The sequence below is a fragment of the Thiocapsa sp. UBA6158 genome (assembly GCF_002423035.1).
In the GTDB taxonomy this organism is placed as follows: domain Bacteria; phylum Pseudomonadota; class Gammaproteobacteria; order Chromatiales; family Chromatiaceae; genus Thiocapsa.
This window is the reverse complement of record NZ_DIUM01000118.1, coordinates 1-42208: the sequence shown is the minus strand read 5'-3', so window position 1 is coordinate 42208 and position 42208 is coordinate 1. Positions and strand designations below refer to the sequence as shown.

46 protein-coding genes, 2 tRNA genes and 1 pseudogene are annotated in these 42208 nt (G+C 65.2%); 36 read left to right on the top strand and 13 right to left on the bottom strand.

The window, feature by feature from the left end; translation table 11 throughout:
* Window positions 1-34: 34 nt before the first annotated feature.
* The 3 genes from B4N44_RS16450 to B4N44_RS16440 all read left to right on the top strand — a co-directional run bounded on the left by B4N44_RS16450 (window position 35) and on the right by B4N44_RS16440 (window position 3536).
* Window positions 35-1651 carry a phosphate acyltransferase gene (locus tag B4N44_RS16450; RefSeq protein ID WP_422664318.1) on the top strand — a complete coding sequence of 539 codons (1617 nt, stop codon included), beginning with the start codon at window positions 35-37 and terminating at the stop codon, window positions 1649-1651.
* A 28-nt stretch (window positions 1652-1679) separates the two neighbouring features.
* Window positions 1680-2456 carry an SDR family oxidoreductase gene (locus tag B4N44_RS16445; RefSeq protein ID WP_296703071.1) on the top strand — a complete coding sequence of 259 codons (777 nt, stop codon included), beginning with the start codon at window positions 1680-1682 and terminating at the stop codon, window positions 2454-2456.
* A 231-nt stretch (window positions 2457-2687) separates the two neighbouring features.
* A complete protein-coding gene (locus B4N44_RS16440; RefSeq protein WP_296703068.1) occupies window positions 2688-3536 on the top strand; it encodes an HAD-IIA family hydrolase in 849 nt (282 codons plus the stop codon).
* Window positions 3537-3782: 246 nt separating this feature from the next.
* Here B4N44_RS16440 and B4N44_RS16435 read toward each other — a convergent pair whose 3' ends face one another.
* The 5 genes from B4N44_RS16435 to B4N44_RS19995 all read right to left on the bottom strand — a co-directional run bounded on the left by B4N44_RS16435 (window position 3783) and on the right by B4N44_RS19995 (window position 5793).
* Window positions 3783-4430 (bottom strand): NAD(P)/FAD-dependent oxidoreductase, encoded by a 648-nt coding sequence (locus B4N44_RS16435; protein ID WP_296703064.1) that lies wholly within the window; start codon window positions 4428-4430, stop codon window positions 3783-3785.
* Window positions 4418-4729 carry an NAD(P)-binding protein gene (locus tag B4N44_RS16430; RefSeq protein WP_296703062.1) on the bottom strand — a complete coding sequence of 104 codons (312 nt, stop codon included), beginning with the start codon at window positions 4727-4729 and terminating at the stop codon, window positions 4418-4420. Before B4N44_RS16430 ends, B4N44_RS16435 begins: the two co-directional genes overlap by 13 nt.
* Window positions 4730-4815: 86 nt before the next feature.
* A complete protein-coding gene (locus tag B4N44_RS16425) occupies window positions 4816-5124 on the bottom strand; it encodes a monooxygenase (protein ID WP_296703060.1) in 309 nt (102 codons plus the stop codon).
* Between the two features lie 121 nt (window positions 5125-5245).
* Entirely contained in the window at window positions 5246-5632 is a 387-nt protein-coding gene (locus tag B4N44_RS16420) for a hypothetical protein (RefSeq protein ID WP_296703059.1), read from the bottom strand.
* Window positions 5527-5793 (bottom strand): YceI family protein, encoded by a 267-nt coding sequence (locus B4N44_RS19995; RefSeq protein WP_414718163.1) that lies wholly within the window; start codon window positions 5791-5793, stop codon window positions 5527-5529. The genes B4N44_RS16420 and B4N44_RS19995 overlap by 106 nt, the downstream gene beginning before the upstream one ends.
* Window positions 5794-6068: 275 nt before the next feature.
* Here B4N44_RS19995 and B4N44_RS16415 point away from each other — a divergent pair, with 275 nt between their 5' ends.
* Both B4N44_RS16415 and B4N44_RS16410 read left to right on the top strand, forming a co-directional pair.
* Entirely contained in the window at window positions 6069-6695 is a 627-nt protein-coding gene (locus B4N44_RS16415) for a substrate binding domain-containing protein (protein ID WP_349681099.1), read from the top strand.
* A 171-nt stretch (window positions 6696-6866) separates the two neighbouring features.
* Window positions 6867-7478 carry an NAD(P)-dependent oxidoreductase gene (locus B4N44_RS16410; protein WP_296703057.1) on the top strand — a complete coding sequence of 204 codons (612 nt, stop codon included), beginning with the start codon at window positions 6867-6869 and terminating at the stop codon, window positions 7476-7478.
* Between the two features lie 94 nt (window positions 7479-7572).
* On the opposite strand, the gene B4N44_RS16405 is transcribed toward B4N44_RS16410, so the two are convergent.
* Window positions 7573-7959, bottom strand: coding sequence for a hypothetical protein (locus B4N44_RS16405; RefSeq protein WP_296703054.1), 387 nt, complete (start codon window positions 7957-7959; stop codon window positions 7573-7575).
* A 507-nt stretch (window positions 7960-8466) separates the two neighbouring features.
* Here B4N44_RS16405 and B4N44_RS16400 point away from each other — a divergent pair.
* The 7 genes from B4N44_RS16400 (at window position 8467) to B4N44_RS16370 (ending at window position 14540) form a co-directional block, all read left to right on the top strand.
* A complete protein-coding gene (locus tag B4N44_RS16400) occupies window positions 8467-9549 on the top strand; it encodes a TRAP transporter substrate-binding protein (RefSeq protein WP_296703051.1) in 1083 nt (360 codons plus the stop codon).
* Window positions 9550-9723: 174 nt separating this feature from the next.
* The gene (locus B4N44_RS16395) at window positions 9724-10338 is read left to right on the top strand and encodes a TRAP transporter small permease subunit (protein ID WP_296703049.1); all 615 of its coding nucleotides are present in this window, start codon (window positions 9724-9726) and stop codon (window positions 10336-10338) included.
* Window positions 10335-12101: a TRAP transporter large permease gene (locus B4N44_RS16390; RefSeq protein WP_296703048.1), complete on the top strand. Its 1767-nt coding sequence runs from the start codon at window positions 10335-10337 to the stop codon at window positions 12099-12101. The genes B4N44_RS16395 and B4N44_RS16390 overlap by 4 nt, the downstream gene beginning before the upstream one ends.
* A 39-nt stretch (window positions 12102-12140) precedes the next feature.
* Complete coding sequence (locus B4N44_RS16385) at window positions 12141-12614, top strand: hypothetical protein (protein ID WP_296703044.1); 474 nt, start codon at window positions 12141-12143, stop codon at window positions 12612-12614.
* A gap of 51 nt (window positions 12615-12665) precedes the next feature.
* Window positions 12666-13103, top strand: a complete 438-nt coding sequence (locus tag B4N44_RS16380) for a YqaA family protein (protein ID WP_296703042.1) — start codon at window positions 12666-12668, stop codon at window positions 13101-13103.
* 325 nt (window positions 13104-13428) lie between these two features.
* The gene (locus tag B4N44_RS16375) at window positions 13429-14052 is read left to right on the top strand and encodes a YbhB/YbcL family Raf kinase inhibitor-like protein (RefSeq protein WP_296703039.1); all 624 of its coding nucleotides are present in this window, start codon (window positions 13429-13431) and stop codon (window positions 14050-14052) included.
* Window positions 14053-14126: 74 nt separating this feature from the next.
* Window positions 14127-14540 carry an ATP-binding protein gene (locus tag B4N44_RS16370; protein ID WP_296703037.1) on the top strand — a complete coding sequence of 138 codons (414 nt, stop codon included), beginning with the start codon at window positions 14127-14129 and terminating at the stop codon, window positions 14538-14540.
* Window positions 14541-15297: 757 nt separating this feature from the next.
* Here the strand turns inward: B4N44_RS16370 and B4N44_RS16365 are convergent.
* Window positions 15298-15372, bottom strand: a tRNA-Val gene (locus B4N44_RS16365).
* A gap of 252 nt (window positions 15373-15624) precedes the next feature.
* On the opposite strand from B4N44_RS16365, the gene B4N44_RS16360 reads away from it, so the two are divergent.
* Window positions 15625-17067: a putative nucleotidyltransferase substrate binding domain-containing protein gene (locus tag B4N44_RS16360; protein WP_296703033.1), complete on the top strand. Its 1443-nt coding sequence runs from the start codon at window positions 15625-15627 to the stop codon at window positions 17065-17067.
* A gap of 206 nt (window positions 17068-17273) precedes the next feature.
* Complete coding sequence (locus B4N44_RS16355) at window positions 17274-17513, top strand: RND transporter (protein WP_296703031.1); 240 nt, start codon at window positions 17274-17276, stop codon at window positions 17511-17513.
* Here the strand turns inward: B4N44_RS16355 and B4N44_RS16350 are convergent.
* Both B4N44_RS16350 and cmoB read right to left on the bottom strand, forming a co-directional pair.
* Window positions 17470-18102 (bottom strand): putative molybdenum carrier protein, encoded by a 633-nt coding sequence (locus B4N44_RS16350; RefSeq protein WP_296703029.1) that lies wholly within the window; start codon window positions 18100-18102, stop codon window positions 17470-17472. The genes B4N44_RS16355 and B4N44_RS16350 overlap by 44 nt on opposite strands.
* Window positions 18099-19091 (bottom strand): tRNA 5-methoxyuridine(34)/uridine 5-oxyacetic acid(34) synthase CmoB, encoded by a 993-nt coding sequence (gene cmoB, locus B4N44_RS16345; protein WP_296703028.1) that lies wholly within the window; start codon window positions 19089-19091, stop codon window positions 18099-18101. Before cmoB ends, B4N44_RS16350 begins: the two co-directional genes overlap by 4 nt.
* Before the next feature lie 239 nt (window positions 19092-19330).
* Here cmoB and ppk1 point away from each other — a divergent pair, with 239 nt between their 5' ends.
* Complete coding sequence (ppk1, locus tag B4N44_RS16340; RefSeq protein ID WP_296703025.1) at window positions 19331-21574, top strand: polyphosphate kinase 1; 2244 nt, start codon at window positions 19331-19333, stop codon at window positions 21572-21574.
* Window positions 21575-21640: 66 nt separating this feature from the next.
* Here the strand turns inward: ppk1 and B4N44_RS16335 are convergent, their stop codons facing one another.
* The 3 genes from B4N44_RS16335 to B4N44_RS16325 all read right to left on the bottom strand — a co-directional run bounded on the left by B4N44_RS16335 (window position 21641) and on the right by B4N44_RS16325 (window position 24826).
* Complete coding sequence (locus tag B4N44_RS16335; protein WP_296703023.1) at window positions 21641-22615, bottom strand: endonuclease; 975 nt, start codon at window positions 22613-22615, stop codon at window positions 21641-21643.
* A 195-nt stretch (window positions 22616-22810) separates the two neighbouring features.
* Complete coding sequence (locus tag B4N44_RS16330) at window positions 22811-24082, bottom strand: lysozyme inhibitor LprI family protein (RefSeq protein ID WP_296703021.1); 1272 nt, start codon at window positions 24080-24082, stop codon at window positions 22811-22813.
* Window positions 24083-24202: 120 nt separating this feature from the next.
* On the bottom strand, window positions 24203-24826 hold the full coding sequence (locus B4N44_RS16325) for a DUF2076 domain-containing protein (protein ID WP_296703019.1): 624 nt from the start codon (window positions 24824-24826) through the stop codon (window positions 24203-24205).
* A 555-nt stretch (window positions 24827-25381) separates the two neighbouring features.
* Between B4N44_RS16325 and B4N44_RS16320 the strand changes: the two genes are divergently transcribed.
* From B4N44_RS16320 to B4N44_RS16250, 15 genes and pseudogenes are all read left to right on the top strand, one after another.
* Window positions 25382-25918 carry a nucleoside deaminase gene (locus tag B4N44_RS16320; RefSeq protein WP_296703016.1) on the top strand — a complete coding sequence of 179 codons (537 nt, stop codon included), beginning with the start codon at window positions 25382-25384 and terminating at the stop codon, window positions 25916-25918.
* 181 nt (window positions 25919-26099) lie between these two features.
* Window positions 26100-26390, top strand: a complete 291-nt coding sequence (locus B4N44_RS16315; RefSeq protein WP_296703014.1) for a hypothetical protein — start codon at window positions 26100-26102, stop codon at window positions 26388-26390.
* Window positions 26391-26997: 607 nt separating this feature from the next.
* Window positions 26998-27573: pseudogene (locus B4N44_RS16310) on the top strand (transposase); the annotation flags it as partial.
* 712 nt (window positions 27574-28285) lie between these two features.
* Window positions 28286-29653 carry a tyrosine-type recombinase/integrase gene (locus tag B4N44_RS16305; protein ID WP_296703011.1) on the top strand — a complete coding sequence of 456 codons (1368 nt, stop codon included), beginning with the start codon at window positions 28286-28288 and terminating at the stop codon, window positions 29651-29653.
* Complete coding sequence (locus B4N44_RS16300; protein WP_296703009.1) at window positions 29653-30210, top strand: hypothetical protein; 558 nt, start codon at window positions 29653-29655, stop codon at window positions 30208-30210. Before B4N44_RS16305 ends, B4N44_RS16300 begins: the two co-directional genes overlap by 1 nt.
* Window positions 30211-30294: 84 nt before the next feature.
* Entirely contained in the window at window positions 30295-30498 is a 204-nt protein-coding gene (locus tag B4N44_RS16295; RefSeq protein WP_296703007.1) for a helix-turn-helix domain-containing protein, read from the top strand.
* 12 nt (window positions 30499-30510) lie between these two features.
* The gene (locus tag B4N44_RS16290) at window positions 30511-30765 is read left to right on the top strand and encodes a hypothetical protein (RefSeq protein ID WP_296703004.1); all 255 of its coding nucleotides are present in this window, start codon (window positions 30511-30513) and stop codon (window positions 30763-30765) included.
* Window positions 30766-30858: 93 nt separating this feature from the next.
* A complete protein-coding gene (locus B4N44_RS16285; RefSeq protein WP_296703001.1) occupies window positions 30859-31053 on the top strand; it encodes a hypothetical protein in 195 nt (64 codons plus the stop codon).
* On the top strand, window positions 31050-33299 hold the full coding sequence (locus B4N44_RS16280; RefSeq protein WP_296702999.1) for an AAA family ATPase: 2250 nt from the start codon (window positions 31050-31052) through the stop codon (window positions 33297-33299). The genes B4N44_RS16285 and B4N44_RS16280 overlap by 4 nt, the downstream gene beginning before the upstream one ends.
* A gap of 306 nt (window positions 33300-33605) precedes the next feature.
* Complete coding sequence (locus B4N44_RS16275) at window positions 33606-33881, top strand: hypothetical protein (RefSeq protein WP_296702995.1); 276 nt, start codon at window positions 33606-33608, stop codon at window positions 33879-33881.
* Window positions 33878-34426 carry a hypothetical protein gene (locus B4N44_RS16270; protein WP_296702991.1) on the top strand — a complete coding sequence of 183 codons (549 nt, stop codon included), beginning with the start codon at window positions 33878-33880 and terminating at the stop codon, window positions 34424-34426. Before B4N44_RS16275 ends, B4N44_RS16270 begins: the two co-directional genes overlap by 4 nt.
* A 115-nt stretch (window positions 34427-34541) precedes the next feature.
* A complete protein-coding gene (locus B4N44_RS16265; RefSeq protein WP_296702988.1) occupies window positions 34542-35312 on the top strand; it encodes a hypothetical protein in 771 nt (256 codons plus the stop codon).
* Window positions 35313-35378: 66 nt separating this feature from the next.
* Window positions 35379-35711, top strand: coding sequence for a hypothetical protein (locus B4N44_RS16260; RefSeq protein ID WP_296702987.1), 333 nt, complete (start codon window positions 35379-35381; stop codon window positions 35709-35711).
* The gene (locus B4N44_RS16255) at window positions 35708-36106 is read left to right on the top strand and encodes a terminase small subunit (protein WP_296702985.1); all 399 of its coding nucleotides are present in this window, start codon (window positions 35708-35710) and stop codon (window positions 36104-36106) included. Before B4N44_RS16260 ends, B4N44_RS16255 begins: the two co-directional genes overlap by 4 nt.
* Before the next feature lie 243 nt (window positions 36107-36349).
* Window positions 36350-36625: a hypothetical protein gene (locus B4N44_RS16250; protein ID WP_296702981.1), complete on the top strand. Its 276-nt coding sequence runs from the start codon at window positions 36350-36352 to the stop codon at window positions 36623-36625.
* 367 nt (window positions 36626-36992) lie between these two features.
* Here the strand turns inward: B4N44_RS16250 and B4N44_RS16245 are convergent.
* Window positions 36993-37069, bottom strand: a tRNA-Arg gene (locus tag B4N44_RS16245).
* Window positions 37070-37473: 404 nt separating this feature from the next.
* Between B4N44_RS16245 and B4N44_RS16240 the strand changes: the two genes are divergently transcribed.
* The 6 genes from B4N44_RS16240 to B4N44_RS16215 all read left to right on the top strand — a co-directional run bounded on the left by B4N44_RS16240 (window position 37474) and on the right by B4N44_RS16215 (window position 42005).
* Window positions 37474-37824 (top strand): hypothetical protein, encoded by a 351-nt coding sequence (locus tag B4N44_RS16240; RefSeq protein WP_296702976.1) that lies wholly within the window; start codon window positions 37474-37476, stop codon window positions 37822-37824.
* Between the two features lie 81 nt (window positions 37825-37905).
* Complete coding sequence (gene mazG, locus B4N44_RS16235) at window positions 37906-38706, top strand: nucleoside triphosphate pyrophosphohydrolase (RefSeq protein WP_296702973.1); 801 nt, start codon at window positions 37906-37908, stop codon at window positions 38704-38706.
* 187 nt (window positions 38707-38893) lie between these two features.
* Window positions 38894-39778, top strand: coding sequence for a DUF4743 domain-containing protein (locus tag B4N44_RS16230; RefSeq protein ID WP_296702971.1), 885 nt, complete (start codon window positions 38894-38896; stop codon window positions 39776-39778).
* 27 nt (window positions 39779-39805) lie between these two features.
* Window positions 39806-41038 (top strand): flavodoxin-dependent (E)-4-hydroxy-3-methylbut-2-enyl-diphosphate synthase, encoded by a 1233-nt coding sequence (gene ispG, locus B4N44_RS16225; protein ID WP_296702968.1) that lies wholly within the window; start codon window positions 39806-39808, stop codon window positions 41036-41038.
* Between the two features lie 70 nt (window positions 41039-41108).
* Window positions 41109-41600 (top strand): GlcG/HbpS family heme-binding protein, encoded by a 492-nt coding sequence (locus tag B4N44_RS16220; RefSeq protein WP_296702967.1) that lies wholly within the window; start codon window positions 41109-41111, stop codon window positions 41598-41600.
* Between the two features lie 225 nt (window positions 41601-41825).
* Window positions 41826-42005 (top strand): hypothetical protein, encoded by a 180-nt coding sequence (locus B4N44_RS16215; RefSeq protein ID WP_296702965.1) that lies wholly within the window; start codon window positions 41826-41828, stop codon window positions 42003-42005.
* The last annotated feature ends 203 nt before the right edge of the window (window positions 42006-42208 follow it).

Genomic DNA, 42208 nt, shown 5'->3' with positions numbered 1-42208 from the left:
TGCCGGTGCGGCGGCGATCGCCTGCGTCGACGTGATGGTCGGTCTGGGTATCCGGCGCGAGCACGTCTTCATGGTCGATTCCAAAGGCGTGATCTACGAGGGCCGTCCGGGCGGATACGACGCCTCCAAGGCCCGCTATGCGCAGCAGACAGAGGCACGCACCCTGGCCGACGTGGTCGACGGCGCCGATGTCTTTTTGGGTTGCTCCGCACCCGGCGTGCTGACCGTCGAGATGGTGAAGACCATGGCCGATCGGCCCGTTATCCTGGCCCTGGCCAACCCCGAGCNNCCCAATCAGGTCAACAACGTCCTGTGCTTCCCCTATATCTTTCGCGGTGCACTCGACAGCGGCGCCACCAAGATCACGGCGGAGATGAAGCTCGCCTGCGTTCGTGAGATCGCCGATCTGGCCAAGAGCGAGACCAGCGCCGAAGTCGCCACGGCCTATGTCGGACAGGACCTGGTTTTCGGTCCTGATTATCTGATCCCCAAGCCCTTCGACACGCGCCTGATCCTGCGCATTGCGCCCGCCGTGGCCCAAGCCGCCGCCGACTCAGGTGTGGCCACGCGCCCCATTGCCGACATGCAGGCCTACAGGGAGAGCCTGACGCTCTTCGTTTACCAAACAGGCATCCTGATGCGCCCGGTCATCAATGCCGCCAGGGCCCTGCCCGACGCCAGAAAGCGCGTGGCCTTCGCCGACGGCGAGGACGAACGCGCCCTGCGTGCCGCCCAGATCGCGCTCGACGATCGCCTGGCTCGGCCTATCCTGATCGGACGTCCGGCCGTGATCCAGGCCCATATCGAGAAGGCTGGCCTACGCATGCGTCTCGGAGAGGATGTGGAGAACGTCAACCCCGAGCAGGATCCGCGCTTCAACCAGTACCGGGACCATTACCACCGCCTCATGGGCCGCAACGGCGTCACGCCCGAGGTGGCCAAGGCGGCGGTGCGTCGCTCCAACACCATCATCGCCTCGCTGATGGTCGCCCTGGGCCACGCCGACGCCATGATCTGTGGTCTGGCGGGCAGCTACGAGACCCATCTCGAGCGCATCCACAGCATCATCGGCCTGCGGCCCGGCGTGAGCAATTACGCCGCACTCAACGCGCTGATGACCGAGCGCGGCGGACCGCTCTTCATTGCCGATACCTACGTAAACGAAGACCCCGGCGCGGAACAGCTGGCCGAGATTGCCTGGATGGCGGTGCAGGAGATTCAGCGCTTCGGCCTGCCGCCGAAGGTGGCCTTTCTGTCGCACTCGAGCTTCGGCTCATCCAAGCGTGCGTCGGCCAAAAAGATGCGTCTGGCGCGTGACCTCTTCGTGGCCAGTCACCCCGAGATCGAATGCGACGGCGAACTGCACGGCGATGCCGCGCTGGAAGAAGACATCCGCAGCCGTTATCTGGCCGAAACCACCCTCGGCGGCTCGGCGAACCTGCTGATCTGTCCGAACCTCGATGCCGCCAACATCCTCTACACGGTGCTCAAGACCACCACCAGCGGTGGCGTGACCGTGGGTCCGATCCTGATGGGGGCGGCCGCGACGGCCTGCATCCTCACCCCCGCCGCCACCGTGCGCCGTACCCTGAACATGACCACCCTAGCCGTGGCGAGCGCGGCCGCCGCAAGGGATTCAGCGGTATCCTGATCGGGACGCGGCGGGAGTCCGTTCGATCATGACTGTTCCCCTCGCCCTCATCACCGGCGGTGCGCAAGGCATCGGTCGCGCCCTGACGCAGACCTTCCTGGCCGAGGGCTGGCGGGTGGTGGCGCTCGATCGCGATGCCGAGGCCCTCGCCGAGCTGACGGCCGATCCGGCGAGTCTCGCATTGCTCGGGCTGACGACCGACGTGGGTGAGGAGACGGCGGTCGCTGCTGGCTTCGCCGCGCTTCAGGCGTGGCAGGCGCGCGCGTGCGAGCCTGCCGGGCTGGACCTGCTGGTGAACAACGCCGGGCTTGCCGATCCGGTGAGCGGACCGCTCGAAGCGCTCTCGCTCGCGGGTTGGCGGCGCTGGCTGGACGGTCACCTGACCGGGGCCTTTCTCTGCACCCGCGCGGCCATCCCGGGGCTGCGCGCGCGCCGGGGCGCCATCGTCAACATCGCCTCGACCCGTGCCCTGCAATCGGAGCCCCACTGCGAAGCCTACGCCGCGGCCAAGGGCGGGTTGCTCGCCTTCACCCATGCCGCGGCGATCAGTCTCGGGCCGCTGATCCGCGTCAATGCGATCAGCCCCGGCTGGATCGAGACGGGGCCCCTTCAGAGGTCGGCCCACCGGCGCGCCCCGAACCACCGCACGATCGACCGGACCCAGCATGCCGTCGGGCGCGTCGGCGAGCCTGCCGATATCGTGGCGGCGGTTCGCTTCCTCGCCGGCCCGAGTGCGGGCTTCATCACCGGCCAGAATCTGGTCGTCGATGGCGGTATGACCCGGACCATGATCTATGCGGAGTGAGCTATAGAGGGTGCGTGGGCCACCTCAGCCGCCCTCGGGGGCGCACTGGTCTACCCTACCCGCACCAATGCCGGATGCCGCCGAAGCGCGGCTGAGGTGAGCCCCTCGCCGCCAGTGACGGTGAGGAGCACGCGGGCGGACCTACATCAATGCCGCGCAGGGACCGACGGGCGCTTGCTCCGGCGCTGAAGATGCCTTGATGCGGTACCGACTCGATCTGGAGGATATGCGATGACGTCGGATGTACCGCTCACCGACCTGGCGGCGCTGCGTCGTCGCTACGATGGCTTCCTGCTCGATGCCTACGGGGTGCTGCTCGATGGGGAACGTGCCCTTCCGGGGGCTGCCGCGCTGCTCGCTGACCTGGAGCGCGACGGTTGCCCGTGGCTGGTGGTCACCAACGCCGCCAGCCGGCTCCCCGAGACGCTGAGCCGGGGATTCGCCTCGGTGGGGTTGGCGATCCCGCCCGAGCGCATTCTGACCTCGGGTGCGCTGTTGGCCGATCCCGGCGTGGCCGGCGATCTCCGCGGGGTGCGCGCCCTGGTGCTGGGACCGGAGGGGTCGCGCCGCTATGCCGAGCGGGCGGGCGCCATCGTCGTGCCCTTCGAGGAGGATGTCGACGCCGAGGCCCTCATCGTCGCCGATCAGCAGGACCTGTGCTGGCCCGATCACCTGGATCTCGCGCTGAGTCTGCTGGTGCGCCGCCTCGATGCCGGCGCGCCGCTGCGGTTGCTGCTCTGCAACCCCGATCTGATGTATCCGGTGCGCCCCGGGCGGGTCGCGCTCACGGCAGGGGCGTTGGCCGCGATGCTGGAAGCGGTTATCCGCGAGCGCTGGCCCGAGCGGGGCATCGGCTTTACGCGCCTGGGCAAACCGAGCCGCGCGATCTTCGATGCGGCCTGTCGGCGGCTCGGTGCATCCCGGCCGGTCATGCTCGGCGATCAGCTCGCGACCGACATCGCGGGTGCCCTGGGTGCGGGTCTCGATGCGGTGCTGGTCGGCACCGGGCTGGCGCCGGGGACTGGGGCGGGCGGGAGTGCGGTACGCCCGACCTGGGTGCTGCCGTCGCTTGCGGAGTGATCCCTTCCGCGTGCCGGGGTGGGATCGCCCCATCACGATAGAAGGGCGCCCAGCGGGTGATCTCGAAGGGGAGCCAAAGGCCGACCCGGGTCTGGATCCGACCGTGCATGCCGGGGCCGATCAGCGCCGCCGGGGTCATCACAGCGCGCGCTCGGCCCCCAGCGCGGCCATTCGCGGGGGTCGGTCAGGATGCGCCAGAGGACGCCGGCGGGGGCTTCGATGATACGGTCGACGTGGTGCAGGGGGTCAACCCGCGATGATGTCTTGCGCGATGGCTTCGCCGCTGGCCCAAGCGGCCTCGACCCGCGCCTCGAGGCACCAGTCGCCGCCGGCGTACAGCGTGCCGGAGGGGTCGCGGACGAAGGGTTGCCCGAGCGGCACGGCGACCCGGGCGTAGAGCCAGCGATGCGCGGCGGCATGTCGGACGGTCTCCAGCGTCGCGCCGAGGCGCGCGCACAGCAGAGGCAGCATCTGCGCGACGATGGCCTCGGGATCAAGCTCCAGATGCGCGGTGCTCCAGGCCGGGCTGGCCTGCGCCACCCAACAGAGCGGCGCGGCGCGTCCGGGTTTGCTGCTGTCCTGGGCGATCCAGACCAAGGGCGCCTCTGGATCGGCCTGGCTGATGAAGGGCCGCGGGGTGTCGGGATCGAAGGCGGCCATGAGGGTCAGGCAGGGGTCGAGCCGAACCTGGGCGACCGTCCGGGTGATCGGATGCTCGGCTCCGAGCAGGCGCGCGATCTGTGGCGCGGGCGCGGTGACGACGACCCGGTCGAACACCCGCGTGCCCTCGGCAAGGGTCAGCTCCCAGCCCCGATCAGACTGACGCAGGGCCAGAACCTCGACACCCTGGTGGATCGCGATGCCACGTCCCAGCTCGGCGGCTAATCCGCGCATGCCCGGCATGCCCACGAGATGCGGGCGCTCCGACCCGCGTCGGCCCAGCGCGCGGCGGCACCGGCGCGCTCGGCCTGCTCGAGCAGGGCCTGGAAGCCGGGGGATGAGGTGGTGATGTATTGGGCGCCATGATCGAACTGCCAGCCCTCGGGGGTGCGCCGCGTGGCCAGTCGCCCACCGATGCCCCGCCCCTTGTCGAACACCACCGGCGCGTGGCCCGCCTCGGTCAGGCGCCGCGCGCAGGCGAGTCCGGCCATGCCGGAGCCGATGACTGCGATTCGCTCTGCCTCGACCATCATGTCACCCTCCCTGAGATCCGCCGAGTCGCCCCTTGGATCTTGCCGTAGGCTTGTCCGACGGTGTTCACGTTCCGGATCCTTGTCGGTCAAGCGCCGAGCGGTGCCCGGTCGATCGCCGAGAGCTCCCGATTCACCTCGAAGAGCTTGGCGTTGACGTGCGGCACACCGAAGCCGACGAGTCGCTCGGTGTGCATCGCCAGATAGGTCTCGGCGCTGGGGCGGTCGGCGAAGAGGTAGATGCCGCCGGCCTCGCCCGTCTCGGGGCTCTCGGTCCAGATCTTCCAGAGCAGGCCGGGCTCTTGGGCGATGGATGCGGCGAGACCCTGCATGGTGGCGCTCATCTCGGCGCCCCAGGGGCCCTGGAAGGGGAAGTCGATCTGTAGGAGGATGGGCATCGGGATCTCTCGTTGGCGAGGTGGACGGTTAGGTGCCGAGTCTACTGCGCAGACCCGGTTCAGACCGAGACGATGTCTTCGCCGACAACAATACATGTCTGCGCGGATGGTCGAACAGCCCTCAGTCACCGGACAGTTCGACCGGGCGCAGGTCGAAGACCAGCACCTCGGCGTTCTCCCCCTCTCCGAAGCTGATCGCTTCGACATTGCGCAGGCGGGCACCGTCCCCCGCAGTGAGGCGTTGGCCGTTGGCCGACAGCGCGCCGCGCGCCACATGGACATCGGCAAAGCGGTTCTCCGGCAGGGTCAGAACCTGCTGTTCCGGTCCATCGAACAGTCCGGCATCGACCCGGGAGTCCTGATCGACCGACAGGGCCCCCTCCTCACCCTCGGGTGAGATGATCAAGCGCAGCCTGCCGCGCTTGTCCGCCTCCTCGAAGCGCTGCCGCCGGTAACGCGGGGCGACACCGGTGCGGCTCGGGATGATCCAAATCTGCAGAAAATGCACCAACTCTCGACCGAGCGGGTGTCGATGACGACGTCCACGGCCCCGTTCTTGGCCTCCCGGTCCAGCATCAGCGTGCCCGTGGTCGTGTTGAAGCGGCTGACCTGGGTGGAGAGGCCGAAGTGGCTGTAGGAGAAGCTCGGGAAGGTGTGGGAACCGGCCACCTGGTAAGTCTCAGGAGCGGCCAGGGCGGTGGCCTAGGCGGCGACGAGGATGGCGGCGGCGGAATGTTGGCTCAGTCTGTTCATGTGTCGTCTCAGATTGCGGTTGAGGTTGTGGTTGTGGTTGGGTGATGGGAAGGGTTTGGTCGTCGGGCGTGACGGCGAGTTGAAAGTTGACCTCGACGTCGTCGGCGACGATGTCGAAGGCGAACCAGGGCCTTCGCCGATCGCGAAGTCACCCCGGCGCAGGATGAAGCTGCCCGCAAAGACCCCGGCCCCTGAGCTTTGGGCTGAAGAAGCTGGTGCCGTTGCTGCTGGAGTTTTCCCGAATCTATCCGGCCATCACCTTGGCGACGGATTTCACCGACAGCCCCCAGAACCTGGTGGAGGAAGGCAAGGACCTGATGGTGCGCATCACCGCCCGCCTGGAGCCGGGCGACATCGCGCACAAGCTGGGGACTTCGCGGCTCCAGGTCATCGCCACCCCGGCCTATCTGGCCCGCCACGGTCAGCCCCGGCATCCCGCCGAACTCGCCGGCCATGCCCTGCTCGGCTACACCCACCGGGGCGTCGTGCAGCCCTGGGCCTTCCGGATCGACGGCGAGGTGGAAACCTTCTATCTGCCGTTCAAGCTCCAGGCCAACAACGGCGAGGCCCTGGCGGCGGCGGCGGCGCAGGATCTTGGCATCACCAGCGTGCCGGACTTCGTCGCGGAGGATTATCTGCGGGACCACCGCATGGTCACCTTGCTCGAAGACTTCACGCCACCGGATTTGGGCGTTTACGCCCTGCTGCCGAGCAATCGCTACATGCCCCACCGGGTGCAGGCCTTGATCGAGTTTCTGGCGCGGCGGATGAGGTGTCCCGGTGACGACTCGGACGAGACGAAGACGACGACGGCCTGACCGGCCGCGTGATCACCGCCGCCAACGATCCGGCGAAGTGATCAGCGTCGATTGGCACAAGCGCGACCGTTGCGGGAGTTACCGAACCGGCGCGGTATCATTCGCCGGGTCGCCGGGTCGCCGGGTCCGGTGACCGTCTCGATCAACCACCTTCCTCGAGGACATCCGCGTATGCAGATCGCACTTTTTGGCGCCACCGGCGGGACCGGCCGGCAGGTTCTGGAGCAGGCCGTCGCGGCGGGTCACAATGTGACATTACTGGTGCGCGACCCCGCCAAGATCGAGGCGCACAGCGGGGTGACGCTCATCCACGGCGATGTGCTCGATCAGGAGGCGACCAGCCGTTGTGTTCAGGGATCGGATGCCGTGATCTGCGTGCTGGGCTCCGGGGTCGGCGTCGAACCGGTCGAGGCACAGGGCACGCAACGCGTCCTCGAGGCCATGCAGGCCAACGGCGTGCGCCGGCTCATCGCCGTGACCTCGCTCGGGGTCGGCGACAGTCGCGAGCAGGTCGGCGCGGATTTTCAGCAGGCCATGGACACTGTGTTGCAACCCATCATCGCGGCCAAGACGGAACAGGAGCGTCTCATTCGGGCGAGCGGACTGGACTGGACCATCGTGCGTCCCGGCGGGCTCGGCGACGGACCGCGCACCGGCGACTATCGCAGCGGCACCGATCCATCCCTGATGGCCGGTCTCGTCAGCCGGGCAGACGTGGCCGAGTTCGTCCTGCGCCAGCTGACGGATGCTTCTTACCTGCACCAATGCCCGGCGGTGACCTGAGCCGGCCGGGTCGGTTCGGGAGTGCGACGCGGGGCGGTCTGATCGCGAGGCGGCTATTCCTCGCAAGGACCGCGAGTCGGTTGCCCGAGCGCGGCTAGGGCGCTTGCGTGCCCCGCAGGATCGCTTCGAGATCGGCCTCGGTGACCGGCATGGTCAGCACGGCATGGATCCGGAAGCGCTCGGCCAGTCGCGGGACATATTGCGCCTGTTCTTTACCGACCAGCACGATGGTTCGTGCCGTCGGTGCCTGTTTGCGCAGGGCCGCGAGAAGGACGTCCAGGTTGCTGACATTGGCTCCGGCGTAGTTGTTGCCGAAGCCGTAGAAGAACTCCGCCACGATCCAGTCCGGCGAGATCGACTTGAGTGCCTGCAGCGCCTTGCGTTGCGAGGCGAGCTTGATCTGCGTGATGCCGATGCGCTGATAGAGCGCGTCGAATCGAGGATGGTTCGGGGATTCGATGATCGAGAAGAGCGTGGTCATGGGGTTAACCATCGTGCTGCAGGGAAAGTCCCGACGCTGCCCGAGACGGTCGAATGGTGCAAGCGGACGGAGACGTTGCTCTCAAAGCGGCCAACGCCACCTTTGACGCTTTGCCCCTCGGCTCGCGCACGCAAGGGCGGGACTCTTTTATCTCATGGCCTCCAGCGCCGGACAACGGCCGTACCAAAGGGTCGGTTTTCATGAGACGAGTCGCTTGGCATGCTGGCTCAGCGGCTCATCCGCGCAGGCAGGTCGCGACTCCCCCTCCCGGCAGCCTGTCGGACATGCCCCCCGGGGTCACCACATTCCAGCGCGGGGACTCCGAGCTAAGCCTGTTGAAACGCGCCGACACCGCCCTCGACCTGGCCAAACAGCGCGGGCGCAACCCGGTCGCCGCAGACACGCCAACCTAACCGATCCACCCGCGCCCGTCCGCGCGGTTGTGTCACCCTGCCCTGGTTCTTACAATCTCCGGTCAGGCAATCCCCCATCCACGGACACAGTTTTATGCAACGCCGCCAACTTCTGCAGGGCGCCGGCATCGCCGGGATTCTTTCCTCGGGGATTGCACCGACGATCCTCAAGGCACAGGCACCGATCCGCTGGCGCCTGGCCTCGAGCTTTCCCAAGTCGCTGGACACGGTGTACGGCGCGAGCGAAGCCTTTGCCGCACATGTCGCCGATGCCACCGGGGGCAATTTCATCATCTCGGTCCATCCGGCCGGCGAGCTGGTGCCGGCGTTCGGTGTGGTGGACGCGATCCAGCAAGGCACCGTGGAGTGCGCACACACGGCCCCCTACTATTTTTTCGGCAAGGACGAGACCTTCGCGCTCGATTGCGCGGTGCCCTTCGGGATGACCTCCCGCGCGATGACGGCCTGGATGTACGAGGGCAATGGTCTGGAGCTGCTGCGCGAGTTCTACGCGCCTTACCAGATCGTGAACCTCCCCTGCGGCAATACCGGCGCACAGATGGGCGGCTGGTACCGTAAGGAGGTCAAGTCGGTGGCCGATCTGGACGGGCTGAAGTTCCGCGTCGGCGGCTTCGGCGGCCGGGTGCTGGCCAAACTCGGCGTGGTCCCGCAGAACCTGCCTGCCGGCGAGATCTACCAGGCGCTGGAGAAGGGCACGATCGATGCGACCGAATGGATCGGACCCTACGACGACCTTCGCCTCGGGCTGCATAAAGTCGCCAAATACTATTACTACCCGGCCTGGTGGGAAGGCAGCACCCAGTTTTCGCTTTACATCAACGCCGAGCAGTGGAACAGCCTGCCCAAGGCGTATCAGAGCATCGTCACGACGGCCGCCGCAGCAGCGCATTCCGGTTGTCAGGCGCGTTACGACGCACGCAACCCTGCCGCCCTGAAGCAACTGGTGGCCGAAGGCACCACGCTCGTGCGCTTTCCCAAAGATGTGATGGATGCCGCATTCAAGGCGTCGCGCGAGGTCTATGCCGAGCTGGACGAGACCAATCCGCGCTGGCGCAAGGTCTTCACCGACTACAGCCGTTTTCAGGCCGAGCAAGTGCAGTGGGATGCCGTGGCGGAAAGCAACTATGCGCAATACCTCGGGGCACAGAAGCTGTAGACGGCGCCCGAGCCGTGCGCTGTTCTCAGTCTTTCTTACTCGGCCATTCTCCGTCAGGACGACGACGCCGATGACGCGGGGCTGTCAGGAACAGAGGCGCCGCGCCACCCAACAGTGCCACTGCGCCCTGTCGGGCACCTTGCGCGAACGCACGGATCAGCCCGGTGTCGGCCAATGAAGGCACTGCTGCGTCTCTCCGGCGTCATTGATGCGATCAGCCGCCTCTTCGGTCGCATCATCATCTGGCTGGTGCTGGCCGCAACCCTGATCAGCGCGACCAATGCCATCGCCCGCAAGCTATTTAATATCGGATCAAATGCCATCCTCGAGATCCAATGGTATCTGTTTGCCGCCGTCTTCCTGCTCGGTGCCGGCTACACCTTTCTGAAGGACGCCCATGTGCGCGTGGATGTGGTCGCGAATCGGCTGTCCATGTCCACGCGCATCCTGATCGACATTCTCGGCATCCTGGTCTTTTTGCTGCCGCTGTGCTGGTTCATGATTGTCTTCTCCTGGCCGATCCTGGTGCAGGCATACCAATCCGGGGAGGTGTCGTCGAACTCGGGCGGGCTGATCCGCTGGCCGGTGTATGCACTGGTGCCCGCCGGGTTCGCCCTGCTCGGACTGCAGGGAATCTCGGAACTGATCAAGCGGGTGGCCTTCCTGCGCGGCCTTGGGCCGAACCCTTTGATCAAAGAATCACCTGAGGACGTTGCGGTGTCCCCGACGGCGATCGGCCCGGCGGACAGCGCCACCACAGCACCGGGCGTCGACTCGGCGGCGCGATGATCGAATTCTTCGCGGCCCACAGCCCCGAACTCATGTTCGGGTCGCTTGTCCTCTTTCTCCTCTCCGGCTTTCCCGTCGCCTTCTCGCTGGCTGCCTGCGGACTCCTGTTCGGTTTCATCGGCATCGAGCTGGGGCTGATCCCGCCAAGTCTGTTCCAGGCGCTGCCCCTGCGGGTCTTCGGCATCATGCAGAACGAGACCCTGCTGGCGATTCCCTTTTTCACGCTCATGGGGCTGGTTCTGGAGCGCAGCGGGATGGCCGAGGATCTGCTCGATACGGTCGGCCAGGTCTTCGGCCCGGTGCGCGGCGGACTGGCCTTGACCGTTATCCTCGTCGGTGCCCTGCTGGCGGCCACCACCGGTATCGTCGCAGCCTCGGTCATCTCCATGGCGCTGATCTCGCTACCGATCATGCTGCGTTATGGCTACAGCCCGGCGATCGCCACCGGCGCCATCACCGCATCGGGCACGCTGGCGCAAGTGGTTCCGCCCTCGCTGGTGCTGATCGTGCTGGCCGATCAGCTCGGCCGCAGTGTCGGCGATCTCTACAAGGGCGCACTCCTCCCGGCGCTGATGCTCATTGGCCTGTATGTGCTCTACATCATCGTCCTGGCGATCTTCAAGCCCGCGCTGGTGCCGGCACTGCCACCGCAGGCGCGCACCTGCCGCGAATCCAACGGACACTCGGGGCTGCGCTCGCTGGGGGTCTTCGGCATCGCGATCCTCGTGATCACCACGGCCTTCGGACAGGGTTACGGTGAGCTGATGAGCCTGTTGGAGGGAACCGAGGTCACGCCGGCACGCGATGTCGTCATCGTCGTGTCGATGCTGTTCGGCGCACTGCTGGCGACGGTCCTGGCGGTATTGAATCGGCTGCTCGGTCTCGGCTTGCTCTCACGGATCACCGAGCGCGTGGTCTTCGTCCTGATCCCACCGCTCGCGCTGATCTTCCTGGTGTTGGGCACGATCTTTCTGGGCGTGGCCACACCGACCGAAGCCGGCGCCCTGGGTGCCGTCGGCGCCATGCTGATCGCCGTTGTCAGGCGCAAGCTCACATTTGCGCTGCTCAAGCAGGCGCTGGAATCCACCGCGCGTCTTTCCTGCTTCGTGCTCTTTATCCTGATCGGCTCGACCATCTTCAGCTTCACCTTCACCGCGGTGGATGGCCAGGCCTGGGTCGAGCACCTGTTCGATCAACTGCCCGGTGGTCAACTCGGCTTCCTGGTGTTCGTCAACATCCTGGTCTTTCTGCTGGGCTTCTTTCTGGATTTCTTCGAGATCGCCTTTATCCTCATCCCATTACTGGTCCCGGTGGCCAACAACCTGGGCATCGATCCGGTCTGGTTCGGCGTTCTGCTCGCGATGAACCTGCAGACCTCGTTCCTGACTCCACCCTTTGGTTTCGCGCTCTTTTATCTGCGCAGCGTCGCACCGAAGCAGGCCTACATCGACCGGGTGACCCGACGGCGGATCGAAGGGATCCGCACGGTGGACATCTACCGCGGATCCATCGCATTCGTGCTGATTCAGATCAGCATGGTCGTTGCTTTGATCGCCTTCCCGGAGCTCGTCACCTTCGGTCTGGAGAAGCCCGTCGACGTCGATCTGGATCAAATCCGCATCGAGGTGCAGGGCAGCGGTGACGGCTGGGGCCAGCCCGGCAGCGGCGACGGCTGGGGTAGCGGCCCCGCCGCCGCCGATGATGCCGCAGACCCCGCAGACGCCGCAGATCCGAACCGTCCGGGCGTCCAGTCCGGTTGGTAACCACACAGTCATCACGACCTTATTTTGAGGACTACACCCATGACGCGCATGCTCTGCCTGACCCTGCTCCTGTTTCCGATCCTCGCAGCCGCGAGCACACCGGTTGAGGTCGGCGCGCCCCTGCCCGCCTTGACCTACAAAGACCAGCACGATGCTTCCCATGCCCTGAACGCGCAAACCAAGGCCGTGATCTTCAGCGCCGAACGGGATGTGTCGAGCCTGGTCGAGACCGCCCTGGAAGACCAAACGACGGCGAGCCTGGAGGCCGCCGGCATCCTCTACGTGGCGGATATCAGCGCCATGCCGGGGATCATCACCAGCGTCATCGCCCTGCCGAAGATGCGCAAGCGACCCTATCCGATGCTGCTCGGGCGCAGCCCGGAAGATACTGCAACGCTGCCGCGCGAGGCCGGTAAGATCACCCTGATCGAAGCCGATGCCGGAACCATTACCGCCATTCGCTTCCTACCCGACGCCGCAGCCCTGCGCAGTGCGCTCGGGCTGACGCCTTAGACCGGTTAGCGCCGAGACCCAAACGGGCGTCACGCCCGGCGTGCCCGCCTGATGGCGGGGCTCGCCGGTTACCTCGGCCTGTTCCTCGCCGCGCTGGGGTCCGCCAGTCTCCTGCCGTTGCAGTCCGAAGCCCTGTTGGTCGGACTGCTGCTCGCCGACGCCCACGCAATCTGGGCGTTGTTGACGGTCGCGACCGTCGGCAATGTTCTGGGTGCGGTGGTGAACTGGGCCATCGGGCGCGGCCTGGAGCGCTATGCCCATCGACGCTGGTTTCCGGTCAGCGCGCCCCGGTTGGCGCAGGCACAGCGATTCTATCGACGCACCGGCCGTTGGTCGTTGCTGTTGAGCTGGGTGCCTATCATCGGCGACCCGCTCACTCTGGTCGCCGGCCTCCTCCGGGAGCCACTCTGGCCGTTCCTTTGCCTGGTCACGATTGCCAAAGGCGGCCGTTATCTCGTCTTAAGTGCGCTGGTGCTAGGATGGATGTGACGGGGTGCGACTCACCGTGCCCGTGACCTGCGCCCGGGTACGCCGACTTCAGTCGGCACCTGAGGAGGCGGACTTCAGTCCGCCGCGTGGGCGCGCTCGGGGGCCGGATGAATCCGGCGTACCCGGGCTGCGGGCGGCGACCTGGACACGGCCGATCGATGTGACCGAAACGATGATCCTAGATCGAGGCCCACGCGTGCCAGAGGCCATCAGGGCTTCCAGCACTGATCCTCTCAGGCCAAGATGGCCTGACTGCGCACGTCGCCCGCCGACATGGGCGGAGCGATGAAAAGCCCCCACCAAGACCACGACAAAGAGGACTGCTATGAAGTTATTCAGCACCAGCATCACCGAGGGCGAGGCGATTAACGCCCGCTATGCGTTTGCCCGGATCGCACCGGAGACGCATATCGCCCTGTCCGACAACCTCAATCCGCATCTGGCCTGGACGGATGTCCCGCAGGACACCCGTTCGTTCGTGTTGATCTGCCATGATCCGGACGTTCCGAGTCGGGGCGGCGACGTGAATCAAGAGGGCCGCACGGTGCCGGCGTCCTTGCCTCGGGTCGATTTCTTCCACTGGATCCTGATGGATATCCCCGCCTCCGTCACAGAGATTGCAGAAGGCAGTCATTCCAGCGGCGTCATCGCGCGGGGCAAGTCGGGACCGGGCGCGCCCGATGGGTTGCGTCATGGCCTGAATGACTATACGGGGTGGTTCGCCGCTGATACCGACATGGCGGGCGACTACTTCGGTTACGACGGTCCTTGTCCGCCCTGGAATGACGAGCGCATCCATCATTACCTATTCACGCTATACGCTCTTGATGTGCCGGCGCTGGAGATCAGCGACACACTCGACGGGAGAGCCGTTCGCAAAGCGCTTGAGGGGCATGTCCTGGCCACGGCCACACTGACCGGCACCTACAGCCTGAACCCGTCCGTCTGATGGGGGTTGGCTAGTGCTGCAGAGTGGCTGCAGAGTGGAAATCCTGATACCGTTTGTGAAGTGTACACGCCAACATGATGGCCATGTTCAATATCACTTATGTCGGCGCGTTCGCCATGGCCCGCTGTGTTGCTGCCCCCATTGACCTGTCCAACAAACCCCGCCGCCGTCTCGAGGCCATCGTGGGCCAGCACAGCGCGCCGCAGAGCCTCGTGATGCGGGCGCGGATCATTCTGCTCGGCGCGGCCGATCCATTGTTGCTGACCACCATCCTCGCCAATCTGCTCGACAACGCCTGCAAATATGGCCTGCCTCCCGAGCCCATCCAGCTCAGCCTGACCCGTCAGGGGGCCGATCTCTTCTTTGGCAAGACCGTCGACGCCGAGGAGCTGGCCATGGCGGCCGAGAATCCGGATAGTCGACCGAGCGGTGACCGAGCACGACGGCCCCGTCCAACCTCTTTCTCTCGGCCTCGAAACATTGGCTGAAGCCTCTGACTGGTACGTCCGTGCCACCCTCGGTTATGAACAGTCCGAAGACGCGGACTTTTCCGATCGCGATTGTTCATCGCGGCAGCCGGCCGCGCTCTTTGGCTGTGCAAGGGGGTACGACGGCAGACCCATCGGGGCCTATGGCGACTTCGGCAACTACCCCGTGCTGGAGGTTGCAGTGGGCAGACGACTGTTGCCTTGGCTACGGACCGATCTCTCGCTCGGTTATCGCTTCGAGATCGACTACGAGGGCAACGCGAACTTTCTCTCGGTCGGCTCCCATCAACCGGTCTCGGCGGACCTCCAGTCCTGGAACGGCATGGCCAATGTCTTCCTTGATCTCTCCACTCAGCGGGATCGACCTGGGCCGCTTTCAGCCCTACATCGGGGCCGGCGTCGGCGTGGCTCGCAACAGCCTCGGAGAGATAACCTATCTCTTCCCGGAGAACACCAGGCGGCACAAGATCAGCGTCACGCCCGACGGCGAACGGACCAACTTTGCCTATCGGCTTGCCATCGGCACCGGGTATGCGTTGACGGAGACCATCGCGCTCGACCTCTCGGCCCATTACATCGATCTCGGCGAGGTCGGCACGGACGCCGGCCGCCTGACGATGAACACCCTTCCAGCCGACGTGACGCGATATCGGACCCGGCCATGTGTCGGGTTTTTTGTGTTCGAGGTGGCCGGCACTTCCGACACACGTACAAAAAAACCGGCTTTGGGCCGGTTCTTCGTGAGCTCTTGTTTTGTTGGTGGGCGCAGGTGGGATCGAACCACCGACCCCTGCCGTGTGAAGACAGTGCTCTCCCGCTGAGCTATGCGCCCGACTGAGCGATGCAATGTACCAGGCGAGGTTGGCGCGGTCAACGTCGCCGAGGCGGCGCGAGTCGCCGGTGTCGCTCGCTCGGTCTCGCGTGATCGGGTTCCCCGGGATAAAGTGGCGTCTGCGGATTCGGTCCCGTCCCGTTGGATCGATCCATCTCACGAATGCATCGGATCGCGGATGGAGCGCTTTGCGGTCCAACGCGCAGCTCCACCGTCGATGCAGTGATCAAAATCAGTCGCTATCGAGGCCCAATGTCCGCTGATAATGTGTTTTTCGTTCCCGTCAGGGATCTGTGTCAACGCGATGTCGTAACCTGCGAGCAGGATGAGTCGCTGGTTGTCGCCGCGGAGATGATGAGCGAGCGAAACATCTCGAGCATTGTGGTGTGCTCGGATCAGGTTCCGGTCGGGATGGTGACGGACCGTGACCTGCGCAACAAGGTCGTGGCGCGGGGGCAGAATCCCGGCGCGCTGCGCGTAAGCGACATCATGAACAGCCCCCTGGTGACGATCGGCGAGGACGACTATCTTTTCGCGGCGCTTCACCTGATGAGCCGCAGGCGAATCCACCGGTTGTGTGTGGTGGATGCGAGCGGTGCGCTTTGCGGGATCGTCACGGATACCGACGCGCTGCGGCTGCAAAGTCGCTCGCCCCAGCAGTTGATGAAGGAGATCGAGGAGGCGGCCGACGTCGATGATCTGAAGATCCTGCACGAGAAGCTGGAGAAGCTCGTCGTGCACCTGTCGGGCACAGGCGTGGCGACCAAGGATCTGGTGCAGACGGTGGCGCATCTGAACGACCGCATCCTGGTGCGTCTGATCGAGTTGGTGCGCACCGAGCGCTATCCCGATCTCACGGATCGCTTCGCCTTCCTCGCACTGGGGAGCGAAGGCCGGCAGGAGCAGACACTCTCGACCGATCAGGACAATGCGATCGTCTACGCGGACGATCTGACGGCGGACGAGCGCGAGCGCCTTGCGGCCTTCAGTGTCGACTTGATCGACCATCTCGTGGGGATCGGCGTGCCGGCGTGCCACGGCGGCATCATGGCGAAGAACGAGGCGTGGCGGCGCAGTCTCTCCGAGTGGAAACGTGTTCTCGATGGATGGCTGCGCACCCCGTCGCCCGAGAACATCCTCTCGGGCAGCATGTTCTTCGATCTGCGCACCCTTTACGGAGATGCGAGCTTCGAGGCCGCGTTGAAGGCCCACATCACTGCGCAGTTGCGTGCAAATAATCTGTTTTTGGCTCACAGCGCCGCCAATGCGGTCGGCTTCAAGCCGCCCTTGGGGTTTTTCGGTGGGATCAAGCCGGAACGACATGGGCCGCATCGCGGCAGCATCGAGCTGAAGAAGGCCGGTATCTTTCCGATCACCGAGGGGGTCAAGGCAATGGCCCTGCAGGCGGGCGTCGGCGACGGCGGTACCCGCGGCCGTGTGTTCGGCTTGCGCGAAGCCGGAATCCTGCGTGCCGAGCAAGCGGAAAGTCTGATCGCCGCCCTGGATTTTCTGGTGACCTTGCGGCTGCGCGCGCAGCTGCTCGCACTCGAGGAAGGCCGCGAGCCCAACAACTATCTACCGCTCGAGCGGCTGAATCGGATCGAAGAGGGACGTTTGAAGCTTGCGCTCGAGGAGGTCGGCCACTTTCAGGCCTTCTTACGAAACCGCTTTCATCTCAATCAAATGGGGCGCTGAAGCGCGTCTCCGAGCGAGCTTGCTTGGGTTGCGGGACGAGGCGGCATCGGTCGAGCTCGGTCTTGATGGCTGCGGGGCCGATGATGAGAGGGCGGCTTGATCGCCCCATGACACCCGGGGCAGACAACCCTCCACCCTCGCCCCCTACTCTATGACGCTATTGCGCCGGGATCGGCCTGACCCGGCGCGCACACAGGACTGACCCGATGCTCCGTTGGACCGACCGCGTTCCGCTTTACCTCTTCGTCATCGCCGCCTTGACCCTGGGGCTATCACCCTTCGCCCCGGAGCCGCATCTTTGGGAAAAGCTGAAGATGCTGGCCGACGGGACCTTGGTAAAGGCAATCGACATCTTCGATCTGGTTTTGCATGCAACCCCGTGGGTCTTGCTCATCCTGAAGGTCACGCGTCTCCTGACTCGCGGAGAAGACCCCACGCCTCGCTAAGGCGAAGCCAAGCGCGAAAGACCTCGACGAAGATCCGCTGCGACTCCTCGCCGATCCCCGGTGCAACGGATTCCCGAGGCCCGGCACAGTTGAGAACCCGGACGTGGTTCGCGACGAGCCAATCGGCGATCGCCGGGACATCGATCGGCGCCAACAGGTCGCGCGCCAGCAAGGGTTTACCGAGTCTGCGCGCCAGCTCCGCGGTCAGGCGCGTGCCGCCGGTCATGGGGCCGCGATGCAGGATCAGGGTCGCGTCGCTGTCGCGGACGTTCCACGCGGTGCGTTCCGCATCATCGACGCTCGGGGTCTCTCGCAGCGGATAGCGCTCCGGGAGGGAACCGTCCTCGGCGCGACGCCCGAGCGGACACCAGCCGCCGATCGGCAGACCCAGCGTGATGGCTGCGTCCAACGCCGCGCGATCGACACCCGTCTGACCTCCCGAGACCACCCGGACGCCCGCCGCGGGCACGCTCGGATCATGCCCCTCGACGGACCTGCGTGCCGCCAGAAGGTCCGCCTCCCGTCGTGCGAAGTAGAGATCCTCCTCGGCCTTTTCCTTGAGCTTGAGCTTGTCGACGAATCCGGTCATGGGCTGGACTCCGGTCGGTTCGCAATCAGGACGGCGCGCACGGGCGCCGGGTGTCCCTCGATGGTGCGGCTCGGATCGGCCGGATCCAAATGATCGGGCAACGATTGGAAGCGCATCCAATCGGTCGAGCGCTGCTCTTGCGGGCCGGTGCGGGTGACGTCGACGACACGGATCCCGGTGAACCCGCAGCGACCGAGCCAGACCGCGAGCGCATCGACGCTCGGGATGAACCAGACATTGCGCATGGCGGCGTAGCGTCCCGGCGGGACCAGCAATCCCTCGCCCTCGCCCTCCAGCACCAGGGTTTCCAGGATCAGCTCGCCGCCGGGGCGCAGCAGTCGATGCAGGTCCATCAGGTGATCGATCGGCGAGCGCCTGTGATAGAGCACGCCCATCGAGAAGACCGTATCGAAGCCGGTGAGATCGCCCGGCAGATCCTCGATGCCGAGCGGCAGAACCGCCAGATCGTCCCGCACCAGATAACGGTTGATCGCCAACCACTGGAGCACGAACAGAAGCGTCGGATCGATCCCCAGCACCAACCGAGCGCCGGCCCCGAGCATGCGCCAGGCGTGATAGCCGTTGCCGCAGCCCACATCGAGCACCAGGCGATCGGCGAGCGGCGCGATGGCCTCGGCCAAGCGATCCCATTTGAGATCCGAGCGCCACTCGGTGTCGATGTGTACGCCCTGGATGCAGAAAGGGCCTTTCCGCCAGGGGTGCAGAGCCATCAGCGCCTCGGTCAGAGTCCGCCCGAGATCGGCGTCGAGCAGCCCGGCGCCTTCGATCCCGACACAGGAACAATTCAGACGCGACCGACCTTGCGGCAGGTCCGGCAGCCGCGCCAACGCCGCTTCCCATTTCGGCAGATCCCCGTGTGCCCGTACACCTATCCGGAGCGCGATACGCTCGGCCAGCGTCTCGCCCCGGGCGCCCAAACCGGTCCGCCCGAGCCGATCCAGAAAGGGCTCGAACGGCGTCAGGTCCATGCGACCTCGGCACCGTCGAGCTCGAACGGCATGACCGGCGCACTCGGCCGATCGACAAGGTCATCGGGTTCGTTCATCGTCATACTTCGCATCCTCGATCACAGTCCTGATGGGCTTGCAGCGGCACCCAAGGCAAGGCAGAGTCACGTCATGAAACCGCGATCTTCGACCCGTGCGCGGTTGCTAGAATAACCGCCCCGCCCACACCACTGCCGACCTGCCGTCCAAGGGAACGCAACATGCTGAACAAAAAAGAGATTCAGAAAGCCATCGACGAGGATTCCGATTTCGTGCAGGAGGTCGACCCGGCCCCTGGCGTCGCCCCGAGCATCCCGGAGGAGATCGACTTAGACGATCCCTCACTCTATCTGAATCGCGAGCTGACCTGGCTTGCGTTCAACCGCCGCGTCCTCAACGAGGCGAACGACAGCCGCACTCCGCTCTTGGAGCGGGTGAAGTTCCTAGCGATCGTCAGCAACAACCTCGATGAATTCTTCATGAAACGCATCGGCGGTCTCAAGCAGCAGATCGCCGCCGGGGTGCATACCCCGAGCGTAGACGGCCGCACCCCGCCGCAGCAGCTCAAGGAATGCCAAGCCACGGCCCGTGAGTTTCAGACCGAGATGCAGCGAATCGACACCATCTTGATGCAGGAGCTCGCGCAACACGACATCCGCATCGCCCTCTACGACGATCTGCCGTCCGATGCACGCGAGCGGCTGCGCGACTATTTCCGCGCCAACATCTTCCCGATGCTGACCCCGCTGGCCATGGATCCGGCGCATCCATTCCCCTTCATCTCCAACCTGACCCTGAACCTGCTGGTGACCCTGCGCTTCCCGGGCGGCAGCGAGGTCTACATGGCACGCGTGAAGGTGCCGGTGAGCAAGGACGTGTCGCGGCGTCTGATCGCCATCGACGGCACCACCACCTTCGTCACGCTCGAAGACCTGATGGTGAAGAACCTCGACATGCTCTTTCCGGGCATGGAGATCGACTCCTGCGCCCTCTTCCGGATCACCCGCAACGCCATCGTGGAGCCGGAAGCCGAGGCGGCGAACGATCTGCTGGAGATGATCGAAACCGAACTGCGCGAGCGTCACTTCGCACCCATCGTACGTCTGGAGGTGCAGCCCGGCATGGAACGGATCCATCGCGGCATGCTCGCCGCCGAGCTGGGTCTGAACGAGGACGAGGACGTCTTCGAGGTCGAGGGCATGATGGCCCTGCGCGATCTCTTCGAGCTTGCCGGCATCGAGAAGCCCGAGCTGCACGACAAGACCCACCGCGCGGTCGATCATCCCTTGCTCGCCAACGACCGACGCAACATCTTCCACATTATTCGCGAGAACGGACCGCTCCTGCTCCAGCACCCCTATCAGGCCTTCAGCACCTCGGTCGAGCGTTTCCTGCGCACCGCCGCGGAAGACCCCAAGGTGCTCGCCATCAAGATGACGCTGTATCGCACCTCGGCCGGCCCCATCCTGGACTCACTCATGCAGGCGGCGCGCAACGGCAAGCAGGTCGCGGTGCTGGTCGAGCTCAAGGCGCGCTTCGACGAGGCCGCCAACATCGTCTGGGCGCGGCGTCTGGAGGCCGAGGGCATCCATGTCAACTACGGTGTCATGGGGCTGAAGACCCACAGCAAGCTCATCTTCATCGTGCGACGCGACTACTCGCAGCTGCGCCGCTATTACCACATCGGCACCGGCAACTATCACTCGGGCACGGCCAAGCTCTATACGGACTTGGGCATGCTCGGCTGCGACGAGGATATCGGTCAGGATCTCACCGAGCTCTTTAATTATCTCACCGGCTATTCCCCGCCCCCGAGCTATCGCAAGATCCTCGCCGCGCCCTATACGCTCAAGCGCGGGATCATCGAGAAGATCAACCGCGAGATCGAGCATCACAAGCGTGACGGCGGCGGACTCATCCAGATGAAGATGAATGCGCTGGAAGACGCCGAGATCACGCGCGCGCTCTACAAGGCCAGCCGCGCCGGCGTGAAGGTCGATCTCATCATTCGCGACACCTGCCGCTATCGACCCGGACTGCCCGGGATCAGCGAGACCGGTCGCGTCGTCAGCATCGTCGGGCGCTTCCTCGAGCACGCACGCATCATCTACTTCAGAAACGGCGGCGCGGAGGAGTACTACATCGGCTCGGCCGACATGATGGGCCGAAATCTCGACAGCCGCGTCGAGGTCCATGCACCGGTGGAGAACCCGGAGCTGCGCCAAGAGCTGCGACTCATCCTGGACGTTCAGTTCGCCGACACCCGCTCGGCCTGGGACATGGACTCGGACGGCAACTACACCCAACGCACACCGGAAGACGAGAACGCCAAGGGTGCTCAGGAGACCCTGATCGGGGTCGCCGAGAAGCGTCTCGCCGCGGCGGCCAAGCACAAGGAGAAGAAGGTGCGATCCAAGCTCTTGAGCCATTTCCAATGGCGGTTGCGCGACAAGAACCTCAAATAGCCCGAGGCCCGGGCACAACGGACGTGCCCACATCCCTCCTGCACTCCGGTGCCGTTTCGAGGAGGCTCAGAACTGCCGTTCGTCCTCTACATAGCGGTTCCCCCTACCCTGCAGGCTCCTGATCCGCCGATTGCGCTCGACCTCCGGGGCATCGGGCGGATCGGCGTTGCTCCAGGCCGTATAGAGCTTTACGTCCTGACGGCCGATGCGCACACCGTGGGTGTCGCGCATATAAAACAACGTCCGGGCGATGTCCCCGCGCACCCCCTCCGGAGGCTGTACCCGGCGCAGGATGGGGTCGAAACGGATCGCGCAATCGCCCAGCTGTTGTCCCGAGCGCAGCTCGCCCCAGGCGTGATCCGAGCGCGCGGCCGTGATCGCTCCGACCGCCGGAACCAGGTTGTGCAGATCCTTGTGTGCAGCGGCGAAGGCGGGATCCACCCGTTCGCAGCAGGCCGACCCCGAGAGGGGAGCCGCCCCGCCGGTCGTGCAGGCGGCGAAGGCCGCGGGCTCGCGCCAACAGCGGCGCGAGCCTCCGAGTTGGGCCGCCGAGACGACATGCGCGGCCTCGACCTGCTCCGCCCGGCGGCTGCCGACCAGCACGCCCAGACCGCAGCCCGCAAGGTCGATCCGACCCCGGAGGTCGTAGCGACAGCCGCAGAAGAAGCTCGCCCGACGATCCGCGTAGACGGTGTCGAGCAAGACTGCACGAGCCTCATCGAAGTCGCCGACAATCCCGGACCGAGGAGCGTCGGACGCAGCCAAAGCGCCGAACGCCCGACGATCGAACCGCCACCACCCTAGGGCAGGTTCGGCGGTTGCACGAACCGGCGCCGCGACACCCCCATCGCCGAACGAGAGCAGGGATCCGACGCCGACAGCCGTCTCGCGCACCACGTCGAACAACAAGACGCGGATGTCGCGCGCGATCTCGACCGCACGACCCGCGGGCTCCGGCCAGCTCTGCGTCAGGCTCATCGGCAGGAATGAAACGATGCAGATCAAGACCAGTCCGATACCGAGATCCCGCAGCGCGATCATGCTTCGGCGCAGCGCCGGCACCCAACGGGCAAGCCCGGCGAGTCGGTTTGCAGCTTGAGGCGGAGGCGCTTTGCGAGACGGGCGGCGAGGCATGACGAGCGGACGATCCCGGGTGGACGGCGGGCAGGCACTGTAGCAGAGTGTGCTTGGAGGGAAAGGCGGCGTTCGGCAACGGAGCCATCCCACTGCGGTCGCTCAAGGGTATGTCGGCGTCGACCTCTGGCCTTCCAACTCTGCCAAGCGGGCCTCCAGCGCTGCCATGCGGGATAAGACAACCGTCTCCCGCGGCCGGTCCGAGGCGCTTTCCAGCGCGGCGACCGCGCGTCCGAGCACGGACGATAGCGATTCTCCGGGCCTTGCCAGCGCGTGCAGGCGTGCGAGGATCTCGTCCGAAAAACCTGGTTCAGCGGTGCACGATGGCTCCTGCGAGACCTTCGAGGAAGCAAGCCGCGGGTCGCGGACAGGGGCGCGGAGTCGCCGCAGCGTGGCGAGCCAGCCCGCCGATACCCTCTGCAACCTCCCGAGCAGAAATGCAAGGCGATCGCGGCAGACGGCGATGGCGCTGCGGATCCGGGCGCGCCGCAGCCACGCGAAGAGACCGATCGCCAGGATCAACGCGGCGGCACCCCCAGTGACAACGCCGACGCCCGGCCCTCCAGAAGACACCTGATGGCCGGACTGGCCCGGAGTAGCGTCGGATGAAACGGGCATGCCGCCGACAGCCGAGTCGTCACCCGAAAATGCGGAGGGTCGTTCCGGCTGCGGCAGCTCGGGGAGGAAGGCCACGGGCTCATCGGTGGGCAAGGTCGTCTCGGAGCTCGATGCCCAAGGCTCTGTCGATGCCTGCTCGGTCGCGGGCAGCAGCACCGGCTTCGGATCGACCTCGGTCTCGGGCGTCGGCGGACCGGCGATCGGCACGACGGGTTGCGGATCTGCCTCGACCCGGAGTGTCTCGCGCTCCGCAGCACCGGATCGTACGAGCGATTCGAAGTAGCGGATGCGTTCGGAATAGAGGGCGCGCAAACAATCCGCATCACCGCAGGCGGCGCGCTCGTTGCTGAGCCAGGCTTTCTGCATCCGCTCGGGCGACAGGCCGAGCGCCTGCAACTCGGTGTAGAGGACGCCCATTCTCGCATCCCGGGCTCGGATGTCGGGGTTGGCGCAGATCAAGCGCTCCACGGCGGTTCTAGCCTTGGCGCAGTCCCAGACGGCAACCGGATCCCCCGGTGCGGGCTTGGCCGGCGCACGAGCCGGCGCGTCGGTTTGTGCGAGCCGACCTGCGTCGACACAGCCGTCCTTGTAGGCGTAAAGATTGACGCCGTCGTTGCGGGCACACCAGGCATCGCCCGCCGGATATCGACAGGGACTGGATGCGGCGTCGATATCCAGACAAGCCGCATCCGCCAGGACACCCGAGAGGGCGCAGACAAGCGCGGTCGCAAGCTGTCCGAAACGTCGATTCCTCATACGCTTATCCATGAGTGCCCGTAACGCGGACCAGCCTCGCCCGACGGAGGAGGCGCATCGCCGACCTTTGGGGGCTAAACCGGCCCCGTTCATCGGCAAAGGCGATGCGCCGGGCGCGGATCAGAACTCCTCGAAGGATTCGAAATCTCCGCCATCGTCCGGGAAGGCTTCCTCGGACTCGAGGGGCGCCTCCTCGGGTTGCGCCGGTGTTTCAGACGCCTGGGCCTCGTTGCCGCCGAACAGACCGGTGAGGGCGTTGGCCATCATGATGCCGCCGGCGACGCCCGCAGCGGTCGTCAGGGCCGATGCCAGGAAGCCGCCCCCGGCGGACGGTGTCGGCTGCGACCACCCTCGGCTCGGAGCTGCGGGGTCGGACGATTTGCCGAACGCCATGCCCGGAGCTGCGCCCGCAGCCGTCGCCGGCGTACTGCCCGGAGTCATGGCCGGCGTGCGCTCGGCCGTTGGCCGCGCGGCGCTTGCGCCCGGAGCCGCCCCGCCCCCGAAGAGACCGCCGAGGAATCCACCGCCCGCCGCGGGACGCTCGGCAAGCTGCTTCTCCAACTCCTGAATCCGTTGGTTCTGAGCCTGCACCGTCTGCTCTTGAATCAGGATGACCTGAGACATGTAGTAAGGCGCGGCCGGCTGGCGGCTCACGGCAGCGGCGATCTCCTGCTCCGCAGCCGGATCGCGGGGGCCGGCCTGTTGTTCTGCCTGCTTGAGCTTGGCGAAAAGGTTGCCGATCATGCTTTGCTCGTCGTGATCCACTGGAAACTCTCCTTCCGGTCAAAAGGGTTCGGGTTAAAAAAGGGAAAGGCCGCAGCATAGAGCACCCATCGGTTCCGAAGGTTCCTCGAGTCCGCTGCTGTGAGCGACGCATTGAGCCGCATGGGGCGACGGCCTGTCAATCCATCCTTGGTCCCTCAACGAGGACGCAGGCGATCAGGGCGGATTCGCGCCCGGGCCGTTCGCGCGATGAGGCAAAGGTTCACATCATCGTATGCAACGAGCGCCGTGCGCCCAAAGTCGAGATCCGGTCTCCGGTCTTTGATGGAGCCGATCGGTTTCACATGGCCCCTCGCCCCGATCGGGTCGCCGCACCCTTGTCCGCGTAGCGCCTTGGAGCCATGTTTGAGCGTGAGCGTCTTGTCAGTACGGTCGCAACAGGTATCCTCCTGCTCGGTTTGCAGGGTCCCAATACCCCGAGGAGCTGCTCGTCAGTCGAAGCAGGTCAATCGAACGAGGCTTTTATGGCGCTGTGCCGAACGATCACAAGGGAGCGGCTCGGGAGGCTGCAGACCGATGGGGATTGATGTGGGCGAGCAGTCCGAGCTTTCGGATGGAAGGCTCGGGGAGACCGAGCGGTCATCCGATCACGTGCGCTTTATGCGGCGCGCCATCGAGCTAGGCCGTCGGGGCTCGACAGCGGGCGACGGCGGGCCTTTCGGTGCCGTGATCGTGCGCTCCGGGCACATCATCGGGGAGGGTTGGAACCGGGTCATCGCCACCCGTGATCCAACCACCCATGGCGAGATGGTCGCAATCCGCGATGCCTGCCGACGGATCGGGAGCATCAGCCTGCACGGGTGCGAGCTGTACACCAGCGGCCAGCCCTGCCCGATGTGCCTCGGTGCGATCTACTGGGCGCGGATCGAGCGCGTGTTCTACGGATTCAGCATCCAGGATGCCGCCGGCATCGGATTCGATGACCACTTCATTCACGAGCAACTGGCAAAGCCACCGGGACAGCGAGCGATCCCCGAGATTCCGCTGCTGCGGGCCGAGGCACTCGAGATCCTCGAAGCCTATGCCGCCAATCCGGGGCGTGTGCACTACTGAAGTCGTCGTTCTGGGCGGACCGCCGGGCGTCCGGGCGGACGGTCAGGCGAATTGCGGCTTTGACGCTTGCCCGACGGCCACCATCGATGCCGTGAAACCGCGATCGTCAGCATTTCGTCAGCGAGCATCGGCTACTTTGATCTCCGAACCCTATCGAACCATCGAACCGAGGAGACCCCCGATGAAGCATCCAAAATTCCCGGCCATGACCCTGGCCATCTCCGCCCTCGCCTTTTCGCTCGGCGTCGTGGCCGATGACGATTTCCACGGGATCGTCGAGAGCCGACCTGCGGACGGCTACATCGGTGAATGGGTCATCGGCGGAAGGGCCGTCACGACGACCGCCGCGACCGAGATCGACACCGACGATGGGCCGCTCGACATCGGCGTCTGCGCCTCCGTGGACATGGAGGGTGCGTCCGTCGAGGAGGTCGAGAGCGAGCCCGTGCAGAAGTGCACGCGCGACCGATAGCGTCTGATCATCGCGCTCGGGAAGATCGAGACCACGGTCAATGCGCTCTTCTCAACCATGAGCAGCGAGGTGGCGGTCGCCGGGCGCATGGTGGCGGAAGGCTCGGTGCTGCAACTCGGCGGCGGAACTGCCTGGCTCGGTGAGGTGCGGGTCGGAATCGGTGACCCCGAGGTTGCTTGGCCACCGAGCCGTGAAAATGCCCGATTCCCGCTTGCGCGCAAGCGCTTCGACATCGCGATGCCTTTCGGAAAAGCTACCTGTCGGTTTGCGTCGGCAATCGAACACAGGATGGATACAGCCCCGCCGTCTTCTGCATCAAACGAAGAGGTTGAGCGCTTGGCGCGGGAGCCGGCGAGACAATACCGCGCAGATCGATGAATCCAAAGGGTGTAGCAGAACAAAAACGGCTTAGAGTCACCACCGAAAAGCAAGCGTCCTGGTGACTCAGCGGTGACTTCTGGCGCATCCTCCGCCACCGGCTGAAGATGCAGTACTCGAAGCCTTACCCGCACGATCTTCGTCGCCCGGCCGATGCCGAAGCGCAGCTGGAAGAGCGTCTGATCGACGCCTTCAACACGGCTTCGGAAGAGGCTCAACGAGGTCGCCCATGCCCGAATCTACCCCGAAACAGCTGCGTTTTCCCCCGGTCGCCGGGTTCAGTGTCCGCGGCGACTTCGACGGCGTCGCCATGTCGTCGGACTTCGGCCCGATGATCCTGCGCGGGGTTGATCGCCGGATTGGCCTGACCGAGCGGTTGAGCGCAGCGATCGATGATTGGCGCCATCCGTCCTACATCACCCGTCCGATGCGTGAGCTGATCGCGCAACGGGTGTTCCAGATTGCCTGTGCCTACGAAGACGGCAACGACGCCAAGGCGCTGCGCCGTGATGCGCTGTTCAAGCTGGGGCTGGAGCGCAAGACGCTCGATGCGACGACGGACCTGGCCAGCGGGCCGACCTTCTCGCGTCTGGAGAACGGGGTCGGCGCGCGCGGCCTCTACCGCATGGCGCAGGCCTTCGTCGACACCTTCATCGCCAGCGACCCGAAGACACCGCAAGTGATCGTGCTCGACATGGACCACTCCGAGGATGCCACCCATGGCCAGCAGGAGTTCGCGTTCTACAATCATCACTACGGCAACCATTGCGACTTGCCGCTGTTTCTCTTCGAGGGCCTCTCGGGGAGCCGGCAGGACCGGTAAGGGGCCCCTTCAACCTCTCTACCGTGCGCTCCGGGCCGTCGGCGTAGGGCTGCGAAGACACCTGCACCCGCCAAGCGCCGAATCGACGTCATGCGGAAGGAAGTCGGCTCGCTGACCGTAAGTGTCGGCACCGGCATGCCGGCGTTCATTGACCGCCGATCGGGTACGGGGTCCTGTTGGCCCGGACTACCTGCACCGGTTGCAGATCACGCCATCGGTTCCTCTTCCCGGCGAATGGCTGCGGACGACGAGTAGCCGAACTCCTGTCGGTGGCATCAGCATATCTGACTACCGACACTGCGATCGCTTGACCCAGACAGTGAGGGGAAACCGGCGATGACGCGGCGGACGCAAAGGATCCGGTGGCCGATGGATCAATCAAGCAAATCCGGAGGTGGGGTTAAATTCCACCCAAGCACACTACAATGAAAAAAGGCCCAGCACTGATCGGTGCTAAGCCTTTGTTCTATTTGGCGCGCCCGGAAGGATTCGAACCTCCGACCACCTGGTTCGTAGCCATATCGTGGCGGATTATCGCGAAAATCCGCGAACAACTGCGAGCAAAATATACCGATAATTACCAGTCATCTAGTGCTACCATGTGTTCGTCCCCGTTCGCTTTTGTTCGCCGATTGCCAGCGTGAAACGGGGACGGAACGGGGACGAGAGTATCAGCGACTCGGGGGCGCATGACATGGCACTACTGACGGTTCGAGAGCTGCGGGCGATGAAGGACGGGGACCGCTTGAGCGAGAGTGCGGGGCGGGGACAGGGCACCTTGAGGTTCCGCAAGACCGGGGGACGGGTCCGGGTCTACTTCCGGTTCACCAAGCCGGACGGAAGCCGCGACGAGCTCCCCCTCGGCTGGTACGACGAAGGGGGCCGAGACGGCTGGACATTGATTCAGGTCAGGGATGAAGCCGTCAAGATGCGCGAGCGGCTACAGTCCGGCTCGGGTGACGTGCGAGCGGACCAAGAAGCCGAGAAGGCGGCACGGGATGCCGAGCGCAAGGCGCTGGAGCGAGCGAGAGAGGAAGCCGAGCGTAAGATCCTGGAACGCGAGCAATACACCCTGTCCGCGCTGTGCGGCGCCTACGTGCGGATGCTCGAAGCCAACGGCAAGACGAAGAGCGCGAGCGACACCCGATCCATCCTCAACGTCCACGTCGCGAAGGCGCATCCGGAGATTGCGGGGCTGCCGGCCAACGAGATCACTCCGCGGCAGATCGCAGCCATGGTGCGCACGGTCCGAGAGGCTGGGAAGGAGTCGGCAAGCGGACAACTGCGCACCTACCTCCATGCTGCGTTCGGTGCGGCGATCCGCGCGCCGTTTGATTCCTCTCTGCCGAGCGAACTCATCCCGTTCAATGTCGAGACGAATCCCGTAGCGGCCGTGCCTACGATCCGCAGGCGGGCCGGCGAGCGCGCACTGAGCAAGGCCGAACTACTGGAGTATTTAGGGCACCTGGGGGACGGGATTGTCGATCAGGTGTTGTTGCTCGCATTACTGGCTGGCGGTCAGCGCATGGCTCAACTGCTGCGGGCGCGTGTCGGGGATTGGGATCAGGGAGTCTTGAGGCTATGGGACGGCAAGGGGAAGCGGCAGAAGCCCCGCGAGCACCTGCTGCGCTTGGGCCCAAAGGGTGCCGAAGTGGTCGAAGGGCTGATTGCTCGGGCGCGGGAGCTTTCCGCGGGCGACCCTAACCCTTCGCTGTTCGGATCAACCGATCGGTACGGCCACCCCGCGGTGATGGTCTACACGACGGCGAGCGCGCGGGTCTCGGCCATCTCGAAAGCAATGGGCGGCGAGTCGTTCGATTTGCGCGACATCCGCCGCACGGCAGAAACACAACTGGCGGGTTTGGGAGTCAGCCGGGACGTTCGGGCGCAACTGCTCAGTCACGGGATCTCGGGCGTGCAGGCCGTCCACTATGACCGACACACATACATGGACGAGAAGCGGGCCGCGCTGCTCGCATGGGAGCGGCACCTAGGGCAGCTAAAGGAAGGCGAGACGGGATCGAACGTGGTCGAGATCAAGCGTCGCGCGGGGGCTGCCTGATGGCCGGGACAGATGGCAAGGCGCGACTGCGCCGCGCGCGTATCAGGCGAATCATCCTCGATAGGCTGGACGAAGCGACAGCGGCCGGCCTGTCGCTCGACGGACAAGGGGCTATGCTGCGCCTGGCTGCGAACCCGCTCTCTGAGGTGGACGCGATCGTCGCAATCAACGCATACCTCGATGGCGGGCTCCCGCTTCCACCGATCTTCTATCCCTGGCTGCGCAAGGCCATGAGCGCAGCCGCCAGCCAACCCGGCAATAAGCAGCGACTCCGAGCCAAGGCCACCGAAGAAAAGAAGCGAAAAGCCGTCTGGATGGTCGTGGGCGAGTGGTCATTCGGAGGCACCAAGGACGACGCCATAGAGTGGGTTGCCTCAATGACCGGGTATTCTGCTGACACGCTAAAGCAATACTGCAAAGACAACCGCGAATGGGTCGATGAGGCATGGAGACTTGCCGCGGCCCACCCTGTCGTGACCTTCACTGTCCCTGATGGCGTACTGGGCGCGGGAGTCACCTTCACTCGCCGCTGCGTGCGTACACGCCACGATGAGTAATGAAATCGGGCGGTTTCGTTCCCTCCCGCCGAGTCCCGCCGCTCCGTAAAGTACCGCGTACATCCAAACGGAGACACGCGGACAATGAAACAACAGCCTCGCAGTATCGAGCCCGTCGGGCTCTCCATCGAAGAGACGATCAAGGCCACCGGCCTTGGCCGGACCAGCATCTACAAGGAAATCGCTGAAGGGCGGCTGAAGACCTACCGGGTCGGGCGCCGCCGCTTCGTCGCTGCCGATGCGCTGCGCCAATGGGTTGATTCCCATCAGCAGCGCGAATGCGCATAGGAGGTGCCGACCATGAAAACCACCGAACGCACACCCGAACGCTGCGGAAACATCATTCTTGCCCATGCCGACGAATTGACCGACGTGGCCGCCGCAATCGGCACCACCGCAACCCTGTTGCGCGAGGTCATGACCGAGCAATCGCTCGACCACAACGGCAATTGGCCGGCGACCTGGCACCCTGGGCGCGTGGACGCTGTTCTCGCATTGATCGACGCATCGGCGTCGAAGCTCGGGGAGTCGATCGAGTTTGCGACCCAAGAATGACCCGCCCCCCTGACCGGACCCGCAACCCATGAACCAACACCCCGCCCTCAGCGCAAGAGTGCTCTCGGCATCGACATCCCCGAGGATCAACCGATGGCACTGTCCACAAATGAAAACGCCTCGACCGTGAGGAGCGGTCGAGGCGCAAAACAACAAGACAAACAACCGATTGGCGAGACGAAGTATAGCATCAAGGTCGGCATCCGTCTCGGCGCCGCCTGCTTCGTGGGCGTCGCGATTGCCTCATGGTGCTCCGGCGTGGGTCCGATTCTCGGTGGTTCAGCATGAGCGCCGCCGCATCACCCGCCGCAGACGGGGACATCCTCACGCGCGCCTGCCCGAAGTGCGGGGCGTCCGCCGAATATCCCGATTGCGAGGCTTGCGGGCATCGGTTCGATGAGGCGACCGTGACCTATACGGTATGGCCGGACGTGGGCGGAAGGACGATTCAGCGCATCGAGGGCAAGCCCTGGGCACAGCTCACGGGCTGGATCGAGGCCCAAGCCGAATACAAGGTCAAGACCGACTGCCCCCTGGTGAAGCTCGCCAGCTTCGGACCGGCCCGCACCGAGAAAGGGAGCCTTCGACACGACCTAAATGTGATCGAGGTCTTCGGGATCGAAGGCGACTATGACGCGGGGCAGATGACTCCCGAGGCCGCGATAGCACGCCTGGAAGAATTCCAGCTCCGCGCCTGCGTCTATACCTCCTGGTCCCACACTCCCGAGGCCCCGAAGTGGCGCGTCCTGGTTCCGCTTGCGCGGCCCGTGGAGCCCGCCCGGCGACTGGTCTATGCCGAGACCTTGAACGGCATGCTCGGGGGCATCCTGGCCCCGGAGTCGGGCGTTCTGTCGCAATCCTACTTCGTCGGTCGCAAACCGGGAGCCGAGTTCCGGGTTCTGCACACCTTCGATGATCCTGCGGACGGATTCTGTCTCGACGAAATCGACGGCATCGAAGCCGAGCGCATCGCGTTTCGAGCAAAGGCCGAAGCGGCAAACGATCCAGGCGGGACCGCCACCGGCACGCAACACGATTACCTCGCTGAACTGTTGGCCGGCGACGACGTGCATGGCAATGCCCTGAAGATCGTGGGGCGCCTGGTGTGCAAGGGTCTGGACGATTTGACCATCAAGCAGGTTTTCGCAGGGCTCGCCGTGCATGTTGCTGCGGCCCGTGGGCAAGAGCGCGCCGCGGACCTGACCGGCTCGGAGCTGGATCGGATGATTCAAGGGGCGCGGGCGAAGGGCTACGCAAAGGGAACCGCCGACATGGACGCATTTCTCGCGCGGATTCGAGGCGAGGCGGGGACCGATCCCGAGCCCGAGACGAATGCCGAGCCCGAGCAACCCCAACCCGCACAGAGCCCGCCGCCCCCGGCACCGGCGCCGAAGCCCGTCATCCGGTTTACGCCTGTCTGCGATCTGTTGGAGCAACCCGCGCCGCTGTCCTGGTTGATCCGAGGCGTCCTACTGCCCGGAGCTCAAACCCTGGTGTTCGGGGATCCGGCCGTGGGGAAGTCTCTGCTCACCCTGTCATGGGCTGCCAGCATCGCGATGGGTCGGGACTGGTGCGGGCGTACCGCGCGGGCGGGTTGCGTCATCTATCTGGCCGGCGAGGGGCAATTCGGCATCCGCCGCCGCCTGCTGGCATGGGGAATCGCCAACGACTGCCTTGAGGCGCTGCGCATGGCCCCGCTGTTCGTCTCCGACAGTGGTGCCGACCTGACCGACGCGGGGAGCCTGGAAGCCGTCGTAACCGTCGTGGACGGCATTGCAGGCATGGCCGGGACACCCGCCCTGATCGTCGTGGACACCCTGCATCGCAACATCGGCGGACGCGACGACAGCAGCAGCGTGGACATGGGGCTCTACACCAGAGCGACAGACGCACTGATCCAGCGTTACGGCTGCACCGTGCTGACCGTCCATCACGCGGGGCACGGGGACAAGACCCGTTCGCGGGGATCGAGCGCGATTCGCGGCGCGTTGGATGTCGAATATGGGCTGATCGAGAACGACGGCGTTCGGACCTTGGCCGCCACGAAGATGAAGGACGCACCCAAGCCCGCGCCGATGGGCTTCGAGCTGGAGCAGGTGCAACTCCCGTGGAGCGACGACCAAGGCGAGCCCGAGACTTCCGTCGTCCTGGTCGAGACCGAGGGCACCGGCAAGGCGCGCAAGGCCGTGACGCCGACGCAACGCCTGGCGTTCGAGGCGCTGCTGTTCGCGATCGAGGAAAGCGGGTTTCCGCCACCGGCACACATCGCCGAGACGCTGCCCGAAGGCGCACGCCTGGCCGGGCTGGAGAGCTGGCGACGCGAGTTCTACGCCCGGCACATGGGCGACTCGACGAACGCGAAGAAGAAGGCGTTTCAGCGGGCGCGGAGCGACTTGGCAACGCTCGGAGCGATCGGGCATCAGGATGACGCCTATTGGCCTACGCCCGGTTGCGGAGGCAACGCCGGGTTGCTCGGGATGGTCCAGGGTCACGCCGTCGTTCGAGGACTTCGGGAGGTCAAAAATGCCGCCTGAAAGACCAACCGAAACGCTCGCGAAGCGGGACATTTTGCCAATGTCCCGCCCCCGAAAACGGATACCCGAGTCATGTATAGGGTTTTCGCTCGCGATGTCCCGCCTAAATCCAGCAACCACGGGGCTTGAAGGCCAACGGGACAACCGGGACAAACCGGGCCAATGTCCCGCCTGTCCCGACCGGGACACGGGACACCACCCTATAGGGGGTGTCCCGCCTGTCCCGAGGACAGAAAACGGCACGACCGGAGGGCGAATTCGAGAGCGGGCGAGTCGTGCGCATGGGTGCGCTCGGGAGGCCAAGCCATGACCACGATCAAGCCCACGTTCACCCTGATCGAGCCTGACCCCGCGCCGATCCCTCGCGACGAACACGGATTTCCGCGACGCCCGTACATCGCCGAAGACGAGTTCTATTGCGCGTGGGGATCGGATGAAAGCTCGTTCGGCGAGGTTGCGGGCCTTCCTTGGGACGAAGCGCTTTCGGTCTTTCGCCAATGGTGGAGCGAGCGCCAAGAGCAGGCCGAACGGCAAGCCGAGATCCGCATCCGCCGCGCCAAGATCCGGGAGGTCAAACCATGAGCGACCATGCAGAGTTCTCTACCGCCGAGGACGACAACAACCCAGGCTGGCAGGCCCGCATCGCCAACGGATACCTCGTCAACCCGCCGCCCCGGTATCGGCCCGAGCCAAAACCCAAAGCGAGCAAAGGCCCCGCCTGGTGGACCGGGCACGGACCATACCCCGTGCGCTGCTCCGATTGCGCGCACTGGCGTGGGCGGCACGGCTGGTGCCCGGTCGCACGCAAGCAGGCCCGCAGCGCCCGAGCGTGGCGTCGATGCGACGCCTTCGAGCCGCGTGCCGTGCAAGCGCAGGAACGGCCCGTAGAGGCGTCGGCACCGCCCGAGGTGCGGACACACCGGCCCGAGCCGATCGAGCGCGTGCGCCGCCGCCTGGTGGAATTGGGGATGCTCGATCTGCTCTCGGAGCTGGTGAGCATCGGCGGGGGCTCCGTCGGCGTGCGGTTTCGCCCCGGTCTGTCCGATCTCGAAACCATCGAGGTGCATGGCGTCATCGAGGCCGCGATGCTGGCCGCCGCGATGGACGACCGAACGAGCGCAGCCTGACCGCAGGCGAAAACCTAGGAAAACCTTAGACCCGCGGCACCGAATCGGCGCCCCGGATCACTCCCAACCGGGCAGGGGTACCCCTGCCCTCACACCAACCGAAAGGAACGAAAACGTGACGATTTCACAAACCGAACAAGCCTCCCGCAAAGTCCGGCGCGCTCAAGCCGAGATCGACCGGCGCCTCGAGGACGGCGCCGACGCCAGCACCGCGCGTGCGGATCTACTCACCGCACAGAACGAACTCGAAGCCGCGCAGGTTGCAGCGCAGGAGCGCCAAGCCGCCGACGAGCAGCGCATCGAAGCCGAGGCCGGCGAGCTGATCGCCGAGGTCGCGGGGGAGGTCTCCGCGGGCGTTGCGCAGATCCTTCAGCGCATCGGCCCGTTGCCCGAGCCACGCATCCAAGCGCAGTGGGCCGTGGGCGTTGCGCGGGCGCGTCGCGAGCTGGCGGCACTGCGCGTCGAGGTCGAAGCCGTCCGCGAGCGGCTGACGGGCCAACAGACGCGCCTGAGCAGCCTCACGGCCGATCGTCAGTCGGTGATCGCGCGTCGGCTGGCGGGCGACGAGCGCGACACTGACGGGGCGACGCTGGCCTTGCTGGACGCCGACATCGAAGGACTGTCAGGTCTGGCGAGCCGTACCGCGGCCGAGCTGAATCGGCTGGAGACGGCACTATCCGAGGCAACCGACCGTCATGCCCAGGCCGAGCGTCGATGGAGCGGAGCGGTCGAGGGCGCATGGACCGGGGCGCTGTCCGAGCTGGCCCTGATCGCCGAGGGTGTCATCGTGGAAGTGTCCGGCGCAATGCGTGTGCACGGCGGGGATCGGAAGCGTTGGAGTCCTTCGCTTGAGGTCTCCAACTTGTTGCATGGTCGAACCTTCTGATCGGCGAATGCGCCCGGCTCCGACCGGGCGCGTAAAATGCGGAGGTCGAATCACCGGAGGTCCGCCATGCAAAGCCGAGTCACCCGCGCCGATGTCCTCGATCTGATTCGTCGTCGATTCGAGGTCGAGGTCTTCAGCACCATCGACATTGCGGACGGGCTCGGTTGCGAGGAATACCGGGTGCGGGGCGCGCTGGCTTGGCTCGTGGCTGGCGGGGTTATCCGCACTGCCGGGACCACGGAGCGTCGAGACAGATCCAACGTGCGCTATCCCGCCAAGCTGTACCGCTGGTCTGGCCGATCCGAGATCCGGCGAGTCCCGCAAGACCGTGAAGCGCGGCATCTCATCGCGAGCCCCGCACCGACCGCGAACGAATGGCTATCGAGGGCTTGGACATGAATGGACCTACGGACTGGGCGGATGGGCTGACCGAGAGGCAGAGGCGGTTCTGCGAGGCTTACTCGTCCAACGGCGGGAATGCGCTCGATGCGGCTCGTCAAGCGGGCTACAAGAAGCCTGATCCCCAAGGCGCTGAGAACCTAGGAAAACCCAGTATCAAGGCCGCTATCGAGAAGCTGCGCCTCGCGACAACCTCCGCGGCGATCATGACCCGCCAAGAGCGCCAAGCGTTTTGGACGCTGGTTGCTCGATCGAAGGACGAGGACATGAAGGACCGGCTCAAGGCATCCGAGCTGCTGGGTAAGAGTCAGGGCGATTTCATCAGCCGCACCGAGATCACGGGCGCGAACGGCGGGCCGATTGTCTCGGAGGTCCGCGTTCGGTTCGTGGGGTAGCGGCAGCCAACGGCGGCAGGGATCTCCTCATTTCTGAGGAGATGTCCGCCGCTGGATCTGCTCACGAAAACTCAAGTTTGGGCTGTCCGAATCGCTCGCCGATCGGGTCTCGCCTTCCGACAGGCATCCGCCTCAAACAGCAACTGCACCTAGCCGACTGTCCGCCCGTGACAGTCACACGCTTGCATGCTTCCGTGACAGTCACGATACTGAGGGCACCCATCCCCCGTGACAGTCACGCACATGACCGAGACACAAAAACGACCGGCACGCACACCGGCACAGCGACGCGCGGACCTTCGCGCGCGTGCCGTCACCTTGCTGATGGACGACGAAGCGGCACTGCTCAAAGCCGCCGATTCCCTGGTCATCGAGGCGCTGCTCTACAGCTACCGGCGCAAGCTCCCGCATGACTTCGCGGCGCTGTCGGCTGAATTGCTGCGGAGACTGCAAGCGGCTCGCGTGACAGTCACGCAGACAGCCGAGGATGGTGCCGAGCCTGATAGCGCGTCACCGTGACGAGACCGGAGCAGGGACAGGCCCCGAGACCGCACAGCAAGCCCGTGGAGCGCGCGGCGAGCGCCGGGCGATGGATCGCACTAACGGCACCCGCAACCGGGCCAGCCGATCGGTTAAGAAAAGCTAAGGTCGCGCGGCTGGTCAGGGGCGAGTGCACTCGGGGTGCCCGGCGAAATCTCACTGCGCAAACTTGCGCAGTCAGAATCCACGAACAGCCTCGTCGCTGGTCCGGGGTGAGCCTCCGACGACAGCAGACCGGGGCGAGCGAATCGCCTCAAGAGCACGACCAAACGGGGACCGAGCGGGGACGGAAGTGCCTGAAAAGCAGAAGGGGTTACTCGGTTATTCGAGTAACCCCTTGTTTTTATGGCGCGCCCGGAAGGATTCGAACCTCCGACCACCTGGTTCGTAGCCAGGTACTCTATCCAGCTGAGCTACGGGCGCTTGAAGTTTGGCGCTCCATCCGTGGAGGCTCTATCCAGTCCGGCATGCCTGCGGACTGATTGAGCGTTGGCGGGACGATTGTTGCCGCCACCACCGAGCCGCGTATCTTCCGGATCCGGAGGGTCATTGTCAAGCGCCCCGCGCTATTTTGTTCGTAATGCCAATGCGGTGTGTGGTCGGGCGGAAGCCTCGGGGCGCGGCCTCGGCCGGATCCGGGTCGACGCGGTTGCTGGACCGCTGCCCCAGGCATCCGCTACCATCGGCTCGGGTCATACGTCCAAGCTGGACCGCGCATCTTGAGGTCCGGGACTCGGGCGGGATCCGCGAATCGAAGGGCAGACGACCCCGAATCCGGGTTGTCGTGCCGGCGTCTTGCAGCGACCACCATCCTTCGGCGTCAGACCATGCGCATCCTCCTCATCCTGATCGTCGCCGCTTGGGGAACCATCGCGCTCCTGACCTTCGCGACGACATCCAACAAAACGCTCGACGCCAAGTTGACCGCGGCCTATCTCCTCGCTTGGCCGGTCCTGGTCGTCGCGCTCTTTCTGAACGAGCCTGTGCCGCTTTGGCTCGCGGTGCCGACCTTGTTCGGTTTTTTGCCCTGGTTCCTGGCCGGACCGCACCTGTACGCGATCGTGCGTGACCCGAGCCGCTCCAGACCCGACGAGATCATCGGCATTCCACGCGCCTACTGGAAATGGGGCGGAATCGGCTCGATTCTGCTCGGTCTGGCCTTTGATGGATTCGTCTGAGGATCCGTCCGACGGCGTACACTGCTTGGCCGCGGGTCGCCTCGGCCATCTCATCCGCCCAATGTTCGACGACCCGAAACCATGAACCGACACGACTCCATTGCCGATCTCATCGCGATCGTCGCGCGCCTGCGCGATCCGCAGGACGGCTGCCCCTGGGATCAGGAGCAGACGTTCCGCAGCATCCTGCCCTTCACCTTGGAGGAGGCCTACGAGGTCGCCGAGGCGATCGAGAACGAGGATATGAAGGAGCTGCGTGAAGAACTGGGCGACCTGCTGTTGCAGGTGGTCTATCACGCGCGGATCGCCGAGGAGCAAGGCAGCTTCGCCTTCCCCGACGTGGTGCAGTCGATCAGCGAGAAGATGATCCGCCGTCATCCGCATGTCTTCGGGGATGCGACGCTCGAGGACGAGGAAGCGGTGCGGGCGAACTGGGAGCGCGAGAAGGCGGCGGAGCGCGCAAGCAAGCGTCAGCGACCGGTGGGGAGCGTGCTCGAAGGGGTTGCTCAAGCCCTCCCCGCCTTGGTACGGGCCGAGAAGCTGCAGAAGCGCGCGGCGGTCGTCGGCTTCGATTGGGACGAGATGGAAGAGGTCTTCGACAAGGTGCTCGAAGAGCTGCAGGAGTGTCGCGAGACGCTGCGCGCCCACGCCGAGCCCACCGAGCGGGTCCATGAGGTCGGCGATCTGCTGTTCTCTTGCGTGAACCTGGCCCGTCATATGGGCGTGGACGCCGAGCAGGCGCTGCGGGCGGCGAACCACCGTTTCGAACGACGCTTCGGGCGTGTCGAGGTGTGTCTGCGCGCCGGCGGCCAGTCGCCGAGTGTTGCGGTGCGCGAGGAGATGGAACGGCTGTGGAACCTCATCAAATCCGAGGAGCGTTAAAACCGCGTCTCTTGGCGATAAGCTCGGTCGTCACCCGGACTCACTCTCGAAGTCATCGACAGGCGTCGGAGCGGACGCGGTTTTAAGATGTTTTCCAAGACCGAACCGCATCCTGCCGAGGCATGTGCAGGAGGTGGTGCTGGCTTGACCCTTAACGGTCGGATTTCACTCTGGACGCGGTTCACCCATGAGCTATCTCGATAAGATTTATGCCTGCAATGACTGGGAGCCGGCTGTATTTGTGCCCTTCATCCGGAGGGGCGAGCGTCTCGGGAGCCTGCGGCGCAGTGCCGCCGAGGCGCTTCGGCGCTGGCCAACACAGTTTCGCGTCACGGAGACGGCGGTCGAGTGGGTCGAGACGCCGGATGACTTCGAGGGCTGCACCTTGGCGCTGGCCGAGGTGTCGCGAGGGCTCGTCGACGAGGGCGTGATCCCCTATCTGCACGGCGAGCAATACCCCGTCACTGCAGGCGGGCGCGAGGCGGCACGTTGTCTGGTCGACCGGGCCTGCGCGCCCTTCTTCGGGATGCGTGCCTTCGGTCAGCATCTGAACGGCTTCGTGCGGACCGCGCGCGGGATCGAGATGTGGATCGGTCGGCGCTCCGCGGATCGCAAGCTCTACCCCGGTCGCCTGGATAACCTTGTTGCGGGCGGGTTGCCCCACGGCATCGCTCTGGTCGAGAATCTGCGCAAGGAATGCGCGGAGGAGGCCGGCATGCCCCCTACCCTTGTAGACCGGGCGGTGGCCGTCGGAGCCGTCACCTACTGTCGCGATTCGGATCGCGGACTGAAGCCGGATGTCATGTTCTGCTACGATCTCGAGCTTCCCGAGGAGTTCGAGCCGCGCTGCACCGACGGGGAGGTGGAAACCTTCTATCGCCTGCCGGTGAAGGAGGTCGCGCAGATCGTCCGCGAGACCCATGACTTCAAGCTCAACTGCAACCTGGTCATCATCGATTTTCTGGTCCGCCACGGACTGATCCCTCAAGATGACCCGCAGTATGTCGCGATCATACAGGGTCTGCGTTCCCCATTGCCCTCGTCGGATCAACGCCCGACTCCGACCAACTGACAGGGCCGCTGCGGCGGCAAAGGCACTATGAGCCCAACTCGATTCCCGATTCAAAGACGCCGCACCGTCCCGGTACGCATCGGCCCGGTGACGGTCGGCGGTCAGGCCCCGATCGTGATCCAGTCCATGACCAACACGGACACCGCGGACATCGCGTCCACGGTCCGGCAGGTCGCCGAGCTGGCGCGCGCCGGCTCGGAGGTGGTGCGGATCACGGTCAATCACGAGTCTGCGGCGCGCGCGGTCCCGGCGATCCGTGAGGCGCTGGACGCGCAGGGCTGCAGCGTGCCCTTGGTCGGCGACTTCCATTTCAACGGCCACCGCCTGCTCACGGATTATCCGGAGTGTGCCGAGGCGCTCGCAAAGTACCGCATCAACCCGGGCAATGTCGGTCGCGGCGAGAAGAGGGACAGCCAGTTTGCGACCATGATCGAGATCGCCTGCCGCTATGACCGGCCGGTGCGCATCGGGGTCAACTGGGGCAGCCTGGATCCGGACCTGATCGTGCGCATGATGGACGAGAACGCGCGCGCGCCCGAGCCGCGGGATGCCGAGCAGGTGATGCGCGAGGCGATGGTGGAGTCCGCCATCTCGAGCGCCGAGCGCGCCGAGCAGGTCGGCCTGCCGCGCGATCGCATCATCCTGTCCTGCAAGATGAGCGGCGTGCAGGATCTGATTGCGGTCTATCGTATGCTGGCCGATCGCGGCGACTATGCCTTGCATCTCGGCCTGACCGAAGCCGGCATGGGATCGAAGGGGATCGTCGCCTCCACCGCCGCCTTGTCGGTGCTGCTGCAGGAGGGCATCGGCGACACCATCCGTATCTCGCTCACCCCGGCACCCGGCGAGGCACGCACCCGCGAGGTCTTGGTCGCCCAGGAGATCCTGCAGACCATGGGGATGCGCTCCTTCGCACCCATGGTCACCGCCTGCCCGGGATGCGGACGCACGACCAGCGACACCTTTCAGCATCTGGCCCAAGACATTCAGGCCTATCTGCGCGAGCAGATGCCGGAGTGGCGCACCCGTTTTCCGGGTGTCGAGACCATGCAGGTCGCAGTCATGGGCTGTGTGGTGAACGGCCCCGGCGAGAGCAAGCACGCCAACATCGGGATCAGCCTGCCCGGCAACGACGAGCGCCCCTCCGCACCCGTCTATGTCGACGGCGAAAAGGTCGCCACACTCAAGGGCGACGGGATCGCCGAGCAGTTCAAGCGGATGGTCGACGACTATATCGAGACCCACTATCGGGCGCAGTGACGGGACGTCGATCGGGTCCACTCCGATCATTTCGGAGAAAAAACGACCAGTGTGCAACAGAGGAGGAGACATGAAAAAAACGATTCCCGCACTCATCGCCGCCGTGTCGATCTGCGGACCGGCCATCGCCGATGGTCCGATGGTGGTTCCGTTGCAGCGTCTGTCGATGGATGCGGCGGTAAAGATCGCGCAAGGGGCGATCGAGGAATGTCGCGAGAAAGGGATCCAGATCGCCGTGACCGTGGTCGACCGCGAAGGCACGGTGCAGGTGACGCTCCGCGACACCATCGCCGCGCCCATCACGGTGCCGATCAGCAAGATGAAGGCCTTCACCGCAGTGAACTTCAACGCCGCGACCTCGGCCATGGCCGACCGTGCCGATACGCCGATCGGGCGTGTCGAGGGTCTGGTGATGTCCGCAGGCGGGGTTCCTGTCCTGCTCGGCGGCTCGTCGCTGGTGGCCGGGGTCGGCGTCAGCGGCGCACCCTCCGGGGAGACCGACGAGGAATGTGCGCTCGCCGGGATTGCCGAGATCCAGGACGACCTGGATATGGCGATGTAGGGCTGAGCCGCGTCCGGTTGGATTCGAGTCGGATCGTAGGAACATCGTTGTCAGTTCGACAAACGATCTCGGCGCGACGCGGCTCGGGATGGGTCATTATCCGAAAATGTCTAAACCGCGTCGTGCACGGCGTCTCGGCGATCTTCAGGGGGTTTCGCTCCCGCTAAAGACATGGCATGTCGCGCCTGACGCGGTTTAGGCCCACAACAGGATCGGGGACAACAGATGCGTCTTTTGGAAGCCGAAGCAGCGCTGATTTCAGACCTGAAGGACGAAAGCGAGTTGATCGGCGAAATGCGTCTACCCGCATTCACCGTGGTGACCGCGCGCCACCCGACGCTCGGCAAATTGGTGATCGTCATCGGGCCGGACGGCACGGGTGCGGTCGTCGAGGCGAACGAGTAGATCGGCACCTGCATCAAGGCCCTTTCGAGACCCAGCAAAAGCCGCGACGCGTTTCACGTCGCGGCGCAGGCCGCCGCATCGATGGCGATGCCCACTGCGTACCGATCAAATGAAACGAAGCGCTCGTGCAAGCGCCTCACGTCCGGCTCAGGCGGCCGGACGCGATACGCTCCTTAGACGCATCCCATTATACACAACTTTGA

Coding starts and splice junctions, on each gene's coding strand:
- B4N44_RS16445 (WP_296703071.1), top strand. CDS start 1,680: ATGACTGTTCCCCTCGCCCTCATCACCGGCGGTGCGCAAGGCATCGGT.
- B4N44_RS16440 (WP_296703068.1), top strand. CDS start 2,688: ATGACGTCGGATGTACCGCTCACCGACCTGGCGGCGCTGCGTCGTCGC.
- B4N44_RS16435 (WP_296703064.1), bottom strand. CDS start 4,430: ATGCGCGGATTAGCCGCCGAGCTGGGACGTGGCATCGCGATCCACCAG.
- B4N44_RS16430 (WP_296703062.1), bottom strand. CDS start 4,729: ATGATGGTCGAGGCAGAGCGAATCGCAGTCATCGGCTCCGGCATGGCC.
- B4N44_RS16425 (WP_296703060.1), bottom strand. CDS start 5,124: ATGCCCATCCTCCTACAGATCGACTTCCCCTTCCAGGGCCCCTGGGGC.
- B4N44_RS16410 (WP_296703057.1), top strand. CDS start 6,867: ATGCAGATCGCACTTTTTGGCGCCACCGGCGGGACCGGCCGGCAGGTT.
- B4N44_RS16405 (WP_296703054.1), bottom strand. CDS start 7,959: ATGACCACGCTCTTCTCGATCATCGAATCCCCGAACCATCCTCGATTC.
- B4N44_RS16400 (WP_296703051.1), top strand. CDS start 8,467: ATGCAACGCCGCCAACTTCTGCAGGGCGCCGGCATCGCCGGGATTCTT.
- B4N44_RS16395 (WP_296703049.1), top strand. CDS start 9,724: ATGAAGGCACTGCTGCGTCTCTCCGGCGTCATTGATGCGATCAGCCGC.
- B4N44_RS16390 (WP_296703048.1), top strand. CDS start 10,335: ATGATCGAATTCTTCGCGGCCCACAGCCCCGAACTCATGTTCGGGTCG.
- B4N44_RS16385 (WP_296703044.1), top strand. CDS start 12,141: ATGACGCGCATGCTCTGCCTGACCCTGCTCCTGTTTCCGATCCTCGCA.
- B4N44_RS16380 (WP_296703042.1), top strand. CDS start 12,666: ATGGCGGGGCTCGCCGGTTACCTCGGCCTGTTCCTCGCCGCGCTGGGG.
- B4N44_RS16375 (WP_296703039.1), top strand. CDS start 13,429: ATGAAGTTATTCAGCACCAGCATCACCGAGGGCGAGGCGATTAACGCC.
- B4N44_RS16370 (WP_296703037.1), top strand. CDS start 14,127: ATGATGGCCATGTTCAATATCACTTATGTCGGCGCGTTCGCCATGGCC.
- B4N44_RS16360 (WP_296703033.1), top strand. CDS start 15,625: ATGTCCGCTGATAATGTGTTTTTCGTTCCCGTCAGGGATCTGTGTCAA.
- B4N44_RS16355 (WP_296703031.1), top strand. CDS start 17,274: ATGCTCCGTTGGACCGACCGCGTTCCGCTTTACCTCTTCGTCATCGCC.
- B4N44_RS16350 (WP_296703029.1), bottom strand. CDS start 18,102: ATGACCGGATTCGTCGACAAGCTCAAGCTCAAGGAAAAGGCCGAGGAG.
- cmoB (WP_296703028.1), bottom strand. CDS start 19,091: ATGGACCTGACGCCGTTCGAGCCCTTTCTGGATCGGCTCGGGCGGACC.
- ppk1 (WP_296703025.1), top strand. CDS start 19,331: ATGCTGAACAAAAAAGAGATTCAGAAAGCCATCGACGAGGATTCCGAT.
- B4N44_RS16335 (WP_296703023.1), bottom strand. CDS start 22,615: ATGATCGCGCTGCGGGATCTCGGTATCGGACTGGTCTTGATCTGCATC.
- B4N44_RS16330 (WP_296703021.1), bottom strand. CDS start 24,082: ATGAGGAATCGACGTTTCGGACAGCTTGCGACCGCGCTTGTCTGCGCC.
- B4N44_RS16325 (WP_296703019.1), bottom strand. CDS start 24,826: ATGATCGGCAACCTTTTCGCCAAGCTCAAGCAGGCAGAACAACAGGCC.
- B4N44_RS16320 (WP_296703016.1), top strand. CDS start 25,382: ATGGGGATTGATGTGGGCGAGCAGTCCGAGCTTTCGGATGGAAGGCTC.
- B4N44_RS16315 (WP_296703014.1), top strand. CDS start 26,100: ATGAAGCATCCAAAATTCCCGGCCATGACCCTGGCCATCTCCGCCCTC.
- B4N44_RS16305 (WP_296703011.1), top strand. CDS start 28,286: ATGGCACTACTGACGGTTCGAGAGCTGCGGGCGATGAAGGACGGGGAC.
- B4N44_RS16300 (WP_296703009.1), top strand. CDS start 29,653: ATGGCCGGGACAGATGGCAAGGCGCGACTGCGCCGCGCGCGTATCAGG.
- B4N44_RS16295 (WP_296703007.1), top strand. CDS start 30,295: ATGAAACAACAGCCTCGCAGTATCGAGCCCGTCGGGCTCTCCATCGAA.
- B4N44_RS16290 (WP_296703004.1), top strand. CDS start 30,511: ATGAAAACCACCGAACGCACACCCGAACGCTGCGGAAACATCATTCTT.
- B4N44_RS16285 (WP_296703001.1), top strand. CDS start 30,859: ATGGCACTGTCCACAAATGAAAACGCCTCGACCGTGAGGAGCGGTCGA.
- B4N44_RS16280 (WP_296702999.1), top strand. CDS start 31,050: ATGAGCGCCGCCGCATCACCCGCCGCAGACGGGGACATCCTCACGCGC.
- B4N44_RS16275 (WP_296702995.1), top strand. CDS start 33,606: ATGACCACGATCAAGCCCACGTTCACCCTGATCGAGCCTGACCCCGCG.
- B4N44_RS16270 (WP_296702991.1), top strand. CDS start 33,878: ATGAGCGACCATGCAGAGTTCTCTACCGCCGAGGACGACAACAACCCA.
- B4N44_RS16260 (WP_296702987.1), top strand. CDS start 35,379: ATGCAAAGCCGAGTCACCCGCGCCGATGTCCTCGATCTGATTCGTCGT.
- B4N44_RS16255 (WP_296702985.1), top strand. CDS start 35,708: ATGAATGGACCTACGGACTGGGCGGATGGGCTGACCGAGAGGCAGAGG.
- B4N44_RS16250 (WP_296702981.1), top strand. CDS start 36,350: ATGACCGAGACACAAAAACGACCGGCACGCACACCGGCACAGCGACGC.
- B4N44_RS16240 (WP_296702976.1), top strand. CDS start 37,474: ATGCGCATCCTCCTCATCCTGATCGTCGCCGCTTGGGGAACCATCGCG.
- mazG (WP_296702973.1), top strand. CDS start 37,906: ATGAACCGACACGACTCCATTGCCGATCTCATCGCGATCGTCGCGCGC.
- B4N44_RS16230 (WP_296702971.1), top strand. CDS start 38,894: ATGAGCTATCTCGATAAGATTTATGCCTGCAATGACTGGGAGCCGGCT.
- ispG (WP_296702968.1), top strand. CDS start 39,806: ATGAGCCCAACTCGATTCCCGATTCAAAGACGCCGCACCGTCCCGGTA.
- B4N44_RS16220 (WP_296702967.1), top strand. CDS start 41,109: ATGAAAAAAACGATTCCCGCACTCATCGCCGCCGTGTCGATCTGCGGA.
- B4N44_RS16215 (WP_296702965.1), top strand. CDS start 41,826: ATGCGTCTTTTGGAAGCCGAAGCAGCGCTGATTTCAGACCTGAAGGAC.